Genomic DNA, 57,480 nt, shown 5'->3' with positions numbered 1-57,480 from the left:
GTCTGGCCCGCCTTCGGCTGTTGTGCCGCTTTCTTCGCAGCCGGGGCAGCGGCAGTAGTCTTTCTGGCCGCAGCGCTCTTGGCAGTCGCGGCAGTCTTCTTTGCAGGCTTGGTGGCCATCAGGCGGGGTCTCCGGCGTTTCGATCAGGGTCCAGGCAGGCCAGCATTGCGTCATGCAGCTGCTGCCGGGCGGATTCAGTCAGGGGGAGGTCGTGTTCGTCACTGATCACGAAGGTGTCTTCGGCGCGTTCGCCGAATGTGGCAATGCGCGCGTCCTGCACGCGCAGTCCCTGGTTGCGCAGCACGAACGCCACGTCGGCCAGCAGGCCGGGGCGGTCGGGCGCGACCAGGGCAAAGCGGGTCGCGCCGGGTTCATCGCGGAACTCGATGCGTGGGGCGAAACGGAAGTGGCGCAGCTGGCGTGGCACCACCCGGCGCGAGGGACGCAGCCGCGCAAGGTCGCCACTGAGCGCCTCGCGCAGTGCAGCTTCCAGGTTGGCGCTGCTGCCATCGGCAAACGTATCGGCCGGGCTGACTTCAAAATTATCGAAAATCGTCTCGGACGGACCATCCAGCACGCGTGCGCGGTGGATGCCGTAACCCTTGCGGTCCAGGGTCATCACGATCGCGGCAAACAGGCCATCACGGTCCGGCGAGTGCACGAACACTTCCAGCGCCGGGTCGTCAACGCTGATCCGGCGTACCTTCACCAGCGTCTGGCCCTGCTTGATCGGTACCAGTGCGGCAGCCTGCCAGGCCAACTGTTCCGGGCGCAGGCGGATGAAACCTTCGTCAGGCATCACCGCGAACTGGCGGTCGATGGTGGCATCGTCGTAGCCCTGCTCGCGCACCAGCGCACGCACGCTGTCGCGCGCTTCGGCCACGCGCTCGGCGGCCGGCACCGGATGCTCCAGGCCCTCGCGCAGCGCGCGGCGGGTAGCGAAATACAGATCGGCCAGCAGCCGGTCCTTCCACGCGTTCCACAACTTCGGGCTGGTGCCGGCGATGTCGGCGCAGGTCAGCAGATAGAGGTAATCCAGGCGGTCGCGGCTGCCGACCAGGGTCGCGAAGCGATGGATCACGTCCGCATCGGCGATGTCCTGCTTCTGCGCGGTCACCGACATCCACAGGTGCTGTTCGACCAGCCAGGCCACCAGTTCGGTATCCGAACCACTCAGTCCCTGCGCGTGGCAGAACGCCCGTGCATCGACCGCGCCCAGTTCGGAATGATCGCCGCCGCGCCCCTTGGCGATGTCGTGGAACAGGCCGGCCAGCAGCAGCAGTTCGGGCTTGCGCAGGCGCGGCCAGACTTCGTGGGCTATGGAGAAACGTTCATCGGCGCGACTGCTGGCGAACAGCCCCATGTTGCGCAGGACCATCAGCGTGTGCTGGTCGACGGTGTAGACATGGAACAGGTCGAACTGCATGCGCCCGCTGACCTGGGCGAATGCGGGAATCCACTGCCCGAGCACGCCCAGCCGCGCCATGCGCGAAAGCGTGTCGACCGGGCGCTGGCCACGCAGCAGGGCCATGAACTGTTCGCGCGCATCAGGGTCTGCCTGGTCATAGGCAGGCAGCAACGGCAGCGATTCGGCCAGCGCGCGCGCAGTCAACGAATGCAGGCCACGGATCTGCGGATTGTTCGCCCAGCTGGCGAACAGCGCGAAGACCTGGCCGATGTCAGCATTCGGCCAGTCGGCATCGTTGGCCGCCAGATAGCCACGGCGCAGCGCGAACCCCACGGTCAGCGGCTCAGGCTGTGCCTCGCCATCGAACTGTTCCTCGAAACGCTGCAGGAGACGATCACTGATCCGCCGCACCACCGAAGCGGCGCGGTAGAAGCCCTGCATCATCTTCTCGACGCCCAGGCTCTCGGCGTCGTCTTCAAAGCCCAGGCGCGCGGCCAGGGTCTTCTGGTAATCGAAGCGCAGGCGCTCTTCCGGGCGTCGCGCCACCAGGTGCAGGCCGAAGCGCAGTCGCGCCAGCACCGCACGTTCGCGCTTCAGCGCCGCGGCCTCGTCAGCGCCCAAGTGGCCCAGGCCGACCAGCGCTTCCAGATCGCGCACGCCAAACGCACGCAGCGCCATCCAGCCCAGCGTGTTGAGATCGCGCAGGCCGCCGGGGCCATCCTTCAGGTCCGGCTCCAGGTTGTCGGCGGTGTCGCCGAAACGCTGGTGGCGGTTGCGCAGTTCCTCCAGCTTGGCCAGGAAGAACGCACGCGGCGGCCACAGTTCGCGGTCATCCACTGCCGCACGCAGCGCACGCCGCGCCGCCTCATCGGCCATCAGCGGGCGCGCTTCGATCAACGCCGTCAGCACGGTCTGGTCGGCCGCAGCCTCGCTGCACTGCCCGCCCGAACGCACCGCGTGGCTGACCGCCAGGCCGCAATCCCACAGCAGCGCGAACAGGCGCGCGAGCGCTTCCTCATGGGCCAGCTGCGCCTGCGGATCGCCGAACACCAGCAGGTCGATGTCCGAGCGCGGGAACAGTTCACCGCGCCCATAGCCACCGACCGCAAACAGCGACAGGCCACTGTCGGCCGGCAGGCAGCGCTGCCACGCATGGCGGATCAGGTGATCGGCCGCGCGCGCGCGCAAGGCCAGCAGGCGCTCGATGTTGTCGCCCTGGTCGAAGCGGCGGTACAGGCGCGTATCGGCCTGCTGCAGCGCGTCGCGCGCGGCAGCAGCCCAGTCCGGGTCGTTGAGCGACGCGGCCGGCGTGTCCAGCAGCGAACTCGCCGGCAGCATCGTCAGGAGACCTGCGATTCGCCCGGCGACAGGGTCAGCACGTCCACGCCGGTCTCGGTGACCGCGATCATGTGCTCCCACTGTGCCGACAGCTTGCGGTCCTTGGTCACCACGGTCCAGCCATCGGGCAGCACCTTGTTGTAGCGGGTGCCCTCGTTGATCATCGGCTCGATGGTGAAGGTCATGCCCGGCTGCAGCACCAGGCCCTGGCCCGGACGGCCGTAATGCACCACCTGCGGCTCATCGTGGTAGACCTTGCCGATGCCGTGGCCGCAGTACTCGCGCACCACGCTGAAACGCTCGCCTTCGGCGTAGCTCTGGATCGCATGGCCGACGTCGCCCAGGGTTGCGCCCGGGCGCACCGCGCGGATGCCGCGCCACATCGCTTCATAGGTGGCGTCGACCAAGCGCTTGGCCATCACCGACGGGGTGCCGACGAAGTACATGCGGCTGGTGTCGCCATGCCAGCCGTCCTTGATGACGGTGACGTCGATATTGATGATGTCGCCATCCTTGAGGACCTTCCCTTCGCTGGGAATGCCGTGGCAGATGACATTGTTGACCGAGGTGCACACGGTCTTGGGGAAGCCGCGGTAGCCGACGTTGGCCGGAATGGCGCCCTGCACGTTCACGATGTGGTCGTGGCAGATGCGGTCCAGTTCCTCGGTCGTGACACCGGGCTTGACGTGGGGGGTGACGATGTCGAGCACTTCGCTGGCCAGGCGGCCGGCGATGCGCATCATCTCGATTTCCTGCGGGGTTTTGATATTCACGCTCATGGCTCCCATTATCGCCGATCCGGCCGCAATCTGAACGAACGCCACCCAACTGGCGATCCGGGGCATGCACGGATCCGGCAAGGAAGGTGAAAGCGTGATGGGCCACACCCTTTCGATCGCCTGTTTCTCACGGAATACAGACACTTGCGGTGCCTACGCTGGCCCCACTGTCGTCAAATCGGCGCCGAACGTGCCGACTTCGCGCTGTTCAACGGACCTTCGGGTCAGGGAGGTTGTCCATGCGATCCACCGTTCGTTCCCCCTGGGCTTGGGCCCTGGCCCTGCTGGTGGCTGGCCCGGCCGCCGCCGCCGACACCACTACGTTCAACGTCACCCTGGTGGTCACCAAGGCCTGCACCATCACTGCGGCCGCCGCCACCAACGTCGATTTCGGTACCGCCGCCTCCACCACCGCCACCCCGACCCTGGGCCAGGGCACCGTAACCGCACAGTGTTCGGCGCTGACCCCGTACACCATCTCGCTCAACGCCGGTGCCAATGCCGGTACGGCCAATGACGTCACCACGCGGCGGATGAAGAACACCAACGCGGCAGTGACGGCCAACAACTACGTGGGCTACCAGCTCTACCAGGATGCCGCGCATACGCTGGTGTGGGGCGCCACCACGGGCACCAACACCCAGGCCGGTATCGGCACCGGCCTGGCGGTGCCCTACATCGTCTACGGCCAGATCCTCAACCTGAGCACGGCCAACGCTGCGACCGGCAACTACCTGGATACCGTTACCGCCACGATCACCTATTGATGGAGCACGCCCGCATGGCCGGATCCCGCCCGTGGCGCGCCACCGGCGTGGCGCTGCTCGTTCTCAGCCTGCTGCTTTGGGTCACCGCGGCCTCGGCGACCAGCCTGCAGGTCGCGCCCACCAGCCTGCAGCTGGAGGCACGCCAGCGCGCCGGCGAACTGTGGTTGACCAACAGCGGCACCTCGCCGGTGAAGCTGCAGGTCCGGGTATTCCGTTGGGTGCAGCAGGACGGCAACGAACAGCTGCTGCCCACCGAAGATCTGCTGGCCACGCCACCGATGCAGGAGTTGGCCGCCGGCCAGCAGCAGCTGGTACGGGTCATGCGCGCCGTGGCCGACGCGCCGGCTGCGCAGCAGTACTACCGGTTGATCGTCGACGAGGTGCCCGATCTGGCCACGCGCACCGAAGGCATGCAGTTCGTGCTGCGCTATTCCATCCCGGTATTCGTGCAACCCGGCACTGGCAGCCGGCTGGCCCCGCAGCTGCACGCCCGCCTGGTGCGGCTGGACGACGGTCGCAACGGCGTGGAAGTAGGCAATACCGGCAACAGCTATGCGCAGATCGCCGACCTCGCCCTGGGCAGCCCGGAGCGGCCGCGCATCGTCCATCCCGGCCTGTTGGGCTATGTGCTGCCCGGCCAGATCATGCGCTGGCCGCTGGAGCGCACGGCGATCGACCGCGACAACGACCAGATCACGGCCAAGCTCAATGGCGAGTCGGAACAGACGTCGCTGCCGCCACCACCGGCTCGCTGAGGCGCTGATGAGCGCAGCGCTCGGTGCGGCCCTGTCCCCGGCGGCTCATGCAGCCGATGTCTCCGGGGTCTCCGCCGATGCCCTGCTGCCGCCACCAACCCCACTCACGGCCAACCAGACGCTGTACCTGGACGTGACCCTCAACAGCACGCCGCGCGGCCTGCTGCCCTTCACCGACAACCGTGGCCGCCTGCAGGCCAGCCCCGAAATCCTGCGCCAGCTTGGCTTCAACGCCAGCGGCGATGCCCCGGTATACCTCGACCAGATCAGCGGTGCGGTGGTGCGCTATGACGCGCACCTGCAGACCCTCGCGCTGGACGTGCCACTGGACCAGTTGACCCTGCCCACGACCGTGCTCAGCCGCCCGCAGGTCCGTGCCCCGCGCGGCAGCGCCTCGCCCGGCGTCCTGCTCAATTACGACCTGTACGGCAGCCGAGTCGACAGCCTCGGCAACCTTACCCTGAGCTCTGAACTGCGAGTGTTCGGCATCGGTACCGGCACCTTCGAGAACACCGCCGTCAGCCGTCGCTACCAGACCGGAGACCGCCACTGGCGCAGCGAAAGCGTACGCCTCGATACGCGCTGGACGCTGGACTTCCCGGACAAGGCGCTGACTTTGGAGGTGGGCGATTTCTACAGCGGGTTTGTCGACTGGAGCCGGCCGGTACGCCTGGGCGGCATCCAGATCGGCCGCAACTACGGGCTGCAGCCGTATCGCGTTCTTACCCCGACTCCGGCCTTCCTCGGCCAGGCGGTGGTGCCATCGACGGTCGAGCTGTATGTCGATGGCCTGCGCCAGTACAGCGGCCAGGTACCGGTCGGGCCGTTCCAGCTGGCGGCGCAACCGGGCATCAGCGGCACCGGCAGCGCGCAGGTGGTGGTCACCGATGCCTTCGGCCGCATGCAGACCCTGGATTTCAGCTTCTACGGCACCCAGCAGCTGCTCGCCAAGGGCCTGTCGGACTGGTCGCTCGGCGTCGGCCAGCTGCGCGAGCAGTTCGGCGAACGCTCCTTCGCCTACGACGACCGTACCGTGGCAAGCGCCAGCTGGCGCGGCGGCGTCAGCGACACATTCACCGGTGAAGCACATGCCGAGGGCGGCGGCGGCCTGGCGCAGGCCGGCGTGGGTGGCTGGTGGCTGCTGGGCGGCGCCGGCGTGCTCAATGCCGCCTATGCCCACAGCCGCTACCAGGGCCTGCAGGGCGGACAGTGGGCGCTGGGGTACAGCTGGAACAACCGGCGCTTCAATTTCAACCTGCGCAGCGTGCGCAGCCACGGCGACTACCGCGACCTGGGCGCGCTGCAGGCCAACCTGCCGCCCAGCATCAGCGAGCAGGCCACGGTCGGCCTGGACCTGTTGCGCTTGGGCACCCTCAGCGCCAGTTACCTTCGCCTGCGCTACCCCGTTGGCGATGACAACCGTTATGCCAGCCTGTTCTGGTCACGCAGCTGGAGCCCGCGCTGGTCGGCCTACCTGTCGGTCAACCAGAACCTGGACGACAGTGATGACCGCAGCGTCTACCTGTCGCTGACCGCAAGCCTGGGCAACAACCGCCAGGCCAGCCTGTCCAGCCAGCGCAATGGCGACCGCCAGAGCTGGGTCGCCGATGTCACCCAGCCGGTCCCGGGCGACGGCAGCGCAGGCGGTATCGGTTGGCGCGCGCAGGTCCGCCACGGCGACGGCGGCAGCGGCGGCCTGGCCGAAGTCGGCATCCTCAACGATGTCGGCCGCTACGCCTTCGGTGCCTCCCGCCAGGCGGGCCTCAACTACGCCTATGGCAGCGCCAGCGGCAGCCTGGTGTGGATGGCCGGGCACACCTTCGCCGCCCGCGAAGTCGCCGATGCCTTCGCCGTGGTCAGCACGAATGGCGTTGGCGGTGTGCCGGTGCGGCTTGAGAACCGCCTGATCGGTGCCACCGACGAGCGTGGCCTGCTGCTGATCAGCCCGCTGCTGTCCTGGCAGCGCAACCGCGTCTCCATCGACACCCTGGACCTGCCGGCGGACATGCGCGCTGATCGCATCGAGGACTGGGTAACACCTCGCCAGCGCGCCGGCACCGGCCTGACCTTCAACCTGCGTTCGCGCGCGTCATTGCGGCTGATCCTGCAGGACATGAGGGGGCAACCGCTGGAGGTGGGCAGCGAAGTGCAGCTGCCCGATGGCCGCCAGGCCACCGTCGGCTACGACGGCCTGCTGTACCTGGAGGACGTTGCACCTGGCAGCGTGCTGTACATCACCAGCAGCGGTGGCCAGTGCCGGGTCCGCGTGCCGGCACCGCAGGTGGTCGCCGTCGGGGCCAGCGCCCGCCCGGTCCCGCTGCAATGCGTGCCGGAGGTGGCGCCATGAGGATGCTGCTGCTCGGCCTGGTGCTTCTGGCCGGCCTGATCGCCAGTGCACCGACACGCGCGGCCGCGACATGCACCGCCAGCGCCGACGCGCTGCTGCCCTTCGGCAACGTCAGCAGCGGCGCGGCAGGTGCCACCCCCGGCACCTTGAACATCACCGTGAACTGCTCCACCGCCGCACTCAGCCTGATCGCCACCACCGGCATCCGCGTCTGCATCGGCCTGGGCAATGGCACCGGCGGCACCAGTACTTCGCCGTGGCGGACAATGGTCAACGGCAGCAGTGATCCGCTCAATTTCCAGATCTACAACGTCGCCAACTACAGCGAAGTCACCGGCCTGGCACCGCGCGGCACACCTCCCGCACAGGAGCTGACGATGACCTACAACGTGCCGCTGATCGGCGGCTCCGGCAGCCGTACCACGCAGTTGTTCGCACAGATCCCGGCCAACCAGGTGCTGGCCTCCGGCAACTACAGCAGCACCTTCACCGGGGCCAACGTGGTGCTCACCTGGGCCTGGAACGAGGTGCTGCTGGGCACCGCCACCGTACCGGCCACCTGCAATGGCGGCGCTACCGGCACCAACACCGCCAGCAATGCCTTCACCTTCAATGCCACTGCCACCGTGCTGCCGCAATGCGGCAGCTACCTCACCACCACCATGGATTTCGGCAACGTCACCGGCGGCATTCCCGCCAACATCGACCAGACCGCCACCCTCACCCTGACCTGCCTCAAGCGCACCGCCTACCAGGTCGGCCTGAACAACGGTCAGAACAACCCGGCCCTGACCACCACCCGGCGCATGCGCACCACAATCGGCGGCAACAGCTATTACCTGACCTACGAGCTGTACCGGGACGCTGCGCGCAGCCAGCGCTGGGGCAATACGCTCACCGTGGACACCTTCAGCGGCGTCGGCACTGGCAGCGCGCAGACACTGAACATATTCGGGCGTGTGCCTCCCGTTGCCGGACAGCCTCCGGCGGGCACCTACAACGACCTGGTGCAGGTGACGATCACCTACTGAGGGGAGCCCGCTCTACAGAATCCCCCCTGTCGGCCGATACCGCGCATCAAGTCGACAACACGGTGGATCGCAGGTGGTTCGGGCAGTACTGATCGGAGCGATGTCCATCGCCAGCACGACAGCGTGGGCCGAGCCGGCGCCCGTCCCAATGCAGATCCGCCTGACCGTGGTTGAAGGCTGCGTCGGCACGGAGGGCGGCCCACGTTGCCCGGTGCCACAGCAGCACAGCGACGGCGGTCACCTGCCGCCCCAGGTCCGTGAACTGGCCCCGCCAGCACAGGACGAACAGGGGCATTCGCTGCCCGAACCGCCCACCACTTACTACTGATGCGCCGGCTACTGCTTCTGCTGGCCGCGGTGCTGCCCATTGCCGCGCAGGCGCAGGCGCTGGAACTGGTGCCGACCACCCTGCACCTGCCGGCTGCGCAGGGGCGGACCGAGCTGTGGCTGCACAATCCTGGCCCCGGGCATTGGCGCGGCCAGGTGCAGATCTGGGCGTGGGACCAGCAACAGGATGCGGAACACCTGCAGCGCAGCGGGCAGGTGCTGGCCAGTCCGACCTTGCTGGACCTGCCGGCCGGCGCCCGCCAGCGCGTGTGGTTGCTGCCGGCGTCGTCCGCGCCTGTGGCCGCTGAACAGGCATTCCGTATCATCCTGGCACCGGCAGAACCGGCCATGCCGCGCTATTCACTGCCCCTGTTCCGCAGCGAACCGGTCGGCCCAGCGTCCCCCTGCCTGCAGCCAGAGCTGGTGGTCAACGGGTCGCAATTCATGCTGAGACTGTTGAACAATGGCACCCGGCACGCGCGCTTGAGCGACCTTGCCTATGAGACGGCTGGCGGCCAGCGCAGCCTGCTGCTGCCCGACCTTGCCGGCTACGTGCTGGCGGCGCGCCAGCGCCAGTGGCAGTTGCCGCCGCGCGCCGATGGCTATGCAGGCGGCAGGTTCCATGCCCGCCTGCAGGACGGCACACAGGTGATCCTGGCGGCGCGGGCACCCGCAATTGCAGCGAGCCAGCCAAGCGGGCTATAATTGCCCGGATGTCCTGCCGCCCCTGCGCGGGACACCGTCCACACCGGACGTCACCGGTGAATCCACACCTGCTGCCCCCATCCGTGCCGGGGTGCTCCGCAAGGAGTTCGGCCACGGAGGCAACAGGGAAGCCCAACCCCGGAACCTTCAGCGCTTCCACGCGTCCCGCATACCTATCCCGCGGGCGGAATCGCCGGTTCCCCATCAGGAGTTCTGCAATGCCCCAGGTCACCATGCGTCAGATGCTGGAAGCCGGCGTCCACTTCGGCCACCAGACCCGCTACTGGAACCCGAAAATGGCTCCGTACATCTTCGGCGCCCGCGGCAAGATCCACATCATCAACCTGGAAAAGACCGTCCCGCTGTTCAACGACGCGATGAACTTCATCTCGTCGGTTGCCCAGAAGCGCGGCACCATCCTGTTCCTGGGCACCAAGCGCAGCGCGCGTGAGTCGATCCGCGAAGAAGCCGAGCGTTGCGGCATGCCGTTCATGAACCAGCGTTGGCTGGGCGGCACCCTGACCAACTTCCGTACCGTCAAGCAGTCGGTTGCCCGCCTGAAGGAACTGGAAGCCGGTGAATCCGACGGCACCTTCGAGAAGCTGGTCAAGCACGAAGTGCTGGGCCTGCGTCGCGAGCGCGACAAGCTGGAAGCCTCGCTGGGCGGCATCAAGGACATGAACCGTCTGCCGGACGCGATCTTCGTCATCGACATCGGCCACGAAGACATCGCCATCAAGGAAGCCAAGAAGCTCGGCATCCCGGTGATCGCCGTCGTCGATACCAACTACAACCCGGAGCTGGTGGATTACGCGATCCCGGGCAACGACGACGCCATCCGTGCCGTGCAGCTGTACGCACGCGCCGCTGCTGACGCTGTGCTGGAAGGCAAGGCTGCTGCACCGCACGCTGCCACCGTCCGTGAAGAAGAGTTCGCCGACGCTCCGGCCGAAGAAGGCAAGCCGGCTCGCCGCGCTCCGGCCAAGAAGGCTGCTGCCGACAAGGGCGAAGCCCAGGCCTGATCCAGGCCCCGGTGGGCGCCACGCGCCCACCTTTCCTGTCCGCTGCCGATGGCGCGACGACAGGAAACTGTCACACGGGCCGGCCACCATGCCGGCCCAACCCCTTTCTTTCGTGAGGTAATCCCGTGGAAATCACTGCTTCCCTGGTCAAGGAACTGCGCGAGCGCACTGGCGCCGGCATGATGGAATGCAAGAAGGCGCTCACCGAGGCCGGCGGCAACATCGACGCCGCTGCTGAAGCGCTGCGCAAGTCCGGCGCTGCCAAGGCCGACAAGAAGGCTGACCGCGTGGCCGCCGAAGGTCGTCTGGGCCTGGCCCAGGACGGCGGCAAGGCCGTGCTGGTCGAGATCAACTCGGAAACCGACTTCGTCGCCAACGACATCAACTTCAAGAACTTCGTCGATTCCGTCGCTGCCGCTGCACTGGCATCGGGCGCCGCCGACGTGGAAGCCCTGAAGTCGGCCACCCTGCCGACCGGCCAGACCGTCGAAGAAACCCGCGCGACCGCCGTGCAGACCCTGGGTGAGAACATCCAGATCCGTCGCCTGGTCAAGCTGGACACCACCGGCAACGTCGGTTCCTACGTCCACACCAACGGCAAGGTCGGCGTGCTGGTCGACCTGATCGGCGGCGACGCCGAACTGGCTCGCGGCCTGGCCATGCACGTGGCCGCGCTGAAGCCGCCGCACAACAAGGCTGCCGATGTGCCGGCCGAGTTCGTGGAAAAGGAAAAGGAAATCGAACTGGCCAAGATGTCCGAGAAGGACAAGTCCAAGCCGGCCGACATCCTGGAAAAGATCATCAGCGGCAAGATCAACAAGATCGTCAGCGAAGTGACCCTGTACGGCCAGAGCTACGTCCTGGACGGCGACAAGACCGTCGAGCAGGTGGTCAAGGCCGCCGGCGCCGACGTGGCGGGCTTCCAGCTGCTGGTCGTTGGCGAAGGCATCGAGAAGGTGGTGGAAGACTACGCCGCCGAAGTTGCCAAGGCGATGCAGGTCTGATTCCAGCCTCACGGCTGTAATGAAACCAGAAGGAGCCGCGGGAAACCGCGGCTCTTTTTTTATGCCGGTGGGCCTGTGGGTGCCCTTCACCTGTGGGTGGCCGAATCTGTGGGTGCGCACCGTTGGTGCGCACACCGACACCTTTGCGTTGCACGCGAATCAAGCCGATACTCGGCACAGGGAACCTGCAGTCACATAACAGGAACGAAATTCGCAGACTGTGATGCATTCCTAGGTATTCTTGTCCTAATGGAATTGAACGACCCGACATGCCTCCCGAGCTGACAGCTGCACTGGCGCTTTGCCGCAACCTCCCCTCGCCGCCCGGTATTGCCCTGCGCATCATCGAACTGGCCCAGGACCCGGAGGCGGACATCGCAACCGCTGCGGACATCATCGCCATCGACATGGCGCTGAGTGCGCGCATGCTGCGTATCGCCAATTCACCGCTGTATGCCAGCCGGCGCCGGATCGAAAACCTCGGCCAGGCGCTGACCATGCTCGGGCTCAACGCTACGATCAGCCTCGCCCTGGGCTTCACTGTCACCCAGGGCCTGACCGGCAAAGGCGGCGCCGACCACGACCTGCGCCAACGCGCCTGGAAGCGCAGCATCCTCAGCGCACTGGCCGCCAGCCAGCTCGGCCAGGCGCGCGGCCTGCGCAGGCTGGAGGAGCTGATGCTGGCCGGACTGCTGCAGGACATGGGCGTGCTGTGCCTGGCCCAGGCCGAATCCGAACGCTACCTGCCCTTGCTGCGGGAAGCGCGCGACAATCCCGACCTGATCGCGCGCGAGCGCCAGGAACTCGGCTGCAGCCACGCCGACGTCGGTGCATGGGTGGCCGAGGAGTGGGGCCTGCCGCGCTACCTGGTGGACAGCATCCGCCACAGCGAAGACGAAGGCACCGCCGAAAATCCGTTCCAGGCCTGCGTACAGCTGTCTGGTGCCGTCGCCGACATCTGGCTGGATGAAGACGCCGATGGCGCACGCGAACGCGCCCTGCAGCAGGTCCACGACCGCCTGCAGATGGACAGCGCCCGCTTCGACCAGGTGCTGGCGCGGATCAGCGAAGCGCTGCCGGACATCGCCAGCCTGTTCGAGAACGGCCTGAACTCGCCGGCACGCGTGCGTGAACTGATCGACCACGCCCAGGAACTGGCCACCCTGCGCAACCTGCGCGAACTGCAGGATGCCGACCAGGCCCGCCGCCGCGCCGATGAATTCGAGGCCCGCGCCAAGCGCCTGGCCGACCAGGCCCATCGCGACGCGTTGACCGGCGTCCTCAACCGCCGCCAGCTCGAAGCCGTGCTGGAACAGGAATTCCTGCGCGCCGGCCGCCATGGCTGGCCGTTGTCGGTGGCCTTCATCGACCTGGACGATTTCAAGAAGATCAACGATGCGCACGGCCACCTGACCGGCGACGAGGTGCTGCGCGCCTTTGCCGGCAAGCTGCAGGGGCAGCTGCGCAACAGCGACACCGTGGCCCGCTTCGGCGGCGAGGAGTTCGTCGCGCTGCTGCCCAATACCAGTGAGTCGGTGGCCCTGGACGTGATCCGCCGGGTACTGGCGAACATCGTCGCCACCCCGATGGCGGAACTGGAAGGTGGCCCGCTGTTCATCACCTTCTCGGCCGGCGTGGCCACCCAGGGCGGCTACGAGCGCTTTGCCGGCGTGCAGGACCTGCTGCGCGCCGCCGATGACGTGCTCTACCGCTCCAAGAACCTGGGGCGCAACCGGGTCATCGCACGCTCTCCCGGCGAACTGGGGCATGATGAACTGTCTGCCACCGCTGGCGCCGAGCTGGGCTGAATGGTGCGCCCCGGATGCACGGGGCACACCGGTATTTTGCGCCGCAGTGCACAAAACGCTTTGGCCGCGCGCCGCTTGCGCGTAGAATCGCCCGCGATTTCCACGCACCCGAGGTCCCCATGTCCAAGCTCGCCTATCGCCGCATCCTGTTGAAACTTTCCGGGGAGGCGCTGATGGGAGATGAGGACTACGGCATCGACCCCAAGATCATCAACCGCCTGGCCCGTGAAGTCGTCGAGGCCCAGCAGGCCGGCGCCGAAGTCGCCCTGGTCATCGGTGGTGGCAACATCTTCCGCGGTGCAGGCCTGGCCGCTGGCGGCATGGACCGCGTCACCGGCGACCAGATGGGCATGCTGGCCACGGTCATCAACGCGCTGGCCATGCAGGATGCGCTGGAAAAAGTGGGCGCAAAGGCCCGCGTGATGAGCGCGATCAAGATCAACGACGTGTGCGAGGACTACATCCGCCGCCGCGCCATCCGCCACCTGGAAAAGGGCCGCCTGGTGATCTTCGCCGCAGGCGTCGGCAGCCCGTTCTTCACCACCGACTCGGGCGCCGCCCTGCGCGCGATCGAGATCGGCGCCGACCTGCTGCTGAAGGCAACCAAGGTCGATGGCGTGTACGACAAGGATCCGAACAAGTACAGCGACGCTGTCCGCTTCGACAGCCTGAGCTACGACGAAGTGATCCGCCGTGGCCTGGAAGTGATGGATACCGCCGCCTTCGCCCTGGCCCGCGACAGCGACCTGCCGATGCGCGTGTTCGACATGGGCCAGCCGGGCGAGCTGCTGAAGATCCTGCACGGCGAGAACATCGGCACCCTCGTCCAGGGCCGCGATCCGGCCTGAGGCTGAGCGCAAGGCGACCTCCGGGCCGATTCAGGCCCGGCGGCGTCCCGTATTCGCCTATAATCGCCCGATTCCAGTTACATCCAGGACCCTGGCGATGCTCAACGACATCAAGAACAACGCGCAGACGCGCATGGCCAAGAGCATCGACGCTCTTAAGCACACCCTCACTTCGATCCGCACCGGCCGCGCAACGCCGGCCCTGCTGGACCGTGTCACGGTCAATGCTTACGGCAACGCCAGCACGCCGCTGAACCAGGTAGCGTCCGTCTCCAACGCCGACGCCCACTCCCTGCTGGTCACGCCCTTCGACAAGAGCATGATCAAGGAGATCGAAAAGGGCCTGTACAACATCGAGCTGACCCCGAACACCATCGGCACCTCGATCCGCGTCAACCTGCCGCCGCCGACCGAAGAGCGCCGCAAGGAACTGGCCAAGCAGGTACAGAAGGAAGGCGAAGGCGCCAAGATCGCCGTGCGCAACATCCGCCAGGATGCGAACAAGGAAATCGCCAAGCTGCTGAAGGACAAGGCGATCAGCGAAGACGACAAGAAGCGCGGCGAAGACGATATCCAGAAGTTGACCGATGCCAACATCAAGGATATCGACAAGGTCGTCGCCGACAAGGAAAAGGAACTGATGTCGGTCTGAAGTCGATGCCTTCAGTCCCGCCTCCCCTGCCGGCCGCCCTCCCGCGCCACGTCGCCATCATCATGGATGGCAACGGGCGTTGGGCACAGCAGCGCCGTCGCCCCCGCGTGATCGGCCATCGAGCCGGCGCGCGTGCGGTAAACCGCACCATCGAGCGCTGCCTGGAACTGGGCATTCCGGCGCTGACCCTGTTCGCGTTCTCCAGCGAGAACTGGGGCCGGCCGCAGGAAGAAGTCGATGCGTTGATGAAGCTGTTCCTCGGCGCGCTCGACCGCGAAGTGGACGAGCTGCATCGGCGCGGCGTGCGCGTGCGCTTCATCGGCGAACGCGAGCGCTTCGGTGCTGCCCTGGTCAGCCGCATGCAGCTGGCCGAACAGCGCACCGCCGACAACAGCACACTGACCCTGTCGATCGCCGCCAGCTATGGTGGCCGTCAGGACATCGCCCGTGCCGCACGCGCACTGGCTGTTGAAGTTGCAGCCGGCCGCCTGCTTCCCGAGCAGATCGACGAATCCCTGCTGGGGCGACAGGTGGCCCTGGCCGACCTGCCGCCACCGGACCTGTTCATCCGCACCGGCGGCGATACCCGCATCAGCAATTTCCTGCTGTGGCAGCTGGCGTATACCGAGCTGTGGTTCACCGAAGCGCTGTGGCCGGATTTCGATGCCGCGCAGCTGCAGCTGGCGCTGGATGCCTACGCCAGCCGTGAGCGCCGCTTCGGCCTGACCAGCGCCCAGATCGCCGCCCTGGCCACCGAGACGTCCAGCCCATGACCAAGACCCGAGTCCTCGCCGCGCTGATCATGGCGCCGGTCGCCATTGCCGCGATCCTGTTGCTGCCCACGCAATGGCTGGCCGCCGCCGCCGCTGCCGTGCTGCTGATCGGCCTGTGGGAATGGCTGAAGCTGGCCGACGTCGAAGACACCCTCGCCCGCACCGTGCTGCTGGTCCTCAACCTGGTGCTGATGGTGCTGCTGGTGTGGGCCGATGCCGGCACCCTGGTGCTGTTCCAGATCGCGACCCTGGTGGGCGTGGCGTGGTGGCTGGGCGCGCTGGTGTGGCTGCGCTTCTTCAACTTCGGCGCGCAGCCTGGCAGTCCGGCGCGCATCCTCAAGCTGCTGGCCGGCACCCTGGCCATCGTGCCGGCGTGGGCTGCGCTGGTGCTGATCCATGCCGGCGGCGACCCGCCCGGCCATCAGGGCCACCTGTGGCTGCTGGCCGCGCTGGCACTGGTCTGGGCCGCTGATTCGGGCGCCTACTTCGCTGGCCGTCACTTCGGCAAGCACAAGCTGGCACCGCGGATCAGCCCTAACAAGACCTGGGAAGGCCTCGTCGGCGGGCTGATCGCCGGCGTTGCGGTGGCCGTCGGCCTGGGCTGGCTGGCCGGCATCGATGCCGCGCACCTGCCCGGCCTGCTGGTTACCTCGGTGGTGGCCGTATTCGCCTCGGTACTGGGCGACCTGTTCGAAAGCCTGATCAAGCGCCATGCCGGCGCCAAGGATTCAGGCCACCTGATCCCCGGCCACGGCGGCGTGCTCGACCGCGTCGACGGCGTGCTGGCGGCCATCCCGGTGTTCGCACTGGGCAAGGAAATCTTCGGGTTCTGACCATGGAAGCTGCTGCAGACCTGCGCCGGGTCGCCGTATTCGGCGCCACCGGCTCGATTGGTGCCTCCACGCTTGACGTGATCGCCCGCCATCCGCTGCGGTACCAGGCCACCGTGCTTGCCGCCGGCCGCCAGGTACAGGCACTGCTGGCCCTGTGCCGGCAGCACCGGCCCGCGCATGCGGTGATCGCCGATGAAACCCTGTATGCCGAACTGCGCGACGGCCTGCGCGAAGCCGGCCTGGCCACCCAGGCCCATGCCGGCCATGCCGCGCTGGACCAGCTGGCGGCCAGCGACGCCTGCGACACCGTGGTTGCCGCGATCGTCGGCGCCGCCGGCCTGTCCTCGACCCTGGCCGCCGCTGCGGCCGGCAAGCGCATCCTGCTGGCCAACAAGGAATCGCTGGTACTGGCCGGCGAACTGCTGACCCGTACCGCCGAACGTGCCGGCGCCGAGATCATCCCGATCGACAGCGAGCACAGCGCGATCTTCCAGTGCCTGCGCTCACGTGATGCCAGCCTCGACGGTGCCGGCGTGCGCCGCATCCTGCTGACCGCCTCGGGTGGCCCATTCCGCGGGCGCAGCCGCGCCGAACTGCAGCAGGTCACCCCGGCCCAGGCCGTGGCGCATCCGAAGTGGTCGATGGGGCCGAAGATCTCGGTCGATTCGGCGACGTTGATGAACAAAGGCCTGGAGGTCATCGAGGCCCACCACCTGTTCGGCGTCCCCGGCGAACGCATCGAGGTGCTGGTGCATCCGCAGAGCCTGGTGCATTCGCTGGTGGAGTTCGTTGACGGCTCCACGCTGGCGCAGATGGGCCTGCCGGACATGCGCACCACCCTGGCCGTAGGCCTGGGCTGGCCGCAACGGATCGAATCGGGCGTGTCCGGGCTGGACCTGCTCGCCCAGGGCCGGCTGGATTTCGAGGCTCCCGATACCGACGCCTTCCCCTGCCTGGCCTTGGCGTGGCAAGCGATGCGCGCCGGTGGCACCGCTCCGGCGGTGCTGAACGCCGCCAACGAAGAGGCTGTTTCAGCGTTTCTTCAGGGCCGCATAGGCTTCCTGACCATTCCGACGCTGGTTGCTAACGCTCTTTCAACACTGCCGACCGAACCAGCCGATACACTTGAGGTTCTGTTGTCCGCCGACCAGCGGGCCCGCCAGCTGACCCTGAACGCCATCGCCGCCACCTGAACAGCGCACCCATCCCGTATGACGCCGCCGCCCGTGTCCGCCAATGTGAACCTGCATGACTGACTTCATCGGATCGGTCTGGTGGATGATCGTCAGCCTTGGGCTGCTGGTCACCTTCCACGAATTCGGGCATTACTGGGTCGGGCGGCTGTGCGGGGTCAAGGTGCTGCGCTTCTCGGTGGGCTTCGGCCGTCCGCTGTGGTCGCGCCGCGACCGCCATGGCACCGAGTTCGCCATTGCCGCCATCCCGCTGGGCGGCTATGTGAAATTCCTCGACGAACGCGAAGTCGAGGTCCATCCGCACGAGCGCGGCCAGGCCTTCAACCACAAGACCGTGTGGCAGCGCATCGCCATCGTCGCGGCCGGCCCGATCGCCAACCTGCTGCTGTGCATCCTGCTGCTGTGGGCGATGTTCGTGATCGGCAAGCAGGACTATTCCCCAACCGTCGGCCGCGCTACCGGTATGGCCGCCACGGCCGGGCTCGGCAGCGGCGACCGCCTGCTGCGCGTGGACGGCCGCGATGTGATCACCCTGGGTGAGGCCAGCATGGCCCTGACCGCGGCGGCGATGGATCGTCGCGACGTGACCCTGCAGGTTCTCGACCCAGCAGACCAGCTGCGCTCGCGCACCCTGCCGCTGTCGCAGCTGCCGGCTGGTTTCGATGAACGCCGGGTTCCGATCCTGGCCGGGGTGTACTGGCGTGCGTGGCTGCAGCCACCGCTGGTGGACAACATCGTGAAGGGTTCGGCTGCAGAGGGTCACCTGCAGGCCGGCGATCTGATCGTGGCGATCGACGGCCAGCGCATCGACAGCGTCGAGCAGGCCATCAGCGAAGTGGGCAGCCTCGGCCGTCGCGGTGGCCCGGCGATGATCGAGGTGCTGCGTGGTGGCGAGCGCCTGGCGCTGGAGATCACCCCGCGCCAGGGCAAGGACGGCAAGGGCCAGCCCATCTGGCAGATCGGCGCCGGCTTTGCCCAGAGCTACAGCCCCGCCTACGACACCCTGCTCAAGTTCGGCCCGCTGCAGTCGGTCACGGTCGCGGTGCGCGAAACCGGCAGGATGGCCGCCGATTCATTGGCCATGATGGGCCGGATCGTGACCGGCAAAGCCTCGCTGCAGAACGTTTCCGGCCCGGTCACCATTGCCCGGGTCGCCAATATTTCGGCCAAACGTGGCGTGGACTGGTTCATCCAGTTCCTCGCCCTGCTGTCGCTGAGCCTGTGCATCATCAACCTGCTGCCGATCCCCATCTTGGACGGCGGCCACCTGCTGTATTACCTTATCGAGTTGGTCAAGGGCAGCCCGCTGAGCGAGCGTGCCGTCGCCGCCGGCCAATACATCGGCCTGGCGTTGCTGGCCGGGCTGATGGGATTGGCGTTCTACAACGACATCCTCGGCCTGGTCCCGCGATGAACTTTTCCATGTTTTTGCCGTCTACAGCGTCGGCATCCCTTACCAATGAAATCGACCTTCCTACCGGACGTGACATGACGCGACTCCCCAATCGCCGCCTGCTGGCCCTCGCCCTCGCCGCCGTCACCGGCGCTCCCGCCCTGGCCCAGGCAGCCGAGCCCTTCACTGTCAGCGACATCCGCGTCGACGGCCTGCAGCGCATCAGCTCCGGTACGGTGTTCACCTACCTGCCGGTCGAGCGTGGCGAGACGGTCACCGACAGCAAGGTCGGCGAGACCATCCGCGCCCTGTACAAGACCGGCTTCTTCGAAGACGTGCAGCTGGATCGCCAGGGCAGCATCCTGGTGGTGACCGTCAAGGAACGTCCGGCGATCAACAAGCTGACCGTCACCGGCAACAAGGACATCAAGTCCGACCAGCTGCTCAAGGGTCTGTCCGACATCGGCCTGACCGAAGGCGGCACCTTCGATCGCCTGAGCCTGGATCGCGTGACCCAGGAACTTCGCCGCCAGTACAACGATCGTGGCAAATACACCGTCGACATCACCCCGACCGTGAGCCCGCTGGACCGTAATCGCGTCGACATCGCCATCGCGATCAAGGAAGGCAAGGCGGCCAAGATCCGCCACGTCAACATCGTCGGCACCGAGAAGTACGACAGCAAGGACATCCTGGAATACTGGGAGTCCAAGGAGCACAACTGGGCGTCGTGGTACCGCCGTGACGACCAGTACTCCAAGGAAAAGCTGTCCGGCGACCTGGAGAAGCTCAACTCCTGGTACCTGGACCGCGGCTATGTCGACTTCAGCATCGACTCGACGCAGGTGTCGATCAGCCCCGACAAGCGCGACATGTTCATCACCGCCGGCGTGACCGAAGGCGACCAGTACAAGATCTCCGAGATCAAGGTCAGCGGCGATACGATCCTGCCGCAGGAAGACGTCGAGCGCATGGTCGTGCAGAAGTCCGGCGACACGTTCTCGCGTGCCCTGCTGGAATTCAGCTCCGACTCGATCACCAACTCGCTGTCCAACATCGGTTATGCCTTCGCCAAGGTGAACCCGATTCCGACCACCAACCGCGCCGAGCAGACCGTGGCGGTCAACATGCAGGTCGTGCCCGGCCCGCGCGTGACGGTCCGCCGCATCATCTTCAAGGGCAATACCCGCACCTCCGACGAGGTGATGCGCCGCGAAATGCGCCAGTTCGAGAACAGCTGGTACTCGCAGGCCGCGATCGACCGTTCCAAGATCCGCCTGCAGCGCCTGGGTTACTTCGAGGCGGTGGAAGTGGAAACCCCGCCCGTCAGCGGCAGCAACGACCAGGTCGACGTCGTCTACAACGTCAAGGAAACCACCTCGGGCAGCTTCGTGTTCGGCCTGGGCTATTCGCAGTCCTACGGCATGACCACCTCGGTGCAGCTGTCGCAGAACAACTTCCTGGGCGGCGGCAACCGCGTGTCGGTCGAAGCTTCGCGTAGCAGCTACCTGCAGCGCTACGGCTTCAGCTACACCAACCCGTACTTCACCGATGACGGCGTCTCGCTGGGTTACAACCTGTCCTGGCGCGAACTGGACTACTCCGACTTCAACACCGCGCAGTACAACAGCACCAACGGTTCGGCGCAGGTGGTATTCGGCGTGCCGATCACCGAGACCGACACCGTCTCGCTGATGTTCGGCATCGACAGCAACCAGATCACCACGTACGCGGGCTCGACCCCGAAGTCGATCATCGATTACATCGATGCCGTCGGCAGCCGCACCTTCCATGCGTGGCGCACCGAGCTGGGTTGGGCCCGCGACTCGCGCAACGACTACTTCATGCCGACCCGCGGTACCTACCAGCGCGTGGGCCTGGAAACCACCCTGCCGGGTTCGACCATCGAGTACTACAAGCTGAACTACCAGATCAGCAAGTACTGGCCGATCATCCCCTCGCTGGTGATCAACACCCGCGCCGAAATCGGCTACGGCGATGCCTACGGCAACGACAAGACCCGCGTGATCGACAACGGCGACGGCACCACCCGCACCGTCACCGCGTCGGGCCTGCCGTTCTACGAGAACTTCTACGCCGGTGGTACCAACTCGGTTCGTGGCTTCGAGGACAACACCCTCGGCCCGCGCGAAGTCACCAACGGCTATCCGAACGGCCAGCCGCTGGGTGGTTCGCTGAAGACCGTCGGTTCGGTCGAAGCCTACTTCCCGCGCCTGTTCGACAGCCCGTCGGCCCGTGTGTCGGCCTTCGTCGACTTCGGCAACGTCTACAACGGCACCGACAACTTCAAGGCCAACGAGCTGCGCGTCTCCACTGGTGTAGCCCTGCTGTGGCGCGCCCCGGTCGGCCCGATCTCGATCAGCTATGCGTTCCCGCTGAAGAAGAAGGACGGCGACGAGATCGAACGTCTGCAATTTACGTTTGGTGGCCAGTTCTAACTGGCCCCCAAACGTTCCCACGGTTTGCGATGCAAACCGCGGGGCCTATCCTGCTCCCTATGCCCCGCGCCGCTACGCATGCCATCCATGGCATGCGCCCTTCGGGCCGTTGCATAGCAACGTTGGGAATCGCTCCTGCGATTCCCAGCGGCGCGCCCCCCTTAACAAAGGGCGGCTCTCCACCAGACGGGGTACGAATCGCCGGGCTCTGCCCGGCGTTTTTGTTTTCGGGCGCCCGCGCGGGCGCGGCAGCCGAACTGCTTTTGATTTTTTCTGTTTTTCCGTGGCTGGCACTCGCGCCAGACCGTCGAAGGGCGGATGGGTGGGGCCCGCGAGGGTGTGAGCCGCATGGATGCGGCGACCAAGGCTACAGGGACGTACTTGCGCCGTCCCTCGCGGGCCCCACCCGTCCGACCCGGCCCTCGGGCCTCACTCTGCCAGCCACGAGGGGCCCCGCCGTTGGCCGCAGAACCGCTCCCGCATGACCGCAATGGCGTCACACGTTAAACTCCCGCCGTGAATACTCCTACCTACACCGCCCAGCAACTCGCCGATCAGTTCGGCCTGCAGGTCCATGGCGACCCAGGCACCGCCATCCATGGCGTGGCCACCCTCGCCCATGCCGGTGCCGGCCAGCTGACCTTCCTTGCCAATCCGCGCTACCGCGCCCAGCTGGCCGACAGCCAGGCCGGCATCGTAGTGCTGCGCGCCGAGGATGCCGACGCGGCTCCCGGCACCGCGCTGGTTGCCAAGGACCCTTACACCACCTTTGCCAAGATCGGCGCGCTGTTCGACATCGCCCCGACCCGCCCGCCGGGCATCCATCCCAGCGCAGTGATCGATCCGCAGGCGCAGGTCGCCGCCAGCGCCCACGTCGGTCCGTTCGTCACCATCGGCGCACGCAGCGTCATCGGCGAGAACTGCATCATCGGCGCCGGCAGCATCATCGGCGAAGACTGCACCCTCGACAGCGGCTGTGAACTGATCGCCCGCGTCACCCTGGTCACCCGCGTCAAGCTGGGCAAGCGCGTGCGCATCCATCCCGGCGCCGTGCTGGGCGCCGATGGCTTCGGCCTGGCCATGGACGCTGGCAAATGGATCAAGGTGCCGCAGCTTGGCGGCGTGCGCATCGGCGACGACTGCGAGATCGGCGCCAACACCTGTGTCGACCGTGGCGCGCTGGAAGACACCGTGCTGGCCGAGGACGTCCGCCTGGACAACCTGGTGCAGATCGCACACAACGTGCAGATCGGCGCCCACTCGGCCATCGCAGGCTGCACCGGCATTGCCGGCAGCGCCAAGATCGGCCGTTACTGCCTGCTCGGCGGCGCCGTTGGCGTCGTCGGTCATCTTGAAATCTGCGACAAGGTCGTGATCACCGGCAAATCGGTGGTCCGCAACTCCATCACCGAGCCGGGCGAGTATTCCTCCGGCACGCCCCTGACCGACAACCGCACGTGGCGCAAGAATGCCGCGCGCTTCAAGCAGCTCGATGCACTGGCCCGTCGCATCCTGTCTGTGAGCAAGGAGAAAGAATGAGCCACACCCAGACCCTGCCGGACATGGCGCAGATCCAGACGCTGCTTCCGCACCGCTACCCGTTCCTGCTGGTGGACAAGGTGGTGTCGATCGACTACGAGAAGCGCACGATCGTCGCGACCAAGAACGTCAGCATCAACGAGCCGTTCTTCCAGGGCCACTTCCCGGGCCAGCCGATCATGCCCGGCGTACTGATCATCGAAGCCATGGCCCAGGCCGGCGGCGTGCTGACCCAGTTGACGCTGGGCCGCGATGCGCAGTCCAAGCTGTTCTACATGGTCAAGGTCGACAAGGCCCGCTTCACCAAGCAGGTGGTGCCCGGTGACGTGCTGGAGATGCACGTGGAGATCAAGCGCGTGATCCGCAACATGGCCGTGTACGACTGTGTGGCCAAGGTCGACGGCGAAGTCGTCGCCTGCGCCGAGGTGCTGTGCGCCGGCACCCGCGAATGACCCTGGCTGGAGGTCCGAGATGAGCGACAACGCCCCCCTGATCCACCCCACTGCCGTGATCGATCCGTCGGCGCGCCTGGCCGACGATGTCCGCGTGGGCGCGTTCACGATCATCGGGCCGGACGTCGAGATCGGTGCCGGCACCGAGGTCGGTCCGCACTGCAGCATCCATGGCCCGACCCGGATCGGCCGCGACAACCGTTTCATCGGCCATGTCGCGGTCGGCGGCGAACCGCAGGACAAGAAGTACGGCGGTGAACGCACCGAACTGGTGATCGGCGACCGCAACGTGTTCCGCGAGTTCGTCACCCTCAACCGTGGCACTGGCGGCGGCGGTGGCATCACCACCATCGGCGATGACAACTGGATGCTGGCCTACACGCACGTGGCCCACGATTGCCACGTCGGCAACTTCTGCGTGTTCTCCAACAACACCACGCTGGCCGGGCACGTGACCGTGGGTGACTACGTGATCATCAGCGGCTTCGCCGGTGCGCACCAGTTCTGCCGCATCGGTGCCCATGCCTTCCTCGGCATGGGCGCGCTGACCAATGGCGACGTGCCCCCGTTCACCATGGTCGGCACCGACTCGCTGGGCCGCCCGCGCGGCATCAACAGCGAGGGCCTGAAGCGTCGCGGCTTCGATCCCGAACGCATCACCGCCATCAAGCGTGCCTACCGCACGCTGTACGTGGCGGGCCTGCCGCTGGCCGAAGCCAAGGCACAGCTGGCCGAGCAGGCGCGCGACAGTGACGACGTCAAGTCGATGCTGGACTTCATCGAGCACACCGAGAGGCACCTGCTGCGATGAGCAGCGCGACCGGCCAGGCGCCGGCCGGCGCCGAGGTGATTTCGCTGGCCTCGATGGCCGGCAGCGTGCCTGCACACCGGGTGCTCAGCGAGCGCCCGTTGCGGATCGCCCTGGTCGCCGGTGAAGCCTCCGGCGACCTGCTCGGCGCAGGACTGGTGCGCGAACTGAAGGCCCGCTTCCCGCATGCCGAATTCGCCGGCATCGGCGGCGATGCCATGCGCAGCGCCGGCTGCCAGACCTGGCACGATGCCAGCGAACTGGCGGTGATGGGCCTGACAGAAGTCCTGCGTCATCTGCCGCGGCTGCTCAAGCTGCGTTCGGCCTTCCGCCAGCGTGCGCTGGAGTGGCAACCGGATGTGTTCATCGGCATCGACGCTCCGGACTTCAATCTGGGCATCGAACGCTGGCTGAAACAGCGTGGCGTGCGCACCGTGCACTACGTCAGCCCTTCGGTGTGGGCATGGCGCGAGAAGCGTGCCGAGAAGATCGGCAGCAGCGCCGACCTGGTGCTGTGCCTGTTCCCGATGGAACCGCCGATCTACGCCAAGCACGGCATCGACGCGCGCTTCGTCGGCCATCCGATGGCCGATGACATCCCGCTGCACGTCGACCGGGAAGCGGCCCGGATCGAGCTCGGCCTGCCCGCCTCGGCCAAGGTGCTGGCCGTGCTTCCCGGCAGCCGCCTGGGCGAGATATCCAAGCTCGGCGAAGCCTTCTTCGAGGCCGCCTGGCAGGTATCCGAGCGCATTCCCGGCCTGCACGTGGTGGTGCCGGCGGCCAATGCGGCCTGCCGGCGCCTGATCGAAGAGCAGCTGTCACGCTCGGCGCTGCCGGTGGCCTATTCGCATGTACTGGACGGCCAGGCACGCAATGCGATGATCGCCGCCGACGTGGTGGTGCTGGCCTCCGGTACCGCCACCCTGGAGGCGATGCTGGTGAAGCGCCCGATGGTGGTCGGCTACCGGGTCAACGAACTGACGTACCGCCTGGTGAAGGCGCTGGGGTTGATCAAGGTCGACCGCTTCGCCCTGCCCAACATCCTGGCCGGCCAGGACCTGGCGCCAGAGCTGATGCAGCACGACTGCACGCCGGAAAAACTGGCCGCCGCCATCCAGCAGTGGTTCGACCATCCGCAGCGGATCGCCGACCTGCAGGGCACCTACGCGCGCCTGCATGAACGACTGCGCCGCAATGCATCGGCGCGCGCAGCCGATGCCGTTGGCGAGCTGCTGGTCCGCGGCCAGGAAAAGGCATGAGCCGCCGCCACGCCGCAGCCGCCAGCCTGGCCTTGTTCGATGGTGCCGCGGTGATCGACCCCGGCCACCGCATCGCCGGTGTCGACGAAGCCGGACGCGGACCGCTGGCCGGCCCCGTCGCGGTGGCAGCGGTGGTGTTCGACCCGCAGCGGCCACGACTGAACGGCCTGGATGATTCCAAGCAGCTGACCGCGGCCCGCCGCGAGCAGCTGCATGACCGCATCCTCGACCGCGCCCTGGCCTGGCACGTGGTGCTGGTGGACGTGGAAGCCATCGATCGCCTGAACATCTATCAGGCCACCCTGCAGGGCATGCGCGATGTGGTCGCGGCGGTGGCCCACGTGGCCGGCTTCGCCCGCATCGACGGCAACGTGGTACCCAAGGGGCTGGTGCTGCCGGCGCAGGCGCTGGTCGGCGGCGATGGCATCGACCGCGCGATCATGGCGGCCTCGATCCTGGCCAAGGTCTCGCGCGACCGCTACATGCTGGACCTGCACGCACGCCACCCGCAGTACGGCTTCGACCAGCACAAGGGCTACGGCACCCCGGCGCATCTGGCCGCCCTGCGTGAACACGGCCCATGCGCGGAGCACCGGCGCAGCTTCGCCCCGGTGCGCGAGTGCCTGGAGGCGCCGCCGGCTGGGGCGGCCGCCATCGCGATCGCCTGAACGTTCGCCGGGCATGGCCCTGCGCTACCACGGCAACATGAACGCCCCCGGTAGCGCCGTGCCATGCCCGGCGGCATTGGCGATATCGCGCACCGTCAAGTCCTTGTCGCAACCCCCTGCCCTCGCTACCCTGACCGGGCACTCCAGCGCTTCCCGACCCCGGCGACGATTCCCGCGTCTGCACCCGGGGCCTGCGCGCTCCAACCTGGTCCGGCATGTCCAACTCCCGCTTCGTACATCTCCACGTCCACACCGAGTTCTCGCTGGCGGACTCCACCATCCGCGTGCCGGCCAAGCCGGACCAGGCTGACCCGAAGAAGGCCAAGCAGGCCAACCTGCTGTCGCGCTCGGTCGAACTCGGCCTGCCTGCGCTGGCGGTGACCGACCTCAACAACCTGTTCGCCCTGGTCAAGTTCTACAAGGCCGCCGAAGGCGTGGGCATCAAGCCCATCGCCGGCGCCGACGTGATGATCGCCGAAGAAGGCCAGGACCCGTGGCGGATGACTCTGCTGTGTCGCGACCGCGAGGGCTACCTGAGCCTGTCGCGTCTGCTGACCCGGGCATGGATGGAAGGCCATCGCCCCGAGGGCGGCGTGGCGGTGCATCCGGACTGGCTGAAGGCCGGCAACGCCAACCTGTTCGCCCTGGCCGGCCGTGAGAGTCTGGCCGGGCGCCTGGCGCTGGATGGCAAGCACGATCTGGCCGAACAGCAGCTGGCCGACTGGCAGCGCGTGTTCGGTGACGGCCTGCACCTGGAGCTGACCCGCACCGGCCGCGATGGCGAAGAGAGCTTCAACCAGTTCGCGCTGATGGCCGCCGGCCAGCGTGGCCTGCCGGTGATCGCCAGCAACGACGTACGCTTCCTGTCACCGTCCGATTTCAGCGCGCACGAAGCCCGCGTGTGCATCTCCACCGGCCGCGTGCTGGATGACCCCAAGCGCCCACGCGAGTACAGCGACCAGCAGTACCTGAAGTCGGCCGAAGAGATGTGCGCGCTGTTCGCCGACATCCCCGATGCGATCGACAACACGCTGGCGCTGGCCGAGCGCTGCAACATCGAGATGCGCCTGGGCACCTACTTCCTGCCCGACTATCCGGTGCCCGACGAGGAGACGCTGGACAGCTGGATCCGCAGCGAGTCGCGCAAGGGCCTGGCCGCACGCCTGGAAAAGAATCCCATCGCGCCCGGCATGACCGCGCAGGATTACAGCGACCGCCTCGAGTTCGAGCTGGACACCATCATCAAGATGGGCTTCCCCGGCTACTTCCTGATCGTGGCCGACTTCATCCAGTGGGGCAAGGCGCAGGGCATTCCGATCGGCCCGGGCCGTGGTTCGGGTGCGGGTTCGCTGGTGGCGTGGGCACTGCAGATCACCGATCTGGACCCGCTGCCGTACAACCTGCTGTTCGAGCGCTTCCTCAACCCCGAACGCGTGTCGATGCCCGACTTCGACATCGACTTCTGCATGGACCGCCGCGACGAGGTCATCGACTACGTTGCGCGCAAATATGGCCGCGAGCGGGTCAGCCAGATCATCACCTACGGCACGATGGCGGCCAAGGCGGTGGTGCGCGACTCCGGCCGCGTGCTCGGCTTCCCCTACGGCCTGGTCGACGGCGTCGCCAAGCTGATCCCGAACATCCTCGGCATCTCGCTGAAGGATGCGATGGGTGAGGGCAAGGACAGCGAGATGGCTTCGCCCGAGCTGATCCAGCGCTACCAGAGCGAGGACGACGTCCGCGACCTGATCGACCTGGCACGGCAGCTGGAGGACCTGACCCGCAACGCCGGCAAGCACGCCGGTGGCGTGGTGATCGCGCCCGAGCCGTTGAGCGAGTTCTGCCCGCTGTTCGCCGAACACGATGAAGACGGCCGCGGCAAGAATCCGGTCACCCAGTTCGACAAGAACGACGTTGAAGAAGTCGGCCTGGTGAAGTTCGACTTCCTCGGCCTGCGCACGCTGACGATCATCGACTGGGCGGTGAAGGCGATCAACAAGCGCCATGAGCGCGCCGGCATTCCGCCGGTGGACATCACCCAGCTGCCGCTGGACGATGCGCCCACCTACAAGGACATCTTCGCCTCGGGCAATACCGGCGCGGTGTTCCAGTTCGAATCCTCGGGCATGCGCCGCCTGCTGAAGGACGCCAAGCCCGACCGTTTCGAAGACCTGATCGCGCTGGTGTCGCTGTACCGACCCGGCCCGATGGACCTGATTCCCTCCTTCGTCGACCGCAAGCACGGGCGCGAAGACGTGGAGTATCCCGATCCGCGCACCGAGCGCATCCTGCGCGACACCTACGGCATCATGGTGTACCAGGAGCAGGTGATGCAGATGGCGCAGATCGTCGGCGGCTACTCGCTGGGCGGCGCCGACCTGCTGCGCCGTGCGATGGGCAAGAAGGTGCCGGCGGAAATGGCCAAGCACCGCGAGATCTTCCGCGAAGGTGCGGCCAAGGACGGCGTCGGCGAAGCCAAGGCCGATGCGATCTTCGACCTGATGGAGAAGTTCGCCGGCTACGGCTTCAACAAGTCGCACGCCGCCGCCTACGCGCTGGTGAGTTACCAGACGGCCTGGCTCAAGCGCCATTACCCGGCCGAGTTCATGGCCGCGACGCTGTCTTCGGACATGGACAACACCGAAAAGGTGGTCGGCTTCCTGGACGAGGTGCGCAACCTCGGCCTGACCGTGCTGCCGCCGAAGGTGAACCAGTCCGCCTTCATGTTTGAAGCGTCCACGCCGGACACGATCCAATACGGCCTGGGGGCGATCAAGGGCGTCGGCCAGGGTGCCTGCGAAGCGGTGGTGGAGGAACGCCTTCGCGGCGGCGACTACACCGACCTGCTCGACTTCTGCACCCGCATCGGTTCGGCCAAGCTCAACCGGCGCACGCTGGAAGCAATGATCAACTGCGGTGCGCTGGATGAGCTGGGCCACAACCGTGCCTCGCTGATGCTGCAGCTGCCGGAAGTGATCAAGGCCACCGAACAGATGGCGCGCGAGCGTGCGTCCGGCCAGAACTCGCTGTTCGGCGGCCCCGAGCCGGGCGTGCAGGCCATCCACCTGGAGCTGCAGGAAACCGATGAATGGCCGTTGCTGCAGCGCCTCAACGGCGAGCGCGACACGCTGGGCTTCTACCTCAGTGGCCACCCGTTCGACCCGTGGCGCGATGACGTGCGCGATCTGGTCGGTACCGACCTCGGCTCGGTGGAAAAGATCTGGAGCGCCAACAGCAACAGTGGTGGCGGCGAGAAGCGCTGGCGTCCGGAAGTGCAGACCGTGCTGGCCGGCCAGGTGGTCGGCGTGCGCCGCAAGGGCGAGAGCCAGATCTTCATCCAGCTGGAAGATGGCCGTGGCCGCGTCGAATGCAGCGCGTTCTCCGATGCCATGGCCGAGTTCGGCCACCTGATGACCAAGGACCGTATCCTGGTGGTCAAGGGCGGCCTGCGCGAAGACGAATTCAATGGCGGCTTCGCACTGCGCATCCGCCAGTGCTGGGACTTCGACGAGGTCTGTGCGAACTACGCCACGCGCCTGTCGCTGCGGTTGGACCTGCGCCATCAGCGACCGGTGTGGGAGCGCATCGACGCCCTGCTCGACCGCCATCGCCCCGGCCGCACGCCCCTGCGCCTGGACCTGCTGCTGAAGGGCCCCGATGGCGGCATCGCCGGCATGCTCGATGTTTCCGGGCAGAGCGCGGTGCGCGTCGATTCCAAGCTGATGGAGGCGCTGCGCGCCGAACCGGCCGTGCGCACGCTGAAGGTGCGCTACAGCCCGCCATGGGCCAGCTGAGGCTGGCCCCGGATCCGTTGCTGTTTTCCCGCTGCATACGTCAAGGACGATTGCCCGTAATGAAGAACCTGCTGTTGCCGATGATGGCCGCGCTCGCGCTGGCCGGCTGTTCCTCCAAGGTCGATTTCGAGATCGACAACCCGACCGATGCGCCGCTGGCGATCAGCATCGATGGCAAGGACCTGCCGGTGGCCGCGCACGCGTCGCGACCGATCAGCCTGGCTGCCGGTGAGCATCACCTGCATACCGACCGCCTGGGCGATGTGCGCTTCATCGTCTACGCCGACGGCCGCGGCGGCCTGATCAATCCCAGCCTCAGCGAGTACGTGACGGCGCGCGAGATCTATGTGACCGGCGAGGACAAGCTGAAGAACTTCGGTGTCAGCGGCCTGGGCATCGAGCTGGGCGGCGTCGAGTTCAAGGGACCGTTCGAAAAGCACCATGGCCTGTTCATCGACAAGACCTGGAACTTCGGCGTGCGCGAGCCGTTCCCCGAGGAGCAGGTGGTTGCGCACGTGGACTCGACCGGCGGCCGGATCAGCACCAAGATCTTCACCGCGCCGGAGTTCATCACCTACATCGAGGCCAGCATGGGAGAACCTGGTGCCTACAAGCGCGAGCAGCCCGCCGGCTACGTGGCCCCGGCCTACACGCTGGAACCGGCGCCGGCGCTGCCCGCGCTGGACCCGGCCTTCGAGGCCCATGCCGGTCCGGTGCGCGACATCTATGCCCGCTGGCTGAAGGCCACCACGGCCAGCGAGCAGAAGGCCCTGCGCAAGGAAGACTTCCAGGCGCAGATGGCCTTCACCCAGGCCACCATGACGCTCGGCGCGAAGCTGCCGGTGGCAGCCAACCAGGCCTACAACGACTTCGTGACGATCCGCAGTACCGAAATGGCCCGCAGCGCGCTGGTCCTGCCCTGAACCGGCGGCCGGCGGACCGACTGGCGCCGCCGGCCCCCACTGCGCTACCGTCGGCTTCCAGACGAAGGCGTACGGGCCGTTCCTGCGCATTCGGCTAGAATTCCCCTCTTCTTTACACGACGGCTTCCGATGAATCCGAACTACCTCGACTTCGAGCAACCCATCGCCGACCTGGAAGCCAAGATCCAGGAACTGCGCAACGCCAGTGCCGGGCCGGCGGTCAATGTCGAGGCCGAAGTGCATGCGCTGCAGGACAAGCTGCGTGTGCGCACCGCACAGATCTTCCGCAACCTGACCTCGTGGCAGGTGCTGCAGCTGGCCCGCCATCCGTCGCGCCCGTACACCGCCGACTACATCCGCATCATCTGCGATGAGTTCCAGGAACTGGCCGGCGACCGTGCCTTCGCCGACGACAAGGCGATCATGGGCGGCCTGGCCCGCATCAATGGCCGGTCGGTGATGGTCATCGGCCACCAGAAGGGCCGCGACACCAAGGAAAAGATCAAGCGCAACTTCGGCATGCCCAAGCCCGAGGGCTACCGCAAGGCGCTGCGACTGATGAAGATGGCCGAGCGTTTCGGCCTGCCGGTGCTGACCCTGATCGATACCGCCGGCGCCTGGCCGGGCATCGATGCCGAGTCGCGCGGCCAGTCCGAAGCGATCGCGCGCAACCTGATCGAGATGGCCGAACTGAAGGTGCCGATCATCTGCACCGTGATCGGTGAAGGCGGCTCGGGCGGCGCACTGGCGCTGGGCGTGGGCGACCGTACCGTGATGCTGGAATACGCGGTGTACTCGACCATCACCCCGGAAGGCTGTGCTTCGATCCTGTGGAAGGATGCCGGCAAGGCCAAGGATGCTGCCGAGCAGCTGGGCCTGACCGCGCCGCGCCTGAAGGGCCTGGGCCTGGTCGACAAGGTCGTGCGCGAGCCGACCGGCGGCGCCCACCGCAACCCGACGCAGATGGCCAAGCGGCTGAAGGCCGTGCTGCTGAACGAGCTGGACGCGCTGGATGCACTGTCCACCGAAGAGCTGCTGGACCAGCGCTACAAGCGCCTGCGCAGCTACGGTACTTACGAAGCGGCCTGAGCCTCTGCTCGAGGCGTTACTTTTCTTTTCGCGAAAAGAAAAGTAACCAAAAGAAACGCTCCGCCAGCCGCGAGCCGGTGTGCTCTGCACACCGGTTCCCTGCGCTCCTCAGTCCGCCAAGGGACGGCGCGGAACTCGCTACGCTCAAACATCCGCGCCTCTACGCCCTTGCCGGACCTCCGGTGCTCGGCTCGCTTGAAGGCGGATTGGGAAAGCGGAGCGAAAAGCATCCACGCATGGCGTGGATCTACTGGGTGCAGGTGCGGCGTTTGACGTTGGGTCCGCCTTTTAGCGAGCCGAGCATCGCAGGGGAATCAGGGGCGTAGAGGCGCCGATGTCTGAGCGCAGCGAGTTCGGCGCCGTCCCCTGATTCACCGAGAAGCACAGGGCACCGGTGCGTAGCACCGGCTCGCGACCTGGCGGCGTGTTCTTTGGTTACCTTCTTGCACGAGCAAGAAAGTGACATGTTCGAGAGCTCCAGATCTCAGAACGGCTTGGCCAGCACCAGCCAGACGATCGGGATGAAGGCCAGCAGCGGGATCTCGTTGATCCAGCGCAGCGCGCGCGACGACGGCAGCGCCCTGCCCCTGGCCACGCCTTTCAGCAGCCGCCCGATCCAGATGAAGTACGCCAGCAGCACCACCACCAGGCCCAGCTTGGCGTGCAGCCATCCCGCGCCCCCCGGGGCGACCATGGTCGGGAAATCCGGAATCACCTTGTAGCCCAGCCACAGCACCAGGCCGAGCACGAACGCCAGGCCGAACATCGAATGGCCGAAGCGATACAGGCGCATGCCCATCAGCTGCAGGCGCTCGACCACCGCCGGCTGCCCCGCCGTCTCGGACAGGTTCACCAGGATGCGCGGCAGGTAGAACACCGTGGCCATCCATGCCACCACGAACACGATGTGGAAGGTCTTGACCCAGTAATAGCTCTGCATGCGCTCGCTCCGGCGGCTGGCGTGGATGTCCGCCATTCTCGCATGCGCTGACGAGGCCACCTCACGTGCAACCGCCGCGACACATCGACGCATGACGTGCTGCAACGCCGTACGATAGGCGCCGATTTCACGACTGCACCCGAACGCCATGGACAAGGCCTACGACGCCGCCTACTTCCAGCGCTGGTACCGCCGCGCCGACATCGGCGGCAGCGCGCGCCTGGCGCGCAAGGTCGCCCTCGCCGTGGCGACGGCCGAGTACTACCTGGAACGACCGATCCGCAGCGTGCTGGATATCGGCTGCGGCGAAGGTGCGTGGCGCGCACCGCTGCTGAAACTGCGTCCGAAGGTCGAATACCTCGGTTTCGACAGCAGCGAGTACGCTGTGCGCCGCTACGGCCGCACCCGCAACCTGCACTTGGCCAGCTTCGGCGATTTCGCCTGGCTGCGCCCCTGCGCCCCGGTCGACCTGCTGGTCTGTTCGGACGTGATGCATTACGTGCCCAACCGCGAACTGCGCGCGGGCCTGGCCGGGCTGGCCGAACTGACCGCAGGGGTGGCCTTCCTGGAGACCTTTGCCGCCGAAGATGAATTCGAGGGCGACCATGACGGCTTCCAGTCGCGCCCGGCCCGCTGGTACCGGCGCGAGCTGACGCGCCAAGGCCTGCAGGCAGTCGGGTCCCACCTCTGGCTGGGGCCAGCACTGGCCACCGAAGCCACTGCGCTGGAACAGGCGGCCCGCTGAATACGGCCAGTGCGTCTGCTTAACGTCCGGGACAGTCGGATGCGCTATGCTGCGCGGCAACATAAGACCATACATATTCGGTCGGCATGCTCTATCAACTGCACGAACTGACCCGCAACCTGCTCGCCCCCTGGGTGCACCAGGCCCAGGCCAACGCCAAGTTCTTCGCCAACCAGGGGCACTGGTGGTCGCAGATGCCCGGCGCTGATCGCCTGGCCGCGGTCAATGAGCTGTTCCATCGCATCGGCAAGGATTACGAGAAGCCCGAATGGGGCATCAACGAAATCGAAGTCGAGGGCGAGCGCGTGCCGATCGTGGTGCACGAGGAACTCAGCAAGCCGTTCTGCAAGCTGCTGCGCTTCAAGCGCCACAGCAATGAAGCCGACCAGCTGCACACCATGCTCAACCAGCCGTTCGTGCTGGTGGTGGCTCCGTTGTCGGGCCATCACGCCACGCTGCTGCGCGATACCGTGCGCACGCTGCTGCGCGACCACCGCGTGTACGTGACCGACTGGGTCGACGCGCGCATGGTGCCCGGCAGCGAAGGCGAATTCGGGCTGGACGACTACATCGCCTATATCCAGGAGTTCATCCGCCATCTTGGCGTGGAGCGCCTGCACGTGGTGAGTGTCTGCCAGCCGACCGTACCGGTGCTGGCCGCGGTTTCATTGATGGCCAGCCGCGGCGAACCGACGCCGCGCACGCTGGTGATGATGGGTGGCCCGATCGATGCGCGCTGCAGCCCGACCGCGGTCAACAACCTGGCGACGCAGAACCCGCTGTCGTGGTTCGAGAACAATGTCATCCACACCGTGCCGGCCAGCTATCCCGGTGCCGGCCGCCGCGTGTATCCCGGTTTCCTGCAGCACGCCGGCTTCCTGTCGATGAATCCCAGCCGCCACTTCAGCTCGCACTGGGATTTCTACACCGACCTGGTGAAGGGCGACCTGGAGGATGCCGACGCACACCGTCGCTTCTACGACGAGTACAACGCGGTGCTGGACATGCCGGCCAAGTACTACCTGGACACCATCTCCGTGGTGTTCCAGGACTTCCTGCTGCCGCGTGGCGAGTGGGTGGTCAATGGCGAAAAGGTCGACCCGTCGGCAATCCGCGATACCGCGCTGCTGAGCATCGAAGGCGAGCTGGACGATATCGCCGGCCTCGGCCAGACCGAAGCGGCGCAGGCACTGTGCAGCGGTATACCGGCCGAACGCCGTGAACACTTCATCGTGGATGGTGCAGGCCATTACGGCATCTTCAGCGGCCGCCGCTGGCGCGAAGTGGTGTACCCGAAGGTGCGTGACTTCTTCGCCGCGCATGCCGAAGCCCCGGCATCGAAGGCCACGAAGAAGAAGAGCAACGTCACCCCGCTGCGGCGAAAGGCGGGGTAGCACGTCCCTGGTGGATGCCAACCTTGGTTGGCGCTTTCGGTAGATGCCAACCTTGGTTGGCGATCTTTCAAGCGTACTGACACCTGATGGTAGGTGCCAACCAAGGTTGGCACCTACCATGGCGAAGTGCCGACCGAGGTCGGCACTCACCAGAGAACAGATCGCTGCCTTACAAGCGCACCAGCAGGTTCTTGGCCAGCATGCCGTGCAGCTTGCCGATGCCGCGTGCCAGGTGCATCGTCAGCAGCAGCAGCAACACACCCACCGCTGCTACCACGATCGCCACCAGCGGCGAGGCTGCCATCGGCAGCACGTTCACGTCGTTGATGTAGATGCCGGGGATGTCGCCGCTGAAGATCGCCGCCACCGGTGCCCAGATCAAGCCCAGCGACAGCGACAGCAGGGTCACCGCGATGGTGAAGTAGATGATGCCCAGCGGCAGCATCAGCACGAAGTACAGCAGGGTCAGCCAGGTGCGGCCATCGGTGAACATGTCGCCGATACGCTGCAGCCAGCTGCGGCTGCGGTCGGTGTACTGCGGCCGGCGCGGCATGCGCTCGCCCAGCAGCGCTTCCACCAGCCGCCCTTCCAGCAACGCCAGTCCACGCACCGAACCGAAGAACAGCACGGTCAGCGGAACACCGATGATCAGGATCAGCAGGCCCAGCGACAGCGACAGACCGGTGACCACCCAGGTGAAGAAGAAGATGCCGGTGGCCAGCGACAACAGCATGTAGAACAGCGCGCCGTAGGTGTGCGGGTCCGTCACTACGCCGAAGAAACGCGCCAGCAGCGAGCGTTGCACGGGCGCTGCGGGCTGTGCCGCCGGTGCAGCACCGCTGGCCTCGGCCGCTGCACGCAGCACCGGGCCCGTGTCAGCCCGCGGCGTGCGCAGCGCGCGGTTCACCGTGAGCTCGGTTTCGCGGTAGATCTCCGCCACCTCGTCCGGTGCGCCGTAGCTGCCGGCGACGTCGGCGATGACCTCGGCTTCGCTGCGGCCGGGTTGCGCCGCCAGTTCCGAGCGCAGGTATTCCTCGGCGTCGTACAGGGCGTCCTGCACCATCGCCGGATCGGCACCGTCCAGCGCGGCACGCAGCTGCGCCAGGTACTGCGGGATGGTGCTGGGCAGACGGTTGCCTGCCAGGTCCAGGTCGTTCATTGCGGTACCCCCTCCAACACGGAATCGACGGAATCACGGGTGTCGCGCCAAGCCTGGCGCCATTGCTGCAGCACCTCCCGGCCACGCGCGTTGATGCGGTAGTAGCGGCGCGGCGGCCCGCTGCTGGACGGCTCCACATGGCTCTCCAGCAGGCCGGCACCCTCCAGGTTGCGCAGCACCGGGTACAGCGCGCTCTGCTTGCCACTGAGCACGCCCTCGCCCACCCGTTCCAGCTCCTTGGCGATCAGGTAGCCGTACAGCGGCTCACCGGCGCGGGCCAGCACTGCGAGCAGGGCCAGCGACACGGTGCCGGCGCTGAGCTCCTTCTGGAACTTCTTCAGGTGGACATCGTCCTCGGACATGACCGGCCCTCCACTACGTTGAAGTCCACAGTAGTGCGAAGTTCGGTATAGCGAATGTGTCGTTAGTCACTCTGCCGGTTGGGTACCGGCCACATCAGGCTTGGCGGACCGCCTCAGCCAGCCGCTGTGCCATTGCATTGGAGAGGTCGTGCCCACCGTGTTCAAGGCGGGTCAGCAGGGCCTGTCTGCGCGCTGCCGACAGCGGTGAGTAACTCTCGCTCACTCGAAGCCAGTTCTCCACCAGGCGCAGATGCCATGCACGTTCGTCCTGCCTCTGCGGGACCGCATCCAGCAGAAGTTCCAGATGCTGCCACAAAGGCACGTGGGGCAGCAGCCGAAGCAGCCCGGTCTGAGCCACCGGGGAAGGACCGTCGTGGCAGAACGCCAGCAGCCGGGGGGCGTCCAGTTCGGCTACCCAGTCCGCCTGCGCGTGGGTCAACAGTTCGTGGATGCTTCGCCCCGGCTCCTCCAGCGCAACGCGCAGCAACGCCAGCCCTGCGCCGCCCTCGGCCCGTATCCAGCCTCGTACGCAATTCCGCCGATGGCGCGCCGTCACCCGTGGATAAAGCGACCGCAACAGTGCAACGTCCTCAGCGACGGCATGGTCGGCCAGCGCTTCCAGCGCCACGCGCCAGCGCCCCGCTGTCTGCTGCGCCAATGCGCTGCGCCACAACTCGATGGCCGGCGTTGCGTGGCGCTGCCGCACCAGGAATGCCGCCAGACTGCGGACGGCCCGTGCACGGTCGAACAGTGCATCCTCGACAAACACGTCGATCCCTTCCACCTCATGCGCCACCAACGTACGCAGGGCCGACGCGCGCACTTGGCTGGAGGGAGCCGTCAGCGCGATGCTGCACTGCTCCACCACCTGCGATGGGTCGCCCTCATCGAGAAGGTCCTGGAAGGCCATGCGCGCAATGCGCGGATCGCTGTCCCGCAGCGCACGCGCACGGATCGCCACACGCTCCGGGTGGACATCGAAGGCGATCGCATGGGCGCTCAGCCGCGTGAGTGAGTCACGATGGACGAGCAGTCCACCCAGCACTGCCCGCTGCGAGGGCGCCGATAGCCAGCCCTCCAGCGTATCCCTGCGCCAATCGGCATCCACCCGTTGCGCATCCTGCAAGCGAACCGCCAGCGGCCACGCTGCCAGCACGTCGTCGATGCTGCAGCGGGACAGCAGAACTTCCACCATCTGCTGGGCTACAACCCGCACCTCAGGGACCCAGTCATTGCAGCGCAGCAACGCACTGGAAAGCGTCAGACGCCCTGCAAGGGCGTCCATCCGCTGCAGCGCCGCCTGACGCGTGCGACCATTGCCGTCCGCGCCGGCGAGAAACAACGCAGCCGCCTTCACTGCGGCGGGTGCCTGCGGACTGACCCGAAGGCATTCGAGCAGCTCACTGCTCCGCGGCGCCCACCAACTGCGCCGGCGGCCATCGATATCGACCAGCATCCGTGGCGACTGTGCATGCAGCCAGCCGACACCGTCTTCGCCGTCATCGATATTGCCTTTCAGATAGCCATCGACCATCGCCTGCAATTTGGCCCCTGGATCCAGCATTGGCATTTCGTGCGTCCATGCAAAGGAAGCACATCGTGCCGCAGGGGCGGCGCGACAGCCAGTCTGCAGGATTGGCGCAACAGCAGCGACTCGCGCAGAATCGAAGCCTCGTTCATGTTCCGGGGATCCCATGCCGCACCGTCGCCGTCTTGCCCTGACCGCCCTCGCCCTGGCCTGCCTGCTGCCCGCAATGGCCAGCGCAGCCACGCCCTACCGCAGCCCGCAGCAGATCCTTGATGCCTCGGCGGCCAGCGACTGGCGCACGCCGGACCCGGCCAACATGCTGTACATGGACCTGCCGGCCGGGCGGGTGATCATCGAGCTGGCGCCGCAGTTCGCCCCGCGCCATGTCGCCAACATCCAGACCTTCGCCCACGAACACTTCTGGGACGGCACCAGCATCTACCGTTCGCAGGACAACTTCGTGGTGCAGTTCGGCGATGCCGACGCCGACGATGCAGCCAAGGCCAAGCCGTTCGGCAGCGCGCAGCGCAAGCTGCCGGCCGAATTCGAGCGTGCCAACCGCGGTTTGAAGGTGAGCGTGCTGCCGGATCGCGATGGCTGGGCAGCACAGACCGGCTTCGTCGACGGCTTCCCGGTCGGCCAGGACCCGCAGGCCGGCAAGGCCTGGCTGGCGCACTGCTACGGCATGCTGGGTGCGGGCCGCAGCAACGAGGAAGACAGCAGCATCGGTGCCGAACTCTACGTGGTGACCGGCCAGTCGCCGCGCCAGCTGGACCGCAACATCACCCTCGTCGGCCGCGTGCTGAAGGGCATGGAACTGCTCAGCGCGATCCCGCGCGGACCGGCACCGATGGGCTTCTACGCCGACCCGAAGCTGCGCACACCGATCGTGTCGATCCGTCGCGTCAGCGACGTACCCGCGGCCGAGCGCACGCCGATCCAAGTGCTGCGCACCGACTCGAAGACCTTCGCCGATACGGTCGAAGCGCGGCGCAACCGCGTGGATGATTTCTACAAGCGCCCGGCGGGGCATATCGACCTGTGCAATATTCCGGTGCCGGTGCGGTGATGCTTTCCTCGCGTGACGCGTGCTGAAGGTGCTTCATTGTTCTTGGGCGTCACTTTTCTTTGTACGCAAAGGAAAGTAACCAAAAGAAACGTTCCGCCGGTCGCGAGCCGCCGTGCTTCGCACGTCGGTCCCCTGCGATGCTCGGCTCGCTCAAGGCGGACCCAGATCAAAGTCCGCAGCTGCACCCAGTAGATCCACGCCATGCGTGGATGCTCTTGCTGTTGGTCTTGACCTTCCAGTCCGCCTTGAGCGAGCCGAGCACCGCAGGTCCGGCGAGGGCGAAGAGGCGCCGATGTCCTGTAGAGCCGACTGTTAGTCGGCTGACTTCTGCGCGCCGCCCCTCGACGGGCCGAGGAGCGCAGGGCACCGGTGCGCAGCACCGGCTCGCGACCTGGCGGCGTGTTTCTTTGGTTACTTTCTTTGCACGAGCAAAGAAAGTGACACCCCTCCGCAGGCGCGGAAAAGGGCTGCCGGGCAGCGCCCGGCACTACCCGTGCGTCGGCGCCGTCAGCCCTTCTGACTCACCGCCACGCTACCGAGAATCAACGCACCCGCAATCAGCATCTGCAGCGTCACCGGCTCGCCCAGGAACAACCAGGCGAACGCAGCGCCGAACAGCGGAACCAGGTAGGTCACCGTTGACGCGCGCGACGGGCCGATGCGGCCGATCAGGCGATAGAACATCAGGAAGGCGAATCCGGTGCAGACCACGCCCAGCGCGATCGCCGCGCCCCATGCCTTGCCTGGGATCGGACCCTGCGGCAGATGCGTGAGCGCCATCGGCAACAACCACAATGAGGCGCACGACAACGTGGCAGCGGCGGCCGCAGCCGAGGGCAGACCGGTCATGTGCCGCTTCACCAGGTTCACGCCCAAGCCGTACAGCAGCGAGGCGGCGGCACCGGCCAGTACGGCCGTGCCGATGCTCAGCCCCGAGATCTTGGCCGTGGCCAGCACCACCACGCCGGCAAACCCCACCAGCAGCGCGCCGGCACGGCGTACACCGATCTTCTCGCCGAAGAACAGGAAGGCGATCAGTGCGGCAAACAGCACCGTCATCGCATTGCAGATCGCACCGATGGCCGCCGGCGCACGCTCTGCGGCGTAAGCGAACAGCACGAACGGCAACGCCGAATTGACCAGGCCGATCGGCGCCAACCACAACCAGCGGCGCGGTGGGAACTGCGCGCGTGCGCGCCACAGGAACGGCAGCAACACCAGTGCGCCCAGCACCAGCCGTACCTCGACCAGGGCGAACGGCCCGAATGAAGGCACCGCCACCCGCATGAACAGGAACGAGCAGCCCCAGATCGCGCCGAGCAGGGTCAATTCCAGCGGTGTGCGCCAATCACGCTCGGTCGCTTGGGGTATCGCATTCATGTGCTCTGTCCGTTCGTCATCGTGGCGCTGTTCCGGCCACACAGGATCAGCCGCAGACGCCCGCTGCACAAGCGCGTAGTATCGCTGCCAGCCACAAATATGGTTTGAGGCTGGACATGCTGCTACGCCCTTCCCTGCTCCCCGCCCTGGCCGTTTTCGCGGTCGCTGCGCGCCATCAGAACTTCGCCCAGGCCGCGCAGGAACTGCATCTGACCGCCAGCGCGGTCAGCCACCATGTGCGGCGCCTGGAAGAGGTGCTGGCCACGCGCCTGTTCCTGCGCCATGCACGCGGGGTACGCCTGACCGCCGAAGGCCGGCAGTTGGCCGATGCCGCCAGCGCCGCGTTCACCGATGTCGCTGCCGTCGCCCACCATCTGCAGCCGGATGCGGACAGCGTGCCGCTGCGGATCGCGACGCTGCGCTCGCTGTCGTACTGCTGGCTGCTGCCACGGCTACCGCGTTTCACCCAGGCCCATCCACACATCCGCATCGAGCTGCACACCGGCAGTGGCCTGGACCGTTACGACGAGAACGGCCCGGAGGTCGGCATCCGCTACGGACTGGGCCAATGGCCCGGACTGCATGCGCAGCACCTGATGGACGACAACCTGTTTCCCGTCGCGTCCCCGGCGCTGCCGGGAGTCGAAGCACTGCAGGACCCGGCACGCATCGCCGAGCTGCCGCTGCTGAGCGATCTGTCACCACAAGGCTGGCGCGATTGGTTCCGCCATGCCGGCGTGCGTCCGCCGTCACCGTTGCCGGCGATGCACACCTTTGCCGACAGTACCGACGCGATGCGCGCGGCGGTGTACGGCATGGGCGCGGTGCTGGCGCGTACCCACGTCGCCCAGCCGTACCTGCAGCGCTATGAGCTGGTACGCCTGCCTGGCCCTGCACTGAAGGCACGCTATGCCTATTACGTGGTGCATGCCGAAGGGCGACCGCCCAGCCCCGCCGCACGGCTGTTCATCGACTGGCTGCTGGGCCAGGCAGCGGATGAGCGCACGCCGGTGCCGGCGTTGCCGGACAGCCTGCTGGGCCGACCGAGCACACCCGGCTGACTGCGCCCTCACCCGATCTTTGCCCAGCGCTGGCTAGGCTGCAGGCGAACCCCACAACGTGCTTCCGCCATGGCCCTGCTGCGACTGAGAATTACCGGAACCGAAGATGATGCCCGAGCGATCAGCGACCTGCTGCTCGGCCTGGAAGGCATCGAACACGTCGAAGAGACCGACGACCTGATGCCGCACATGGATGACGATGATTCCAGCTCGGCCGGCCTGTCCGACGACATCGGCCCGGGCACCCACGAACTGGAAGTGGAAGTAGGCAACGAGAGCACCGCGCAGAAAGTGCGCGATGCGGTGCAGGAACTGGCGCTGGAACTGGATGTGTTCGTCGAATACGAGACCGACGAAGGCTGAGCGTCCGCCGAGCATGGCCCGGCGCTACCCGATGCTCGAGGCACGTCGGTAGCGTCGGCCACGCGCCGTCTGTTCCGGTAGCGCCGGGCCATGCCCGGCGAATACGCGGCGCGGTTCGATCAGGGCTTGCGGCGTCGGCGGCGGATCAGCGCACGGACGATCCAGGCCATCACCAGCGCCACCACGCCCACCGGCAGCAAAGCGGCCGCGGCACGGATCAGGAATGCCACGCTGGTGCTGAGAATGCTGCCCGACTCGCTCAACGCTTCGCCGATCTCGCTGCGGCTGCGCTGGCCGGACGTCGTGTCGAAGTGCATGGTCACCAGCTGGGTATCGATGCGCCTGCGCTGCTGGGCGGCGTCCTTGTTGGCCTGCTCAACACCCGCCTCGATCTCCGACAGGCGCGTGGTGATCGCCATCAGATCCTCGATCTTCAGATCGCCGCGGTCCTGGTAGGACAGCAGCCGCGCGTGCTCCTTCTCCAGCCGAGCCTTGGTCAGCGCGGTGTCGGCCACCTGCTGGGCCAGGTCCTCGGCACGCGTGTTGCGCGCCTGCAGCTTGCCGCCCTCGCCGGCCAGGCCGATCAGCGATTCCACGCCCTTCGGCGCGATGCGTACCTTGACTTCGCCACTGGGCTGTTCGCCACTGCGCTGATCCACCTGCAGCACCGCGCACTCACCGAACTTCGCGTTCTGGCACGCCTGTGCGACCTGCTGGATGCGCGGGGCGATCTGCGCTGCTTCCAGCTGCACCTGCACATCGTGCTCGTAGGCCAGGAAAGCGCCTTCCGGCGAAGCCACAGCGGCATCGGCAGCGACTGCGCCGGCCTCCTGCGCTCGCTCACCGTTCTTGGCACAGGCCGCCAGCGCCAGCAGCAATGCCGGCACGACAACCACGCGCGTCCACACGCGAGGCGCCGTCATCGCGAGGCTCCGTCGAACGAGGTGATCGACAATCCACCCAGCTCCACCTGTGGCAGGCAGCGCACGTTGATCGCCACCATCGGCAGGCCGCTGCGCGGATCCACCGCCTCGCTGTACGGCGCGGTGCCGCACTCGCGGCAGTGATGGTGATCGATGTTATGGGTGTTGAACTGATAGGTCGCCACGTCGGCGATATCGGTGCCCAGCTGGAACGCCTCGCGCGGGGCGAACCAGAGCAGGCTGCCGCGGCGGCGGCACATCGAGCAGTTGCAGTCGATGACGTCCTTGATGGCGGCGTCGGCCTGCACGGTGAATGCGATCCTGCCGCAATGGCAGCTTCCCTGGTATTCCATGTCCCGCGCTCCGCTGGAGAGTCCTTGTATGCGCCCATGGTAATCCTATGGCACGGGGACAAAGCAGCCCCGGGGGCCTATGCTCGAGGATTGACCCCGTACAGGAATGCCGATGCGCCCGCATCTTCTTGCCCTCGCCCTCGTCGCCGCCCTCGCCGGTTGCCAGCCGGCCGATGCCCCGACCAACGGTTCCACCCCGGCCGCCAGCCAGCAGGCTGGTGATGCGGCGGTCGACGCCGCCTTCGCCGACCTGTCCAAGCGTGCCCTGGATACCTGGATGCAGCTGTCCCCGGTCAGCGCCACCCAGATCGGCGACCACCGCTATGACAGCGAGATCGACGACCTGAGCGCGGCCGGCCAGCAGAAGACCGTGGACGCCTACAAGGGCCTGCTGGGCGAGCTGGACAAGATCGAGGTGGCCAAGCTGGGCCGCGAAAACCAAGTGGATGCAGCGATCCTGCGCAACCAGCTGCAGTCGGAAATCTGGAATGCCGAGGTCATGCAGTCCGGCAAGTGGGATCCGCAGCTGTACAACGGCGTTGCCGGCAGCGCGATCTACGGCCTGATGGCACGCGAGTTCGCGCCGCTGCCCGAGCGCCTGAAGGCCGCCACCGCGCGCATGGAGAAACTGCCGGCGATCTTCGCCCAGGCCCGCGAAAACCTGGATCCGGCGCGCGTGCCGAAGATCCATGCCGAAACGGTGGCCAAGCAGAACAAGGGCATCCTCAGCATCGTCGATACCTTCATCACCCCGCACATCGGCGAGCTGCCGCAGGCCGACCAGCAGCGCCTGCAGGCCGCCATCAATGGCCTGAAGAAGGCCGTGGACGAACAGCAGACCTGGCTGGACAAGACCCTGGTGCCGAACGCCAAGGGTGACTTCCGCATCGGTGCGGAAAAGTACGACCAGAAGCTCAAGTTCGCGCTGAATTCCTCGCTGTCGCGGCAGGAGATCGGTGAGCGTGCACGCGCCGAACTCAAGCGCGTGCGCGAGGACATGTACGGCATCGCGCAGACCGTGCTGAAGGACAAGCCGGGCGCACCGGAAATGCCGGCGCAGCCGACCGACGAACAGCAGCAGAAGGCGATCGAGGCCGCGCTGGAGCTGGCCTACGCTGACAAGCCGGCGCGCGACAAGGTGGTCGACGACGCCAAGGCCGCACTGGAGCAGTCCACTGCGTTCGTCCGCGAGCACGACCTGATGACCCTGCCCGACGCGCCGGTGGACATCATCCTGATGCCGGAATTCCAGCGTGGCGTAGCCGTGGCCTACTGCGATTCGCCGGGCCCGCTGGACAAGAACCTGAAGACCTTCTACGCGGTTTCGCCGATTCCGGACGACTGGAACGACAAGCAGGTTGATTCGTTCCTGCGCGAATACAACTCGCGCATGATCCACCTGCTGAGCATCCACGAGGGCACCCCGGGCCATTACCTGGAAGGCTGGCATTCGGCCAAGTTCCCCTCCACCCTGCGCGCGGTGCTGCGTTCGGGCCTGTTCGCCGAGGGCTGGGCGGTCTACACCGAGCGGATGATGCAGGAGCAGGGGTACCTCAACAACGACCCGCTGTTCCACCTGGTGCAGCTGAAGTTCTACCTGCGCACGATCTCCAACGCGATCCTCGACCAGGGCGTGCACGTGGACAACTGGGATCGCGAAAAGGCGATGCACCTGATGACCCACGACGCGTTCCAGCAGGAAAGCGAAGCATCAGGCAAGTGGGTGCGTGCGCAGCTGACCTCGGCTCAGCTGCCGACCTACTTCGTCGGTGCGCAGGAACACTTCGACACCCGCAAGGCGATGCAGGACAAGCTGGGTGACAAGTTCAACATCAAGGCCTACCACGACCAGATGCTGTCCTACGGTGCCCCGCCGGTGCGCTTCGCACGCCAGCTGATGCTGGACCAGCCGATCGAGTGATGGATCGGGTGTGAGTTGAATGGAAACGGCCCGGGGAAACCCGGGCCGTTTCTCTATCCGTGTGGCACAGCATCCACGCATGGCGTGGATCTACTGTTGCGCATCCACCGTGCGGCGTTGGTCATTGCTCCGCAGCTACAAAACCACCGGTCTGCCGTGCCCACAAGCGCGCGTACAGTCCACCGGCCTCGATCAGCTCGGCATGGCTACCGGTCTCGACGATCCGGCCCTGGTCCATCACCACCAGCCGGTCCATGCGCGCGATGGTCGACAGGCGATGGGCGATCGCGATCACCGTCTTGCCGCCCATCAGCTCGTCCAGGTTGTCCTGGATGGCCGCTTCCACTTCCGAGTCCAGTGCCGAGGTCGCCTCGTCCAGCACCAGGATCGGGGCGTCCTTCAGCAGCACACGGGCAATGGCGATGCGCTGGCGCTGGCCACCGGACAGCTTCACCCCGCGCTCGCCGACGTGTGCGTCGTAGCCACGACGCCCTTCCCCGTCGACCAGCGTGTCGATGAAGGCCTCCGCGCGCGCCTTGGCCACGGCCGCGCGCAGCTGCGCGTCGGTCGCATCGGGACGGCCGTACAGCAGGTTGTCGCGGATCGAACGGTGCAGCAGCGAGGTGTCCTGGGTGACCACGCCGATCTGCTGGCGCAGGCTTTCCTGGGTGACGTAGGCGATGTCCTGATCATCGATCAGGATGCGACCGCTTTCCAGGTCGTACAGCCGCAGCAGTACGTTCACCAGCGTCGACTTGCCGGCACCGGAGGGGCCGACCAGGCCGATCTTCTCGCCCGGCTTCACCACCAGGTCCAGGCCGGCAATCACGCCGCCCTTCTTGCCGTAATGGAAATGGACATCCTGGAAGTGCACACCGCCACGAGTCACCTGCAGCGGCACCGCATCCTCGCGGTCCTGCACGGTCAGCGGCTGGGCGATGGTGGTGATGCCATCCTGCACGGTACCGATGTCTTCGAAGATGCCGTTGATGGTCCACATGATCCAGCCGGACATGTTGTGGATGCGGATCACCAGGCCGGTTGCCAGGGTGATCGCGCCGACGGTGATGTGTCCGCCGTTCCACAGCCACAGTGCCAGGCCACAGGTGCCGGCGATGAGGAAACCATTGACGATGGCGATGGTCAGGTCCATGCCGGTGGTGATCCGGGTCTGCGCGCGGTGCTTGACCGCCAGCTCCTGGATCGAATCGGCGACATAGGCCTGCTCGCGGCCGCCGTGGGCGAACAGCTTCAGCGTGGGAATGTTGGTGTAGCCATCGACGATGCGTCCCATCGCCTTGGAGCGCGCCTCCGAGGCGATCCAGGCCCGCTCCTTCGCGCGCGGCACGAAGTAGATCATGATCACCACGTAGGCCAGCAGCCACAGGATCAGCGGCACCATCAACCGCCAGTCGGCCTGCGCGAACAGGTACAGCGCGGTGCCGGTATAGACCACGATGTACCACAGCGAATCGACCATCTGCACCGCCGACTCGCGCAGCGAGGTACCGGTCTGCATCACCCGGTTGGCCATGCTGCCGGCGAAGTCGTTCTGGAAGAAGCTCAGGCTCTGCCGCACCACGTAGTTGTGCATCAGCCAGCGCGATCGATTGCTCAGCCCCGGCACGATGGCCTGGTTGACCAGCAGGTTGTGCAGGCCGACCAGGATCGGGCGCGCGATGACGGTGATGAACAGCATCCAGCCGAGCGTATCGGCATGGCGCTGGAAGAAGTCCGCGCCGGGCTGCTCGGCAACCATGTCGACGATGCGACCGAGGAAATCGAACATCGCCACTTCCACCAGCGCCAGCAGCAGGCCGGCGACCAGGGTGGCCAGCAGCACCGGCCACACCGGCCGCAGGTAGTGCAGGTAGAACGGCACCACGGTGCGCGGCGGCATGCGCCCGTCAATGGGCGGAAACACCGGAATCAGGGATTCAAACCAACGGAACATCGCATTCCCTCGCCATCGATAGCCGGCGGAGTATCCCACGCCGCGCGTGTACGCCGGCCGACGATCATTACCGGTTCCGGGTAGCGCCGGGCCATGCCCGGCGGATCGCCTGCAACCGCGCTACGCGCTCGCCGGACGTGGTCCGGCGCTACCCGTCCGCTCGGTCAAACGGTAGCGCCGCGCCCGGCGGCGTCATTTCACCGGCGTGAACAGCAGGTCCTGGAAATCGAAGCTGAAATCGGTCAGGTCCGAGATCGGCTGCATGCGCACCTCGCGCACTTTTCCATCCGGGTCCAAGCTGAAATTGACGAACGCATCGGCATTGAGCGAGCGGTCGTCCCAGCGCACGATGAAGGTGTCGTGCTGCCAGTGCTCCAGGCGGCCGCTCAGCTGTGCGGTCTTCGCAAAGCGCAGGCGCAGGCCCTTGCCTTCCGCCGTCACCACCATGTCGCCATACCAGCGGTCGCGGTAGGTGGCCGCATACCCGGCCAGCGGCAACGACGGCCTGCTGCCCTTGTCACGCTCGGCCTGGTGCTTGGCCCACGCTTCGTCGGCCTTGTCCTGGCCCTTGGCCACGCCCTTGGCATAGGCATCCACCCAGTCGTGCTTTTCACCGCCAAGGTAGGCATCGAGCACGCTCAGCGTGATCGCATTGAAGGCCGCACCCACTTCCTGGTTGGTCAGCACCACCACGCCCAGCTTCTCGCCCGGCACCAGGGTCAGCCGCGAAACCATGCCCGGCCAGCCACCGGTGTGCCAGACCAGCTTCTGCCCGCGATAGTCGCTCAGGCTCCAGCCCTCGCCATAGCCGGCGAAGTTGGCCCGCGCCGGTGCCAGCTCCGGCACGCTCGGCGCCGGGATCGTCTGCGGCGTGATCATCTGCCACATCTGCTGCTGGCTCTTGGCGGTGAACAGCGCAGTGCCATCGGCCAGCTTGCCTTCGGCCAGCTGCACCTGCATCCAGCGCGCCATGTCGTGGGCACTGGAATAGATGCCACCGGCACCGGCATTGTTCGACCAGGTCAACGGTGCAACGGTGCGCAGGTCCTTGAAATCGTACTTGGCGTGGCCGACCGCAGCATTATCGCCGGCCTTGAGGTGATCGGCGTTGTAGCGCGTGCCGGCCATGCCGACCTTGTCGAAGATGCGTGTCTGCAGGAACTGCTGGTAGCTCATGCCTGAAACGTGCTCGATCACCTGCTGGGCGACCGCATACAGGATGTTGTCGTAGGCATAGCGCTCGCGGAAACCGCCCTTCAGCGGCACCTGGCCGAGGCGCTGCACGACTTCGGCATTGCTGTAGGAGGTGGTCGGCCAGAACAGCAGGTCGCCCGCGCCCAGGCTCAGGCCACTGCGGTGGGAAAGCAGGTCTCGGATCGTCATCTGCCCGGTCACGAACGGATCGGACATGCGGAACGATGGCAGGTGGTCGATCACCTTGTCGTCCATCTTCAGCTTGCCGTCCTCGGCCAGCAGGTTCAGCGAGGTGGCAGTGAAGGCCTTGGTGTTGGAGGCGATGGCGAACAGGGTATCGGCCTCGACCGGCGCCGGCTTGCCCAGCTCACGCACGCCCCAGCCGCGTTCCAGCACCACCTGCCCGTCCTTGACCACGGCCACGGCGATACCGGGCACGTCGAACTGCGCGCGCACGCGCTCCACGGTCGCATCCAGGTCCTGCAGCTGCTGCGGGGTCGCCGCATTGGCCATGGTCGTGCACGCAAGCAGCACGGCTCCTCCGATCCAGGTTTTCATCCAGCACCATCTCCGAACAGGGGTAGCGGCCATGTGCAGGCCGTCACCGGGGTTTCGCGCGATGGTAACGGCCACGGGTGCAGCCTGCCCTGTGCCATAGGAGGGGTGTCATGGGTGCGAACGGCCAGAGCAGCAACGGCTCCACCATCATTCCGTGCCTGCGTTACCGCGATGCGCTGGCGGCCATCGACTGGCTGCAGCGCGCGTTCGGTTTCCACGCGCAGGCCGTGCATGCCGACGGCGATACGGTGCATCACGCGCAGCTGGTATTCGGCCAGGGCATGATCATGCTCGGATCTGCCAGCAACAGCGGCGAATGGGCCAAGCTGGCGGTGATGCCCGATGAAGTCGGCGGCCGGCAGACCCAGAGTGCCTGCGTGATCGTCACCGATGTCGACGCCCACTATGCCCGGGCCACGGCTGCCGGTGCGCGCATCGTCATCGACATTGCCGACCAGGCCTACGGTGGACGTGGCTATGCCTGCGCCGACCCGGAAGGCTACCTGTGGTGGTTCGGCAGTTACGATCCGTGGCGGACGGAACACACGCAATGACGGCACGGCAAGCGTCTGCAGCGCCGGTCCGCTGCGGTATCGGCGGCTGGGTGTTCCCGCAATGGCGTGGGGGCGCCTTCTATCCGCCAGGACTGATCCAGCGCGAAGAGCTGGCCTATGCCAGTCGTGCGTTGCGCTGCATCGAGATCAACGGCACCTTCTACCGCACCCCGACAGCTGCCCAGTGCGCGCAGTGGGCAGCGCAGACGCCGGAAGGTTTCCGGTTCTCGATGAAGGCCCCGCGTCACCTGGTGCAGCGTCGCGACCTGTCGTCCACGATCGAGGCGGCCAGCGCGTTCCTGCAGGCGGCCGTCGCGCTGGGCGACCGGCTGGGCCCGTTGCTCTGGCAGTTCGACCCGCAGCACCCGGCCGATGCCGCAGCGCTGGATGCCTTCATGGCACAGCTGCCCAGGCAGCTGGATGGAACGGGGTTGCAGCATGCGTTGGAGGTGCGCAACGCCAGCGTCCATGGGCCGGAACTGGTGCAAGCGGCGCGCCGGCATGGCGTGGCCCTGGTGATCGAAGACAGCGACGAATCGCCGCTGCATGGCGACATCACCGCGGGCTTCGTCTATGCACGGATCAAACGCAGCCAGGCCAGACTGGCCGAAGGTCTTCCTCAGCCGATGCAGCAGCGCTGGGCCACGCGCGCGCGGTGCTGGGCCCGGGGTGAGGCGGTGGACGACCTGCCCTGCCTGGCCGCACCGTCCCCTGCCGCGCCGCGCGAGGTCTACCTGCTGTGCATCGGCGCCGGCAAGGTGCGCAATCCGGCGGCGGCGATGGCGCTGCAGCGGGTCATCGACGGCGCCAGCGGTCCACTGCCCACAGCAGTGTCCAGCCCAGCACGAACACCCCGCCGACGCGCAGCACGCTGAGGCCGAATGCACGCGAACCGATCCGCTGTACTTCCAGGAACGGATACGGTGCGCTGCCCAGCCACGAGGCCGTGAGCATCGCCCAGCCCAGGTAGGCCAGCGGCACCAGCAGCACCACACCCAACGCACGCCAGCGCAGGCCACCATGTGGCAGCAGCCCCGCCCAACCGGCCAGATACAGCATCGGCACCACGTAGTGCAATCCGGCATCGGCCCACCATTGCAGGCCAGTTGGCTGCCACAGCCCCTGCAGCGCCAGCAGATAGATCAGGCCGGTGACGCCGATGCACAGTGCCAGGGTGGCGGCTACCGTAGGTCGCAGTGCGCGGCCGCTGCAGAGCCAGAGGCAGCCCAGGCACACGGCCAGATTGCTGAGGATGGTGAAGTAGCTGAAGAAGCGCAGGCTCGCCACGCCGGGTCCCAGGCTGGCGCCGATGCCGCGCATCAGCAGGGCAAACTGCAGCAGCAGCGATGCTGCCGCGACCAGCGCGGTCAACAGCGCCCAGCCGCGCAGCAGAAGAAAACGGGCAGCAGGCATGCACGGCTCCCTCGTGGCAACGCCGCGAGCATGCCACAGGCATCGCCCGCCGATGCGGCTTGCCTCACAATACGCCGATGAGCACACCCGACACCCGCAAAGCGCTTTGGCAGATCCACTTCTGTGTCCTGCTGTGGGGCGTCACCGCCATCCTCGGCAAGTTGATCACTCTGCCGGCGCTGCCGCTGGTGTGGTGGCGGATGCTGCTGGTGGTGGCAATGCTGGCGTTGCTGCCGCGGGTCTGGCGCGGGCTGCGCACGTTGCCGCTGCGGCTGGTCGCCGGCTATGCCGGTATCGGCGCGCTGGTGGCCCTGCATTGGCTGACCTTCTACGGCGCGGTGAAGCTGGCCAATGCCTCGGTTGCCGCCACCTGCATCGCCCTGGCACCGGTGTTCACCTCGATCATCGAGCCCTGGGTGGCCAAGCGTCCCTTCCAGCTGCGCGAACTGGCCTTCGGCCTGGCGGTGCTGCCCGGTGTGGCGCTGGTGGTGGGTGGCGTGCCCGACGGCATGCGCCTGGGCGTGTTGATCGGCGCGCTCTCGGCCCTGCTGGTGGCAGTGTTCGGCTCGCTCAACAAGCGCATGGTCAGCCATGCCGATCCGCTGACGGTGACCGCGCTGGAGCTGGGCGCCGGCACCATCACCCTGACCCTGCTGGCACCGCTGATGCCGTACCTGCTGCCAGCGCTGGCCAGCCCGTTGTGGATCGTTCCCGACCTGCACGACGGCATCCTGCTGCTGGTGCTGGCCGGTGTCTGCACGCTGCTGCCGTTCGCGCTGGCCCTGGTCGCGCTGCGCCACCTCAGCGCCTACACCGTGCAGCTGGTCACCAACCTGGAACCGGTCTACGCCGTGTTGCTGGCCGTGGTGCTGCTGCGCGAGCAGCATGAAGTCACCCCGTGGTTCTACCTGGGCGTGGCGATCATCGTCGGTGCCGTGTTCCTGCATCCGCTGCTCAACCGCCGCAAGCGCGTGCAGCATCCTGAAATCCTCGGAACATCCGAAGCGCGCAACATCGCCGATTGAGCGCGTCCGCGCATTGCGTGGATCTTCCCGGCACCTGTCTCAGCGCTGCGGCCAATGCCAGGCCGGTGCATCCAGCAGGCCCTGCCCGCTCAGCAGCGTACGCCCGTGTTCCTTGTGCAGGTGCATTGAATGGCACTGCGGTGCCTGTTCCAGCGCGGCAATCAAGCGCGTGGCGTGCGATACCACCCAGACCTGGCTGCGTGCACTGGCGGCGATGATCAACCGTGCAAGCGCCGGCAGCAGGTCCGGATGCAGGCTGGTCTCCGGCTCGTTGAGCACCAGCAGCGGCGGCGGCCGTGGCGTGTGCAGGGCCGCGGCCAGCAACAGGAACCGCAGCGTGCCGTCGGACAATTCGGCCATCGACAATGGCCGCAGCAGACCGGGCTGGTGGAAGCGCAGCGCGAGTCGGCCATCCAGTTCCTCGAAGCTGACCGTCGCTCCCGGAAATGCATCCTCGATCGTCCGTGCCAGCGCCTGCGGATCGCCGATTTCCAGGATCGTCACCCAGGCGGCGGCGAGGTCGCGGCCGTCGTGGTGCAGCACCGGGGTACGGGTCGCCATTACCGGCTGTCGCGCCGGTGCATCGGCATCGCTGCGGAAGTGGTCGTAGAAGCGCCAACGGCGGATGTACTCGCGCAAGGTGATGGCTTCCGGCATGCGCTGTGGATCGCCCACCTGGGTGAACAGGCTGTCGAACAGCGAAAGGCGGTCGTCCACCAGGTCCCAGCCGCGTGCGTGCCGCTGCCGCACCAGCGCACCGCGGCGGTCGACCAGCAGATTGGCGCTGCGCAGGAACGGCCCTGCCCAGATCGCTTCAGCCTTGATCTGCGGGTCCAGCGCGAAAGCTGATCGGCTCGGTGGCGGATATCCGAGGTCGATGGCGTAGCCGAATTCATCGGTGGCGAAGCCCAGCTTGAGCCCCACCGATTCCTGGCGCGGCCCGCCCTGCAGCGGGATCTCACCGGCCAGCACGCGGCGGTCGATCTTTTCCGGACCGGCCCACAGCGCCGAGCCCAATCCACCCTCCCGCGCCAGTACCGCTGCAACACCGCCCTGGGCGGTTTCCGCCAGCAGGCGCAGCGCGCGGTACAGGCTGGATTTGCCACTGCCGTTGTCGCCGGTGACCACGTTGAGCCGCTGCATCGGCAGCACCAGCGCATGCAGCGATCGGTAATTGGCGATGGCCAGGGTCTGCAGCATGGTCGACGTCCTTGCGGTGAGACGTTGAGGGTGCCGTACGGGTATCGCAATGGCTGCGACTGCACGCAAAGGCCCGGGCCATCCACGCATCGCGTGGATCCACCGCAGCCGCGCGGGCGGTCAGGGCGCCACTTCCACCCGGTTGCGGCCGGCGCCCTTGGCCCGGTACAGCGCGGCATCGGCACGGGCCAGGGTCTGGTCAGACGTTTCACCGGGCTGGTGCTGTGCCACACCGATGCTGATGGTCACCGGGAAGCCCAGCGGCAGGTTGGATACGGCTACCCGCAGGAACTCGCATTGCAGTTCGGCGGTGCGCAGGTCCGCGTCCGGCATCAGTGCCACGAATTCCTCGCCGCCATAGCGCGCGGCCAGACCCCCACCGGCGAAGTGCGAGCGCAGCAGCGCCCCCAGTTCGGCCAGCACCCGGTCGCCGGTCGCGTGGCCCTGGAAATCATTGATGTGCTTGAAATGATCGATGTCCAGCAGGGCCACGCAGGTCTGCCGGTCGCGGCCATCGACGGCAATCACCGCCTCGTCCAGCGCCGCTGCCAGTGCCCGCCGGTTGGGCAGGCCGGTCAGGGCGTCGGTACGGCTCTGTTCGGCCAGGTCGGCATTCTGGGCCAGCAGCGCATCGTGATACTCCGACAGCAGGCGTTCGTAATCGTTGCGCTCAAGCATGTGCCGCTGGATATCCAGGGCGAAACGGCGCAGCTCCATCACCACCATCACCTGCCGCGACAGCGCGGCCAGCGCTTCGGCCTTGTCGGTCGCCAGCTGCTGCGGCCGCGCGTCGAACACGCACAGGGTTCCCAGCGGCAGGCCGTCGCTGCTGATCAACGGCGCACCGGCATAGAAGCGCACATGCGGGTCGCCGGTCACCACCGGATTGTCGTGGAAGCGGACGTCCTGCAATGCATCCTCAACCACCATGATTTCCTGCGGCTGCAGGATCGCGTGGCCGCACATCGACTCGCTGCGCAGGTTCTCGGTCGCGGCGATGCCCTGCATCGACTTGAACCACTGGCGCTCGACGTCGATCAGGGTCACGGCCGCCATGGTCGTGCCACACACCGCCTTGGCGATGGCCACCAGGTCATCGAACGAGCGTTCGCGCTCGGAATCGAGGATCCGGTAGCGGTACAGCGCCTCCAGGCGCAGCGCTTCGTTGGCGGGCTTGTCGGGCTTGATCATGCAGCGTCACGTTCCGGCAGGGCGCCGCAAAGTCTAGCGGATGCGGGCGGCCAATCTGCATTCCGGTAGTGCCGGCCGTTGGTCGGCTCCCTGATGTTCATTGCCAGCACCGTGCAGTTGCCGGCCAGCGGCCGGCACTACCGGCCGTTGCTTACCAGTCCTGCTGCTGAGGCAACAGGCCGTGAAGCTCCTGCTCGGTCAGGTTGCGCCACTGGCCCGGCTTCAGTGCACCGATCTTGATGTTGTCGATACGTACGCGGCGCAGCTGGGTCACGCGGTAGCCGAACTCGGCCGCCATCAGCCGGATCTGCCGGTTCAGTCCCTGCTGCAGGATGATGCGGAAACCGAACTTGGCGATCCGCGAGGTCTTGCACGGTAGCGTCATCTGGTCATGGATGCGCACGCCACGGGCCATCGCGCGCAGGAATTCGTCGGTGACCGGCTTGTTCACTGCCACCAGGTATTCCTTCTGGTGGCCGTTCTCGGCGCGCAGGATCTGGTTGACGATGTCGCCGTTGCTGGTCATCAGGATCAGGCCTTCGGACTCCTTGTCCAGGCGGCCGATCGGGAAGATGCGCTGTTCATGGCCGACGAAGTCGACGATGTTGCCCTTCACCGTGCTTTCGGTGGTGCAGGTCACGCCCACCGGCTTGTTCAGCACGATGTACACGTGGCGGCGGGCGCCCGGCTTGCGGGCAGTGCGCACGCGCAGGGGCTGGCCGTCGACCAGCACCTTGTCATCCTCACCGACCACCGCGCCGGTGCCGGCGGCATGGCCATTGACGGTGACCCGGCGGGCGGCGATCAGGCGATCGGCCTCGCGTCGGGAGCAGAAGCCGGTGTCGGCGATGTATTTGTTGAGTCGGCTGGTCATCGCCCCATTATCCGGCATCACCGCCCTTCCCGCCTCATGCCGTGGTCAACGGATCTTCGGTTTCGCCATCGAACACCCGGTTGCGGCCACTGCGCTTGGCCACGTACATGGCGTGATCGGCGCGCCGCAGCAGCGCGGCCAGGTCATCTTCCGCCGGTCGCCACTGTGCCATGCCGATGCTCGCGGTCACCTCCAGAGCGGGCACCTGCAGGTCCCGGCAGGTCTCGGTGATGCGCTGGCGCAGGCGCTCCAGGCGGGTGGCCGCAACCTCACGCGGCATGCCCGGCAACAGCAGCAGGAACTCCTCACCCCCCATCCGCACCACCTGGTCCTCGCTGCGGACAGCGGCGCGAAGCGCGCGGGCCACGGCCACCAGCACCTGGTCGCCGATCTCGTGGCCATGGCGATCATTGATGTCCTTGAACAGATCGATATCGAGGAAGCCGATCACCAGCGGCCCCCTCTCACGCTCGCCGCCCTGCAGATGCTGGGCCAGCTGCTGCAGGCCGGCACGGCGGTTGGGCAGGCCGGTCAGCATGTCGGTCTCGGCGAGCTGGCGCATTTCATCGCGCTGCTGGCGCAGCCGGCCCAGGCGCAGGTTGAGCGCATAGGCCGCCATCATCAGCAGCCAGGTGACCGCCAGCTGCAGGGCCTCCACCCGGTATTCCATCAACCAGTGCGCGCTGGCGGCGTCGGCCACGATCAGCATCAGCATCGGCGCCAGTGCGGCCAGTCCGGCCAGCGACCAGACATCGCCGCGCAACCGGGCCCAGATGCCCATCGCCAACGACAGCGCACAGCCGGCAATGAAGCTCCACTGCAGGACCTGTGCGACCACGACCAGTCCATCGCGCTGCAACCACGGCACCAGTGCCGCCAGCGTGAGCAGGGACCACAACACCAGCTGCTGGCCCGCGCGCGAACGTGGCAGTACGCGGTCACCGCCGTTCAGGCGCCACAGCGCCGGCAACACCAGTGCCTGGGTCGCTGCAGTCAGCGCCAGCAGCCACCAGTCACCGCGCCCGCCGACGCGCAGCCAAGGCTCGGGATAGCCGCTGAGGCCGCCCAGGATCGACTGCCACAGCACCAGCACCAAGGTGGCACCGATATACATCAGGAAGCTGCGGTCGCGGGTGGTCAGGTAGGCCATCAGTGCCGACAGCGCCAGCGCGATTGCCACGGCGATGCATGCGGCGCGCACCAGCAGCCGGGCAGTGTCGTTCTGCTGCACCGGGCTGGGCGCACCCAGCTGCAATGTGGGAACCCAGCGCGCCTTCAGCGGCGTCTGCCAGGAGACCAGGAAGGGTTCGTGGCTGCCGGCAGCGGGTACCGCCACCATGCCGATGCCCGCACGGAAGCGCGAATCGCGGGTGCGCGCATCCTGCATGTTGCCGCAGATCTCACGATCACCGTGCTGCAGCCGCACTTCGCCGGCAAAGATGTTGAAGACATCCAGCGCCTGCGGCTCGCCGGACCAGCCTTCTGGCGGGGCATTCACCCGAGTCTGCTGGCGCGGCCCGGCCAGCATCTCCGGCGTGCACGCGCGATGGGGCGTAGGTTCGGCTGTCGCGGTGCCGACCAGAAGGTAATCGCGGCCAGCGTCGACGCTGCGCGCATGGCCCAGCCACGGCAACGCCAACCACACCAGCAGCAGGACAAGCACCGCCCCTGTTTCCAAACGCACCTGCCTGCCGCCCACGCCACGTCCTGTTCCTGCTTACGTCCGCGCCCATTGCGCGTCGCCCCTGGCGGCATTATCGCAGCGGAATGCACCACCGATGTGTAGACCAAAGTGGCGGGGGTATTGGCCGGGCTACCGCCCGGCACCCGCAGAGGCCGGAGCCGAAGCAACAGCGAAAGCGGCTACCGAGGTGGGCGGGGCGGTATGGGCAGGCAGGACACGCCGTAAACCCATCCATGGGGCTCGATGGCGCCTTGCTCGTGTGCGCCGTCCTGCGCACACGGCAAGACCGGGGTTGGGCGTCCTGCCCAACCCGCCCGAGGGCATGCCTCGGGCCCATGGCGCCAACGGTCCTGCCTGCCCATACCGCCCCACCCCTGACAGTGTCCCGCGCGTAGTAGATCCACGCCATGCGTGGATGGACGTTCCTACCGATTTCGAGATCATCGAATGGATTGGATTTCATCCACGCATGGCGTGGATCTACGTGTCGACCAAGGTCGACACCCACCAGGAGCAAGTCATGCCATCCCGACAGATTGTGGAGATCTGTCGAAGGCGGGGTGGGGGGGGGGGGGGGGGGGGGGGGGGGGGGGGGGGGGGGGGGGCCCCCCCCCCCCCGCCCGCGGGGGGGGCCCCCCCCCCCCCCCCCCCCCCCCCCCCC

The 57,480-nt window shown here is 66.8% G+C and carries 50 protein-coding genes (1 of these 50 only partly in view); 33 read left to right on the top strand and 17 right to left on the bottom strand.

The features are described 5' to 3' along the window. The 3 genes in view from dapD to map are tightly spaced (at most 2 nt apart) and all read right to left on the bottom strand, a layout consistent with a single transcriptional unit that may run on beyond the window. Positions 1-119: the 5' end (the start) of a 2,3,4,5-tetrahydropyridine-2,6-dicarboxylate N-succinyltransferase gene (dapD, locus tag M2299_RS15075; RefSeq protein ID WP_100436024.1), read on the bottom strand. Its footprint begins 973 nt before the window's first position; only the first 119 of its 1,092 coding nucleotides appear in the window; its start codon is at positions 117-119; the stop codon falls past the left edge of the window. Beyond that, positions 119-2,746 (bottom strand): [protein-PII] uridylyltransferase, encoded by a 2,628-nt coding sequence (locus M2299_RS15070; RefSeq protein WP_280884597.1) that lies wholly within the window; start codon positions 2,744-2,746, stop codon positions 119-121. The genes dapD and M2299_RS15070 overlap by 1 nt, the downstream gene beginning before the upstream one ends. A gap of 2 nt (positions 2,747-2,748) precedes the next feature. Then, entirely contained in the window at positions 2,749-3,591 is an 843-nt protein-coding gene (gene map / locus M2299_RS15065) for a type I methionyl aminopeptidase (RefSeq protein WP_080277585.1), read from the bottom strand. Positions 3,592-3,764: 173 nt separating this feature from the next. Here map and M2299_RS15060 point away from each other — a divergent pair, with 173 nt between their 5' ends. From M2299_RS15060 to M2299_RS14945, 24 genes are all read left to right on the top strand, one after another. Further along, positions 3,765-4,292 (top strand): spore coat U domain-containing protein, encoded by a 528-nt coding sequence (locus tag M2299_RS15060; protein WP_025877648.1) that lies wholly within the window; start codon positions 3,765-3,767, stop codon positions 4,290-4,292. Continuing rightward, positions 4,292-5,047 carry a molecular chaperone gene (locus M2299_RS15055; RefSeq protein ID WP_280884596.1) on the top strand — a complete coding sequence of 252 codons (756 nt, stop codon included), beginning with the start codon at positions 4,292-4,294 and terminating at the stop codon, positions 5,045-5,047. Before M2299_RS15060 ends, M2299_RS15055 begins: the two co-directional genes overlap by 1 nt. Positions 5,048-5,054: 7 nt before the next feature. Then, the gene (locus tag M2299_RS15050; protein ID WP_280884595.1) at positions 5,055-7,394 is read left to right on the top strand and encodes a fimbria/pilus outer membrane usher protein; all 2,340 of its coding nucleotides are present in this window, start codon (positions 5,055-5,057) and stop codon (positions 7,392-7,394) included. Then, a complete protein-coding gene (locus M2299_RS15045; RefSeq protein ID WP_280884594.1) occupies positions 7,391-8,425 on the top strand; it encodes a spore coat U domain-containing protein in 1,035 nt (344 codons plus the stop codon). The genes M2299_RS15050 and M2299_RS15045 overlap by 4 nt, the downstream gene beginning before the upstream one ends. A gap of 148 nt (positions 8,426-8,573) precedes the next feature. Beyond that, positions 8,574-8,753, top strand: a complete 180-nt coding sequence (locus M2299_RS15040) for a hypothetical protein (RefSeq protein WP_223482177.1) — start codon at positions 8,574-8,576, stop codon at positions 8,751-8,753. Then, positions 8,753-9,457: a fimbria/pilus periplasmic chaperone gene (locus tag M2299_RS15035; protein ID WP_280884593.1), complete on the top strand. Its 705-nt coding sequence runs from the start codon at positions 8,753-8,755 to the stop codon at positions 9,455-9,457. Before M2299_RS15040 ends, M2299_RS15035 begins: the two co-directional genes overlap by 1 nt. A gap of 218 nt (positions 9,458-9,675) precedes the next feature. Further along, positions 9,676-10,479: a 30S ribosomal protein S2 gene (gene rpsB, locus M2299_RS15030; RefSeq protein WP_025877657.1), complete on the top strand. Its 804-nt coding sequence runs from the start codon at positions 9,676-9,678 to the stop codon at positions 10,477-10,479. 125 nt (positions 10,480-10,604) lie between these two features. Further along, positions 10,605-11,483 carry a translation elongation factor Ts gene (gene tsf, locus M2299_RS15025; protein ID WP_032975792.1) on the top strand — a complete coding sequence of 293 codons (879 nt, stop codon included), beginning with the start codon at positions 10,605-10,607 and terminating at the stop codon, positions 11,481-11,483. A gap of 269 nt (positions 11,484-11,752) precedes the next feature. Then, positions 11,753-13,291, top strand: coding sequence for a GGDEF domain-containing protein (locus tag M2299_RS15020; RefSeq protein WP_025877660.1), 1,539 nt, complete (start codon positions 11,753-11,755; stop codon positions 13,289-13,291). 119 nt (positions 13,292-13,410) lie between these two features. Then, positions 13,411-14,139, top strand: a complete 729-nt coding sequence (gene pyrH / locus M2299_RS15015) for a UMP kinase (protein ID WP_025877663.1) — start codon at positions 13,411-13,413, stop codon at positions 14,137-14,139. A gap of 97 nt (positions 14,140-14,236) precedes the next feature. Further along, entirely contained in the window at positions 14,237-14,791 is a 555-nt protein-coding gene (gene frr / locus M2299_RS15010) for a ribosome recycling factor (RefSeq protein ID WP_025877664.1), read from the top strand. A 5-nt stretch (positions 14,792-14,796) separates the two neighbouring features. Continuing rightward, a complete protein-coding gene (uppS, locus tag M2299_RS15005; RefSeq protein ID WP_032975790.1) occupies positions 14,797-15,564 on the top strand; it encodes a polyprenyl diphosphate synthase in 768 nt (255 codons plus the stop codon). After that, positions 15,561-16,397, top strand: a complete 837-nt coding sequence (locus tag M2299_RS15000) for a phosphatidate cytidylyltransferase (protein ID WP_025877667.1) — start codon at positions 15,561-15,563, stop codon at positions 16,395-16,397. Before uppS ends, M2299_RS15000 begins: the two co-directional genes overlap by 4 nt. Before the next feature lie 2 nt (positions 16,398-16,399). Next, a complete protein-coding gene (locus M2299_RS14995; protein ID WP_099783381.1) occupies positions 16,400-17,590 on the top strand; it encodes a 1-deoxy-D-xylulose-5-phosphate reductoisomerase in 1,191 nt (396 codons plus the stop codon). A 55-nt stretch (positions 17,591-17,645) separates the two neighbouring features. After that, positions 17,646-19,004, top strand: coding sequence for an RIP metalloprotease RseP (rseP, locus tag M2299_RS14990; RefSeq protein ID WP_099783379.1), 1,359 nt, complete (start codon positions 17,646-17,648; stop codon positions 19,002-19,004). A 74-nt stretch (positions 19,005-19,078) separates the two neighbouring features. Continuing rightward, on the top strand, positions 19,079-21,442 hold the full coding sequence (gene bamA, locus M2299_RS14985) for an outer membrane protein assembly factor BamA (RefSeq protein WP_032975784.1): 2,364 nt from the start codon (positions 19,079-19,081) through the stop codon (positions 21,440-21,442). Between the two features lie 516 nt (positions 21,443-21,958). Continuing rightward, positions 21,959-22,981, top strand: coding sequence for a UDP-3-O-(3-hydroxymyristoyl)glucosamine N-acyltransferase (gene lpxD, locus M2299_RS14980; RefSeq protein WP_025877673.1), 1,023 nt, complete (start codon positions 21,959-21,961; stop codon positions 22,979-22,981). Beyond that, the gene (fabZ, locus tag M2299_RS14975; RefSeq protein ID WP_025877675.1) at positions 22,978-23,433 is read left to right on the top strand and encodes a 3-hydroxyacyl-ACP dehydratase FabZ; all 456 of its coding nucleotides are present in this window, start codon (positions 22,978-22,980) and stop codon (positions 23,431-23,433) included. Before lpxD ends, fabZ begins: the two co-directional genes overlap by 4 nt. Before the next feature lie 19 nt (positions 23,434-23,452). After that, on the top strand, positions 23,453-24,244 hold the full coding sequence (gene lpxA, locus M2299_RS14970) for an acyl-ACP--UDP-N-acetylglucosamine O-acyltransferase (protein WP_025877677.1): 792 nt from the start codon (positions 23,453-23,455) through the stop codon (positions 24,242-24,244). A gap of 53 nt (positions 24,245-24,297) precedes the next feature. Next, on the top strand, positions 24,298-25,500 hold the full coding sequence (gene lpxB / locus M2299_RS14965) for a lipid-A-disaccharide synthase (protein WP_223482669.1): 1,203 nt from the start codon (positions 24,298-24,300) through the stop codon (positions 25,498-25,500). Further along, entirely contained in the window at positions 25,497-26,168 is a 672-nt protein-coding gene (locus M2299_RS14960; protein WP_032975781.1) for a ribonuclease HII, read from the top strand. Before lpxB ends, M2299_RS14960 begins: the two co-directional genes overlap by 4 nt. A gap of 215 nt (positions 26,169-26,383) precedes the next feature. Further along, positions 26,384-29,962, top strand: a complete 3,579-nt coding sequence (gene dnaE / locus M2299_RS14955) for a DNA polymerase III subunit alpha (protein WP_080149342.1) — start codon at positions 26,384-26,386, stop codon at positions 29,960-29,962. Between the two features lie 59 nt (positions 29,963-30,021). Continuing rightward, positions 30,022-30,885 (top strand): hypothetical protein, encoded by an 864-nt coding sequence (locus tag M2299_RS14950; protein ID WP_080149343.1) that lies wholly within the window; start codon positions 30,022-30,024, stop codon positions 30,883-30,885. Between the two features lie 129 nt (positions 30,886-31,014). Next, on the top strand, positions 31,015-31,974 hold the full coding sequence (locus M2299_RS14945; protein WP_025877686.1) for an acetyl-CoA carboxylase carboxyltransferase subunit alpha: 960 nt from the start codon (positions 31,015-31,017) through the stop codon (positions 31,972-31,974). Between the two features lie 484 nt (positions 31,975-32,458). Here the strand turns inward: M2299_RS14945 and M2299_RS14940 are convergent, their stop codons facing one another. After that, on the bottom strand, positions 32,459-32,914 hold the full coding sequence (locus M2299_RS14940; protein WP_099844244.1) for a CopD family protein: 456 nt from the start codon (positions 32,912-32,914) through the stop codon (positions 32,459-32,461). 148 nt (positions 32,915-33,062) lie between these two features. Here M2299_RS14940 and M2299_RS14935 point away from each other — a divergent pair, with 148 nt between their 5' ends. Next, on the top strand, positions 33,063-33,659 hold the full coding sequence (locus tag M2299_RS14935) for a class I SAM-dependent methyltransferase (RefSeq protein ID WP_280884592.1): 597 nt from the start codon (positions 33,063-33,065) through the stop codon (positions 33,657-33,659). Positions 33,660-33,745: 86 nt separating this feature from the next. Next, positions 33,746-35,053 (top strand): polyhydroxyalkanoate depolymerase, encoded by a 1,308-nt coding sequence (gene phaZ, locus M2299_RS14930; RefSeq protein WP_080149345.1) that lies wholly within the window; start codon positions 33,746-33,748, stop codon positions 35,051-35,053. Positions 35,054-35,222: 169 nt separating this feature from the next. Here phaZ and M2299_RS14925 read toward each other — a convergent pair whose 3' ends face one another. The 3 genes from M2299_RS14925 to M2299_RS14915 form a co-directional block, all read right to left on the bottom strand. After that, complete coding sequence (locus M2299_RS14925) at positions 35,223-36,212, bottom strand: sensor domain-containing protein (protein ID WP_033830707.1); 990 nt, start codon at positions 36,210-36,212, stop codon at positions 35,223-35,225. Continuing rightward, on the bottom strand, positions 36,209-36,574 hold the full coding sequence (locus M2299_RS14920; protein WP_032975774.1) for a PadR family transcriptional regulator: 366 nt from the start codon (positions 36,572-36,574) through the stop codon (positions 36,209-36,211). The genes M2299_RS14925 and M2299_RS14920 overlap by 4 nt, the downstream gene beginning before the upstream one ends. Positions 36,575-36,668: 94 nt before the next feature. Further along, positions 36,669-38,144 (bottom strand): hypothetical protein, encoded by a 1,476-nt coding sequence (locus M2299_RS14915; protein ID WP_280884591.1) that lies wholly within the window; start codon positions 38,142-38,144, stop codon positions 36,669-36,671. 124 nt (positions 38,145-38,268) lie between these two features. Between M2299_RS14915 and M2299_RS14910 the strand changes: the two genes are divergently transcribed. Then, positions 38,269-39,171 (top strand): peptidylprolyl isomerase, encoded by a 903-nt coding sequence (locus tag M2299_RS14910; RefSeq protein ID WP_280884590.1) that lies wholly within the window; start codon positions 38,269-38,271, stop codon positions 39,169-39,171. Between the two features lie 507 nt (positions 39,172-39,678). Here the strand turns inward: M2299_RS14910 and M2299_RS14905 are convergent. Then, on the bottom strand, positions 39,679-40,551 hold the full coding sequence (locus M2299_RS14905; RefSeq protein WP_025877696.1) for a DMT family transporter: 873 nt from the start codon (positions 40,549-40,551) through the stop codon (positions 39,679-39,681). A gap of 116 nt (positions 40,552-40,667) precedes the next feature. Between M2299_RS14905 and M2299_RS14900 the strand changes: the two genes are divergently transcribed. Together M2299_RS14900 and M2299_RS14895 are read left to right on the top strand one after the other, a co-directional pair. Further along, positions 40,668-41,612: a LysR substrate-binding domain-containing protein gene (locus M2299_RS14900; RefSeq protein ID WP_025877697.1), complete on the top strand. Its 945-nt coding sequence runs from the start codon at positions 40,668-40,670 to the stop codon at positions 41,610-41,612. A 69-nt stretch (positions 41,613-41,681) separates the two neighbouring features. Continuing rightward, complete coding sequence (locus M2299_RS14895; RefSeq protein WP_025877698.1) at positions 41,682-41,975, top strand: hypothetical protein; 294 nt, start codon at positions 41,682-41,684, stop codon at positions 41,973-41,975. Positions 41,976-42,094: 119 nt separating this feature from the next. Here M2299_RS14895 and M2299_RS14890 read toward each other — a convergent pair whose 3' ends face one another. Continuing rightward, on the bottom strand, positions 42,095-42,898 hold the full coding sequence (locus M2299_RS14890) for a DUF4349 domain-containing protein (RefSeq protein ID WP_223484957.1): 804 nt from the start codon (positions 42,896-42,898) through the stop codon (positions 42,095-42,097). Continuing rightward, positions 42,895-43,251, bottom strand: a complete 357-nt coding sequence (locus M2299_RS14885; RefSeq protein WP_223484954.1) for a GFA family protein — start codon at positions 43,249-43,251, stop codon at positions 42,895-42,897. Before M2299_RS14885 ends, M2299_RS14890 begins: the two co-directional genes overlap by 4 nt. 112 nt (positions 43,252-43,363) lie before the next feature. Here M2299_RS14885 and M2299_RS14880 point away from each other — a divergent pair, with 112 nt between their 5' ends. After that, complete coding sequence (locus M2299_RS14880) at positions 43,364-45,172, top strand: DUF885 domain-containing protein (protein WP_280884589.1); 1,809 nt, start codon at positions 43,364-43,366, stop codon at positions 45,170-45,172. Between the two features lie 121 nt (positions 45,173-45,293). Here M2299_RS14880 and smrA read toward each other — a convergent pair whose 3' ends face one another. Both smrA and M2299_RS14870 read right to left on the bottom strand, forming a co-directional pair. Next, positions 45,294-47,126: a multidrug efflux ABC transporter SmrA gene (smrA, locus tag M2299_RS14875; RefSeq protein WP_025877703.1), complete on the bottom strand. Its 1,833-nt coding sequence runs from the start codon at positions 47,124-47,126 to the stop codon at positions 45,294-45,296. 192 nt (positions 47,127-47,318) lie between these two features. Then, a complete protein-coding gene (locus tag M2299_RS14870; RefSeq protein ID WP_059063573.1) occupies positions 47,319-48,878 on the bottom strand; it encodes a serine hydrolase in 1,560 nt (519 codons plus the stop codon). Positions 48,879-48,988: 110 nt separating this feature from the next. On the opposite strand from M2299_RS14870, the gene M2299_RS14865 reads away from it, so the two are divergent. Continuing rightward, entirely contained in the window at positions 48,989-49,432 is a 444-nt protein-coding gene (locus tag M2299_RS14865; RefSeq protein WP_280884588.1) for a VOC family protein, read from the top strand. Then, positions 49,429-50,307 carry a DUF72 domain-containing protein gene (locus M2299_RS14860; RefSeq protein WP_032975764.1) on the top strand — a complete coding sequence of 293 codons (879 nt, stop codon included), beginning with the start codon at positions 49,429-49,431 and terminating at the stop codon, positions 50,305-50,307. Before M2299_RS14865 ends, M2299_RS14860 begins: the two co-directional genes overlap by 4 nt. On the opposite strand, the gene M2299_RS14855 is transcribed toward M2299_RS14860, so the two are convergent. After that, positions 50,228-50,845 (bottom strand): Pr6Pr family membrane protein, encoded by a 618-nt coding sequence (locus M2299_RS14855; RefSeq protein WP_099783359.1) that lies wholly within the window; start codon positions 50,843-50,845, stop codon positions 50,228-50,230. The two genes, M2299_RS14860 and M2299_RS14855, sit on opposite strands and share 80 nt — an antisense overlap. A gap of 77 nt (positions 50,846-50,922) precedes the next feature. On the opposite strand from M2299_RS14855, the gene M2299_RS14850 reads away from it, so the two are divergent. Then, positions 50,923-51,870: a DMT family transporter gene (locus tag M2299_RS14850; RefSeq protein ID WP_059063568.1), complete on the top strand. Its 948-nt coding sequence runs from the start codon at positions 50,923-50,925 to the stop codon at positions 51,868-51,870. A 39-nt stretch (positions 51,871-51,909) separates the two neighbouring features. On the opposite strand, the gene M2299_RS14845 is transcribed toward M2299_RS14850, so the two are convergent. The 4 genes from M2299_RS14845 to M2299_RS14830 form a co-directional block, all read right to left on the bottom strand. Beyond that, positions 51,910-53,070, bottom strand: a complete 1,161-nt coding sequence (locus M2299_RS14845; RefSeq protein ID WP_033830699.1) for an AAA family ATPase — start codon at positions 53,068-53,070, stop codon at positions 51,910-51,912. A gap of 120 nt (positions 53,071-53,190) precedes the next feature. Continuing rightward, positions 53,191-54,261, bottom strand: a complete 1,071-nt coding sequence (locus M2299_RS14840) for a sensor domain-containing diguanylate cyclase (RefSeq protein ID WP_280884587.1) — start codon at positions 54,259-54,261, stop codon at positions 53,191-53,193. 151 nt (positions 54,262-54,412) lie between these two features. Further along, positions 54,413-55,135, bottom strand: coding sequence for a pseudouridine synthase (locus M2299_RS14835; protein WP_033830696.1), 723 nt, complete (start codon positions 55,133-55,135; stop codon positions 54,413-54,415). A gap of 34 nt (positions 55,136-55,169) precedes the next feature. Continuing rightward, positions 55,170-56,834, bottom strand: coding sequence for a diguanylate cyclase (locus M2299_RS14830; RefSeq protein WP_099783355.1), 1,665 nt, complete (start codon positions 56,832-56,834; stop codon positions 55,170-55,172). Positions 56,835-57,480 lie beyond the last annotated feature (646 nt).

Origin of the sequence: Stenotrophomonas sp. 1278, assembly GCF_029892765.1 — a bacterium.
In the GTDB taxonomy this organism is placed as follows: Bacteria; Pseudomonadota; Gammaproteobacteria; order Xanthomonadales; family Xanthomonadaceae; genus Stenotrophomonas; species Stenotrophomonas indicatrix.
This window is presented reverse-complemented; position numbering and strand designations above follow the sequence as displayed.

Excerpts from the sequence above, each read along its gene's own strand:
- M2299_RS14850 (WP_059063568.1), top strand. The coding sequence starts at position 50,923 with ATGAGCACACCCGACACCCGCAAAGCGCTTTGGCAGATCCACTTCTGT.
- M2299_RS14910 (WP_280884590.1), top strand. The coding sequence starts at position 38,269 with ATGCCGCACCGTCGCCGTCTTGCCCTGACCGCCCTCGCCCTGGCCTGC.
- M2299_RS14925 (WP_033830707.1), bottom strand. The coding sequence starts at position 36,212 with ATGAACGACCTGGACCTGGCAGGCAACCGTCTGCCCAGCACCATCCCG.
- M2299_RS14870 (WP_059063573.1), bottom strand. The coding sequence starts at position 48,878 with ATGAAAACCTGGATCGGAGGAGCCGTGCTGCTTGCGTGCACGACCATG.
- M2299_RS14915 (WP_280884591.1), bottom strand. The coding sequence starts at position 38,144 with ATGCCAATGCTGGATCCAGGGGCCAAATTGCAGGCGATGGTCGATGGC.
- M2299_RS14920 (WP_032975774.1), bottom strand. The coding sequence starts at position 36,574 with ATGTCCGAGGACGATGTCCACCTGAAGAAGTTCCAGAAGGAGCTCAGC.
- M2299_RS14940 (WP_099844244.1), bottom strand. The coding sequence starts at position 32,914 with ATGCAGAGCTATTACTGGGTCAAGACCTTCCACATCGTGTTCGTGGTG.
- M2299_RS14835 (WP_033830696.1), bottom strand. The coding sequence starts at position 55,135 with ATGACCAGCCGACTCAACAAATACATCGCCGACACCGGCTTCTGCTCC.
- M2299_RS14855 (WP_099783359.1), bottom strand. The coding sequence starts at position 50,845 with ATGCCTGCTGCCCGTTTTCTTCTGCTGCGCGGCTGGGCGCTGTTGACC.
- M2299_RS14900 (WP_025877697.1), top strand. The coding sequence starts at position 40,668 with ATGCTGCTACGCCCTTCCCTGCTCCCCGCCCTGGCCGTTTTCGCGGTC.
- M2299_RS15040 (WP_223482177.1), top strand. The coding sequence starts at position 8,574 with ATGCAGATCCGCCTGACCGTGGTTGAAGGCTGCGTCGGCACGGAGGGC.
- phaZ (WP_080149345.1), top strand. The coding sequence starts at position 33,746 with ATGCTCTATCAACTGCACGAACTGACCCGCAACCTGCTCGCCCCCTGG.
- frr (WP_025877664.1), top strand. The coding sequence starts at position 14,237 with ATGCTCAACGACATCAAGAACAACGCGCAGACGCGCATGGCCAAGAGC.
- fabZ (WP_025877675.1), top strand. The coding sequence starts at position 22,978 with ATGAGCCACACCCAGACCCTGCCGGACATGGCGCAGATCCAGACGCTG.
- lpxA (WP_025877677.1), top strand. The coding sequence starts at position 23,453 with ATGAGCGACAACGCCCCCCTGATCCACCCCACTGCCGTGATCGATCCG.
- M2299_RS15070 (WP_280884597.1), bottom strand. The coding sequence starts at position 2,746 with ATGCTGCCGGCGAGTTCGCTGCTGGACACGCCGGCCGCGTCGCTCAAC.
- M2299_RS14995 (WP_099783381.1), top strand. The coding sequence starts at position 16,400 with ATGGAAGCTGCTGCAGACCTGCGCCGGGTCGCCGTATTCGGCGCCACC.
- uppS (WP_032975790.1), top strand. The coding sequence starts at position 14,797 with ATGCCTTCAGTCCCGCCTCCCCTGCCGGCCGCCCTCCCGCGCCACGTC.
- pyrH (WP_025877663.1), top strand. The coding sequence starts at position 13,411 with ATGTCCAAGCTCGCCTATCGCCGCATCCTGTTGAAACTTTCCGGGGAG.
- M2299_RS15045 (WP_280884594.1), top strand. The coding sequence starts at position 7,391 with ATGAGGATGCTGCTGCTCGGCCTGGTGCTTCTGGCCGGCCTGATCGCC.
- rpsB (WP_025877657.1), top strand. The coding sequence starts at position 9,676 with ATGCCCCAGGTCACCATGCGTCAGATGCTGGAAGCCGGCGTCCACTTC.
- M2299_RS14935 (WP_280884592.1), top strand. The coding sequence starts at position 33,063 with ATGGACAAGGCCTACGACGCCGCCTACTTCCAGCGCTGGTACCGCCGC.
- smrA (WP_025877703.1), bottom strand. The coding sequence starts at position 47,126 with ATGTTCCGTTGGTTTGAATCCCTGATTCCGGTGTTTCCGCCCATTGAC.
- M2299_RS14905 (WP_025877696.1), bottom strand. The coding sequence starts at position 40,551 with ATGAATGCGATACCCCAAGCGACCGAGCGTGATTGGCGCACACCGCTG.
- lpxB (WP_223482669.1), top strand. The coding sequence starts at position 24,298 with ATGGCCGGCAGCGTGCCTGCACACCGGGTGCTCAGCGAGCGCCCGTTG.
- M2299_RS14880 (WP_280884589.1), top strand. The coding sequence starts at position 43,364 with ATGCGCCCGCATCTTCTTGCCCTCGCCCTCGTCGCCGCCCTCGCCGGT.
- M2299_RS14950 (WP_080149343.1), top strand. The coding sequence starts at position 30,022 with ATGAAGAACCTGCTGTTGCCGATGATGGCCGCGCTCGCGCTGGCCGGC.
- M2299_RS14895 (WP_025877698.1), top strand. The coding sequence starts at position 41,682 with ATGGCCCTGCTGCGACTGAGAATTACCGGAACCGAAGATGATGCCCGA.
- M2299_RS15035 (WP_280884593.1), top strand. The coding sequence starts at position 8,753 with ATGCGCCGGCTACTGCTTCTGCTGGCCGCGGTGCTGCCCATTGCCGCG.
- M2299_RS15020 (WP_025877660.1), top strand. The coding sequence starts at position 11,753 with ATGCCTCCCGAGCTGACAGCTGCACTGGCGCTTTGCCGCAACCTCCCC.
- M2299_RS14945 (WP_025877686.1), top strand. The coding sequence starts at position 31,015 with ATGAATCCGAACTACCTCGACTTCGAGCAACCCATCGCCGACCTGGAA.
- M2299_RS15050 (WP_280884595.1), top strand. The coding sequence starts at position 5,055 with ATGAGCGCAGCGCTCGGTGCGGCCCTGTCCCCGGCGGCTCATGCAGCC.
- map (WP_080277585.1), bottom strand. The coding sequence starts at position 3,591 with ATGCCCCGGATCGCCAGTTGGGTGGCGTTCGTTCAGATTGCGGCCGGA.
- M2299_RS14890 (WP_223484957.1), bottom strand. The coding sequence starts at position 42,898 with ATGACGGCGCCTCGCGTGTGGACGCGCGTGGTTGTCGTGCCGGCATTG.
- M2299_RS14860 (WP_032975764.1), top strand. The coding sequence starts at position 49,429 with ATGACGGCACGGCAAGCGTCTGCAGCGCCGGTCCGCTGCGGTATCGGC.
- M2299_RS15000 (WP_025877667.1), top strand. The coding sequence starts at position 15,561 with ATGACCAAGACCCGAGTCCTCGCCGCGCTGATCATGGCGCCGGTCGCC.
- M2299_RS14960 (WP_032975781.1), top strand. The coding sequence starts at position 25,497 with ATGAGCCGCCGCCACGCCGCAGCCGCCAGCCTGGCCTTGTTCGATGGT.
- rseP (WP_099783379.1), top strand. The coding sequence starts at position 17,646 with ATGACTGACTTCATCGGATCGGTCTGGTGGATGATCGTCAGCCTTGGG.
- bamA (WP_032975784.1), top strand. The coding sequence starts at position 19,079 with ATGACGCGACTCCCCAATCGCCGCCTGCTGGCCCTCGCCCTCGCCGCC.
- M2299_RS15060 (WP_025877648.1), top strand. The coding sequence starts at position 3,765 with ATGCGATCCACCGTTCGTTCCCCCTGGGCTTGGGCCCTGGCCCTGCTG.
- dnaE (WP_080149342.1), top strand. The coding sequence starts at position 26,384 with ATGTCCAACTCCCGCTTCGTACATCTCCACGTCCACACCGAGTTCTCG.
- M2299_RS15055 (WP_280884596.1), top strand. The coding sequence starts at position 4,292 with ATGGAGCACGCCCGCATGGCCGGATCCCGCCCGTGGCGCGCCACCGGC.
- M2299_RS14840 (WP_280884587.1), bottom strand. The coding sequence starts at position 54,261 with ATGATCAAGCCCGACAAGCCCGCCAACGAAGCGCTGCGCCTGGAGGCG.
- M2299_RS14865 (WP_280884588.1), top strand. The coding sequence starts at position 48,989 with ATGGGTGCGAACGGCCAGAGCAGCAACGGCTCCACCATCATTCCGTGC.
- M2299_RS14885 (WP_223484954.1), bottom strand. The coding sequence starts at position 43,251 with ATGGAATACCAGGGAAGCTGCCATTGCGGCAGGATCGCATTCACCGTG.
- M2299_RS14845 (WP_033830699.1), bottom strand. The coding sequence starts at position 53,070 with ATGCTGCAGACCCTGGCCATCGCCAATTACCGATCGCTGCATGCGCTG.